58 protein-coding genes (1 of these 58 running past the window's edge) are annotated in these 55627 nt (G+C 67.3%); 47 read left to right on the top strand and 11 right to left on the bottom strand.

Translation table 11 applies throughout. The features are described from left to right. Positions 1 to 943: the 5' portion of a mandelate racemase/muconate lactonizing enzyme family protein gene (locus ABD260_RS08370; protein ID WP_344232799.1), read on the bottom strand. The gene continues 185 nt to the left of window position 1, outside the view; 943 of the gene's 1128 nt are visible here — the first part of the coding sequence; it begins with the start codon at positions 941 to 943; its stop codon lies beyond the left edge, outside the window. 169 nt (positions 944 to 1112) lie between these two features. Here ABD260_RS08370 and ABD260_RS08365 point away from each other — a divergent pair, with 169 nt between their 5' ends. The 6 genes from ABD260_RS08365 to ABD260_RS08340 all read left to right on the top strand — a co-directional run bounded on the left by ABD260_RS08365 (position 1113) and on the right by ABD260_RS08340 (position 7730). Beyond that, positions 1113 to 2129: a LacI family DNA-binding transcriptional regulator gene (locus ABD260_RS08365; protein WP_344232798.1), complete on the top strand. Its 1017-nt coding sequence runs from the start codon at positions 1113 to 1115 to the stop codon at positions 2127 to 2129. Positions 2130 to 2220: 91 nt separating this feature from the next. Then, positions 2221 to 3906 carry a beta-galactosidase gene (locus tag ABD260_RS08360; protein WP_344232797.1) on the top strand — a complete coding sequence of 562 codons (1686 nt, stop codon included), beginning with the start codon at positions 2221 to 2223 and terminating at the stop codon, positions 3904 to 3906. After that, on the top strand, positions 3903 to 5186 hold the full coding sequence (locus tag ABD260_RS08355) for an ABC transporter substrate-binding protein (RefSeq protein ID WP_344232796.1): 1284 nt from the start codon (positions 3903 to 3905) through the stop codon (positions 5184 to 5186). Before ABD260_RS08360 ends, ABD260_RS08355 begins: the two co-directional genes overlap by 4 nt. After that, positions 5183 to 6154 carry a carbohydrate ABC transporter permease gene (locus ABD260_RS08350; protein WP_344232795.1) on the top strand — a complete coding sequence of 324 codons (972 nt, stop codon included), beginning with the start codon at positions 5183 to 5185 and terminating at the stop codon, positions 6152 to 6154. Before ABD260_RS08355 ends, ABD260_RS08350 begins: the two co-directional genes overlap by 4 nt. Next, entirely contained in the window at positions 6151 to 7047 is an 897-nt protein-coding gene (locus ABD260_RS08345; protein ID WP_344232794.1) for a carbohydrate ABC transporter permease, read from the top strand. Before ABD260_RS08350 ends, ABD260_RS08345 begins: the two co-directional genes overlap by 4 nt. Beyond that, on the top strand, positions 7044 to 7730 hold the full coding sequence (locus ABD260_RS08340) for a PIG-L deacetylase family protein (RefSeq protein ID WP_344232793.1): 687 nt from the start codon (positions 7044 to 7046) through the stop codon (positions 7728 to 7730). Before ABD260_RS08345 ends, ABD260_RS08340 begins: the two co-directional genes overlap by 4 nt. Positions 7731 to 7845: 115 nt before the next feature. Here the strand turns inward: ABD260_RS08340 and ABD260_RS08335 are convergent, their stop codons facing one another. Together ABD260_RS08335 and ABD260_RS08330 are read right to left on the bottom strand one after the other, a co-directional pair. Continuing rightward, complete coding sequence (locus ABD260_RS08335; protein ID WP_344232792.1) at positions 7846 to 8364, bottom strand: GNAT family N-acetyltransferase; 519 nt, start codon at positions 8362 to 8364, stop codon at positions 7846 to 7848. Then, entirely contained in the window at positions 8361 to 9050 is a 690-nt protein-coding gene (locus ABD260_RS08330) for an NAD-dependent epimerase/dehydratase family protein (RefSeq protein ID WP_344232791.1), read from the bottom strand. The genes ABD260_RS08335 and ABD260_RS08330 overlap by 4 nt, the downstream gene beginning before the upstream one ends. A 162-nt stretch (positions 9051 to 9212) precedes the next feature. Here ABD260_RS08330 and ABD260_RS08325 point away from each other — a divergent pair, with 162 nt between their 5' ends. Then, positions 9213 to 10097: a glycoside hydrolase family 16 protein gene (locus ABD260_RS08325; RefSeq protein WP_344232790.1), complete on the top strand. Its 885-nt coding sequence runs from the start codon at positions 9213 to 9215 to the stop codon at positions 10095 to 10097. Between the two features lie 123 nt (positions 10098 to 10220). Here the strand turns inward: ABD260_RS08325 and ABD260_RS08320 are convergent, their stop codons facing one another. Continuing rightward, a complete protein-coding gene (locus ABD260_RS08320) occupies positions 10221 to 10673 on the bottom strand; it encodes a hypothetical protein (RefSeq protein ID WP_344232789.1) in 453 nt (150 codons plus the stop codon). Positions 10674 to 10815: 142 nt separating this feature from the next. Here ABD260_RS08320 and ABD260_RS08315 point away from each other — a divergent pair, with 142 nt between their 5' ends. After that, on the top strand, positions 10816 to 12246 hold the full coding sequence (locus ABD260_RS08315; protein WP_344232788.1) for a hypothetical protein: 1431 nt from the start codon (positions 10816 to 10818) through the stop codon (positions 12244 to 12246). A 39-nt stretch (positions 12247 to 12285) separates the two neighbouring features. Here ABD260_RS08315 and ABD260_RS08310 read toward each other — a convergent pair whose 3' ends face one another. After that, positions 12286 to 13275 carry a nitronate monooxygenase gene (locus ABD260_RS08310; protein ID WP_344232898.1) on the bottom strand — a complete coding sequence of 330 codons (990 nt, stop codon included), beginning with the start codon at positions 13273 to 13275 and terminating at the stop codon, positions 12286 to 12288. A gap of 162 nt (positions 13276 to 13437) precedes the next feature. Beyond that, positions 13438 to 14721, bottom strand: coding sequence for a sensor histidine kinase (locus ABD260_RS08305; RefSeq protein WP_344232787.1), 1284 nt, complete (start codon positions 14719 to 14721; stop codon positions 13438 to 13440). Between the two features lie 103 nt (positions 14722 to 14824). On the opposite strand from ABD260_RS08305, the gene ABD260_RS08300 reads away from it, so the two are divergent. The 17 genes from ABD260_RS08300 to ABD260_RS08220 all read left to right on the top strand — a co-directional run bounded on the left by ABD260_RS08300 (position 14825) and on the right by ABD260_RS08220 (position 30266). Next, entirely contained in the window at positions 14825 to 15487 is a 663-nt protein-coding gene (locus ABD260_RS08300; RefSeq protein ID WP_344232786.1) for a hypothetical protein, read from the top strand. Further along, positions 15487 to 16143: an ABC transporter ATP-binding protein gene (locus ABD260_RS08295; RefSeq protein WP_344232785.1), complete on the top strand. Its 657-nt coding sequence runs from the start codon at positions 15487 to 15489 to the stop codon at positions 16141 to 16143. Before ABD260_RS08300 ends, ABD260_RS08295 begins: the two co-directional genes overlap by 1 nt. After that, positions 16140 to 16799: an ABC transporter ATP-binding protein gene (locus tag ABD260_RS08290; RefSeq protein ID WP_344232784.1), complete on the top strand. Its 660-nt coding sequence runs from the start codon at positions 16140 to 16142 to the stop codon at positions 16797 to 16799. The genes ABD260_RS08295 and ABD260_RS08290 overlap by 4 nt, the downstream gene beginning before the upstream one ends. After that, positions 16799 to 19447 (top strand): ABC transporter permease, encoded by a 2649-nt coding sequence (locus ABD260_RS08285; RefSeq protein ID WP_344232783.1) that lies wholly within the window; start codon positions 16799 to 16801, stop codon positions 19445 to 19447. The genes ABD260_RS08290 and ABD260_RS08285 overlap by 1 nt, the downstream gene beginning before the upstream one ends. 40 nt (positions 19448 to 19487) lie before the next feature. After that, positions 19488 to 20228, top strand: coding sequence for a response regulator transcription factor (locus ABD260_RS08280; RefSeq protein ID WP_344232782.1), 741 nt, complete (start codon positions 19488 to 19490; stop codon positions 20226 to 20228). A 378-nt stretch (positions 20229 to 20606) separates the two neighbouring features. Next, the gene (locus ABD260_RS08275; protein ID WP_344232781.1) at positions 20607 to 20945 is read left to right on the top strand and encodes a DoxX family protein; all 339 of its coding nucleotides are present in this window, start codon (positions 20607 to 20609) and stop codon (positions 20943 to 20945) included. Between the two features lie 645 nt (positions 20946 to 21590). Then, positions 21591 to 22088 carry a Na+/H+ antiporter subunit E gene (locus tag ABD260_RS08270; protein WP_344232780.1) on the top strand — a complete coding sequence of 166 codons (498 nt, stop codon included), beginning with the start codon at positions 21591 to 21593 and terminating at the stop codon, positions 22086 to 22088. Continuing rightward, entirely contained in the window at positions 22078 to 22341 is a 264-nt protein-coding gene (locus ABD260_RS08265) for an MrpF/PhaF family protein (RefSeq protein WP_344232778.1), read from the top strand. Before ABD260_RS08270 ends, ABD260_RS08265 begins: the two co-directional genes overlap by 11 nt. A gap of 11 nt (positions 22342 to 22352) precedes the next feature. Beyond that, positions 22353 to 22664: a monovalent cation/H(+) antiporter subunit G gene (gene mnhG, locus ABD260_RS08260; protein WP_344232777.1), complete on the top strand. Its 312-nt coding sequence runs from the start codon at positions 22353 to 22355 to the stop codon at positions 22662 to 22664. After that, positions 22664 to 22957 carry a Na(+)/H(+) antiporter subunit B gene (locus tag ABD260_RS08255; RefSeq protein ID WP_344232897.1) on the top strand — a complete coding sequence of 98 codons (294 nt, stop codon included), beginning with the start codon at positions 22664 to 22666 and terminating at the stop codon, positions 22955 to 22957. The genes mnhG and ABD260_RS08255 overlap by 1 nt, the downstream gene beginning before the upstream one ends. Beyond that, the gene (locus ABD260_RS08250) at positions 22954 to 23925 is read left to right on the top strand and encodes an MnhB domain-containing protein (protein ID WP_344232776.1); all 972 of its coding nucleotides are present in this window, start codon (positions 22954 to 22956) and stop codon (positions 23923 to 23925) included. Before ABD260_RS08255 ends, ABD260_RS08250 begins: the two co-directional genes overlap by 4 nt. Beyond that, entirely contained in the window at positions 23922 to 24290 is a 369-nt protein-coding gene (locus ABD260_RS08245) for a sodium:proton antiporter (RefSeq protein WP_344232775.1), read from the top strand. The genes ABD260_RS08250 and ABD260_RS08245 overlap by 4 nt, the downstream gene beginning before the upstream one ends. A gap of 3 nt (positions 24291 to 24293) precedes the next feature. Continuing rightward, positions 24294 to 26039, top strand: a complete 1746-nt coding sequence (locus ABD260_RS08240; RefSeq protein WP_344232774.1) for a complex I subunit 5 family protein — start codon at positions 24294 to 24296, stop codon at positions 26037 to 26039. 134 nt (positions 26040 to 26173) lie between these two features. Then, positions 26174 to 26782, top strand: coding sequence for a TetR/AcrR family transcriptional regulator (locus tag ABD260_RS08235; RefSeq protein WP_344232773.1), 609 nt, complete (start codon positions 26174 to 26176; stop codon positions 26780 to 26782). 1140 nt (positions 26783 to 27922) lie between these two features. Then, on the top strand, positions 27923 to 28789 hold the full coding sequence (locus ABD260_RS08230) for an alpha/beta fold hydrolase (protein WP_344232772.1): 867 nt from the start codon (positions 27923 to 27925) through the stop codon (positions 28787 to 28789). Between the two features lie 50 nt (positions 28790 to 28839). Next, the gene (locus ABD260_RS08225) at positions 28840 to 29646 is read left to right on the top strand and encodes an alpha/beta fold hydrolase (RefSeq protein WP_344232771.1); all 807 of its coding nucleotides are present in this window, start codon (positions 28840 to 28842) and stop codon (positions 29644 to 29646) included. Then, positions 29643 to 30266 (top strand): hypothetical protein, encoded by a 624-nt coding sequence (locus ABD260_RS08220; protein ID WP_344232770.1) that lies wholly within the window; start codon positions 29643 to 29645, stop codon positions 30264 to 30266. Before ABD260_RS08225 ends, ABD260_RS08220 begins: the two co-directional genes overlap by 4 nt. Positions 30267 to 30678: 412 nt before the next feature. Here ABD260_RS08220 and ABD260_RS08215 read toward each other — a convergent pair whose 3' ends face one another. After that, positions 30679 to 30903 (bottom strand): hypothetical protein, encoded by a 225-nt coding sequence (locus ABD260_RS08215; RefSeq protein WP_344232769.1) that lies wholly within the window; start codon positions 30901 to 30903, stop codon positions 30679 to 30681. Between the two features lie 69 nt (positions 30904 to 30972). On the opposite strand from ABD260_RS08215, the gene ABD260_RS08210 reads away from it, so the two are divergent. From ABD260_RS08210 to ABD260_RS08170, 9 genes are all read left to right on the top strand, one after another. Then, positions 30973 to 31902, top strand: coding sequence for an IclR family transcriptional regulator (locus ABD260_RS08210; RefSeq protein WP_344232768.1), 930 nt, complete (start codon positions 30973 to 30975; stop codon positions 31900 to 31902). Positions 31903 to 33328: 1426 nt separating this feature from the next. Continuing rightward, complete coding sequence (locus tag ABD260_RS08205) at positions 33329 to 34303, top strand: cupin domain-containing protein (RefSeq protein WP_344232767.1); 975 nt, start codon at positions 33329 to 33331, stop codon at positions 34301 to 34303. Further along, entirely contained in the window at positions 34300 to 35133 is an 834-nt protein-coding gene (locus tag ABD260_RS08200) for a fumarylacetoacetate hydrolase family protein (protein WP_344232766.1), read from the top strand. The genes ABD260_RS08205 and ABD260_RS08200 overlap by 4 nt, the downstream gene beginning before the upstream one ends. A gap of 91 nt (positions 35134 to 35224) precedes the next feature. Then, positions 35225 to 36010 carry an alpha/beta fold hydrolase gene (locus ABD260_RS08195; protein WP_344232765.1) on the top strand — a complete coding sequence of 262 codons (786 nt, stop codon included), beginning with the start codon at positions 35225 to 35227 and terminating at the stop codon, positions 36008 to 36010. Next, entirely contained in the window at positions 36007 to 37125 is a 1119-nt protein-coding gene (locus tag ABD260_RS08190) for an LLM class flavin-dependent oxidoreductase (RefSeq protein ID WP_344232764.1), read from the top strand. Before ABD260_RS08195 ends, ABD260_RS08190 begins: the two co-directional genes overlap by 4 nt. Positions 37126 to 37165: 40 nt before the next feature. Beyond that, positions 37166 to 38728 (top strand): MFS transporter, encoded by a 1563-nt coding sequence (locus ABD260_RS08185; RefSeq protein ID WP_344232763.1) that lies wholly within the window; start codon positions 37166 to 37168, stop codon positions 38726 to 38728. After that, on the top strand, positions 38725 to 40281 hold the full coding sequence (locus ABD260_RS08180; protein WP_344232762.1) for an MFS transporter: 1557 nt from the start codon (positions 38725 to 38727) through the stop codon (positions 40279 to 40281). Before ABD260_RS08185 ends, ABD260_RS08180 begins: the two co-directional genes overlap by 4 nt. Beyond that, on the top strand, positions 40281 to 40799 hold the full coding sequence (locus tag ABD260_RS08175) for a flavin reductase family protein (RefSeq protein WP_344232761.1): 519 nt from the start codon (positions 40281 to 40283) through the stop codon (positions 40797 to 40799). The genes ABD260_RS08180 and ABD260_RS08175 overlap by 1 nt, the downstream gene beginning before the upstream one ends. Positions 40800 to 40830: 31 nt before the next feature. Further along, the gene (locus tag ABD260_RS08170; RefSeq protein WP_344232760.1) at positions 40831 to 41406 is read left to right on the top strand and encodes a MarR family winged helix-turn-helix transcriptional regulator; all 576 of its coding nucleotides are present in this window, start codon (positions 40831 to 40833) and stop codon (positions 41404 to 41406) included. A gap of 74 nt (positions 41407 to 41480) precedes the next feature. Here ABD260_RS08170 and ABD260_RS08165 read toward each other — a convergent pair whose 3' ends face one another. The 4 genes from ABD260_RS08165 to ABD260_RS08150 are packed head-to-tail and all read right to left on the bottom strand — an operon-like array spanning position 41481 to position 44877. Further along, positions 41481 to 42194, bottom strand: coding sequence for a dienelactone hydrolase family protein (locus ABD260_RS08165; RefSeq protein ID WP_344232759.1), 714 nt, complete (start codon positions 42192 to 42194; stop codon positions 41481 to 41483). A 31-nt stretch (positions 42195 to 42225) separates the two neighbouring features. Further along, on the bottom strand, positions 42226 to 43458 hold the full coding sequence (locus ABD260_RS08160) for a VOC family protein (RefSeq protein WP_344232758.1): 1233 nt from the start codon (positions 43456 to 43458) through the stop codon (positions 42226 to 42228). Positions 43459 to 43468: 10 nt separating this feature from the next. After that, complete coding sequence (locus ABD260_RS08155; RefSeq protein ID WP_344232757.1) at positions 43469 to 44176, bottom strand: class II aldolase/adducin family protein; 708 nt, start codon at positions 44174 to 44176, stop codon at positions 43469 to 43471. Beyond that, positions 44173 to 44877 (bottom strand): class II aldolase/adducin family protein, encoded by a 705-nt coding sequence (locus ABD260_RS08150; RefSeq protein ID WP_344232756.1) that lies wholly within the window; start codon positions 44875 to 44877, stop codon positions 44173 to 44175. The genes ABD260_RS08155 and ABD260_RS08150 overlap by 4 nt, the downstream gene beginning before the upstream one ends. Before the next feature lie 80 nt (positions 44878 to 44957). On the opposite strand from ABD260_RS08150, the gene ABD260_RS08145 reads away from it, so the two are divergent. From ABD260_RS08145 to ABD260_RS08085, 13 genes are read left to right on the top strand one after another with little or no spacing between them, the layout of a single operon-like run. Further along, positions 44958 to 45830: an isocitrate lyase/PEP mutase family protein gene (locus ABD260_RS08145; RefSeq protein WP_344232755.1), complete on the top strand. Its 873-nt coding sequence runs from the start codon at positions 44958 to 44960 to the stop codon at positions 45828 to 45830. Further along, the gene (locus tag ABD260_RS08140) at positions 45827 to 46423 is read left to right on the top strand and encodes a UbiX family flavin prenyltransferase (protein ID WP_344232754.1); all 597 of its coding nucleotides are present in this window, start codon (positions 45827 to 45829) and stop codon (positions 46421 to 46423) included. The genes ABD260_RS08145 and ABD260_RS08140 overlap by 4 nt, the downstream gene beginning before the upstream one ends. 1 nt (position 46424) lies before the next feature. Further along, positions 46425 to 46904 carry a PNPOx family protein gene (locus tag ABD260_RS08135; protein ID WP_344232753.1) on the top strand — a complete coding sequence of 160 codons (480 nt, stop codon included), beginning with the start codon at positions 46425 to 46427 and terminating at the stop codon, positions 46902 to 46904. A 27-nt stretch (positions 46905 to 46931) separates the two neighbouring features. Beyond that, the gene (locus ABD260_RS08130) at positions 46932 to 47423 is read left to right on the top strand and encodes a VOC family protein (protein ID WP_344232751.1); all 492 of its coding nucleotides are present in this window, start codon (positions 46932 to 46934) and stop codon (positions 47421 to 47423) included. 44 nt (positions 47424 to 47467) lie between these two features. Next, the gene (locus ABD260_RS08125) at positions 47468 to 47602 is read left to right on the top strand and encodes a hypothetical protein (RefSeq protein WP_344232750.1); all 135 of its coding nucleotides are present in this window, start codon (positions 47468 to 47470) and stop codon (positions 47600 to 47602) included. Further along, a complete protein-coding gene (locus tag ABD260_RS08120) occupies positions 47599 to 49074 on the top strand; it encodes a UbiD family decarboxylase (protein WP_344232749.1) in 1476 nt (491 codons plus the stop codon). Before ABD260_RS08125 ends, ABD260_RS08120 begins: the two co-directional genes overlap by 4 nt. Beyond that, positions 49071 to 50249: a thiolase C-terminal domain-containing protein gene (locus tag ABD260_RS08115; RefSeq protein WP_344232748.1), complete on the top strand. Its 1179-nt coding sequence runs from the start codon at positions 49071 to 49073 to the stop codon at positions 50247 to 50249. The genes ABD260_RS08120 and ABD260_RS08115 overlap by 4 nt, the downstream gene beginning before the upstream one ends. Continuing rightward, on the top strand, positions 50246 to 50662 hold the full coding sequence (locus ABD260_RS08110; protein ID WP_344232747.1) for a Zn-ribbon domain-containing OB-fold protein: 417 nt from the start codon (positions 50246 to 50248) through the stop codon (positions 50660 to 50662). Before ABD260_RS08115 ends, ABD260_RS08110 begins: the two co-directional genes overlap by 4 nt. Beyond that, on the top strand, positions 50662 to 51831 hold the full coding sequence (locus ABD260_RS08105; RefSeq protein WP_344232746.1) for a CaiB/BaiF CoA transferase family protein: 1170 nt from the start codon (positions 50662 to 50664) through the stop codon (positions 51829 to 51831). The genes ABD260_RS08110 and ABD260_RS08105 overlap by 1 nt, the downstream gene beginning before the upstream one ends. Then, the gene (locus ABD260_RS08100; RefSeq protein ID WP_344232744.1) at positions 51828 to 53492 is read left to right on the top strand and encodes an FAD-dependent monooxygenase; all 1665 of its coding nucleotides are present in this window, start codon (positions 51828 to 51830) and stop codon (positions 53490 to 53492) included. Before ABD260_RS08105 ends, ABD260_RS08100 begins: the two co-directional genes overlap by 4 nt. Beyond that, on the top strand, positions 53489 to 53878 hold the full coding sequence (locus tag ABD260_RS08095; RefSeq protein WP_344232743.1) for a nuclear transport factor 2 family protein: 390 nt from the start codon (positions 53489 to 53491) through the stop codon (positions 53876 to 53878). Before ABD260_RS08100 ends, ABD260_RS08095 begins: the two co-directional genes overlap by 4 nt. A gap of 25 nt (positions 53879 to 53903) precedes the next feature. Further along, the gene (locus tag ABD260_RS08090; protein ID WP_344232742.1) at positions 53904 to 54710 is read left to right on the top strand and encodes a dienelactone hydrolase family protein; all 807 of its coding nucleotides are present in this window, start codon (positions 53904 to 53906) and stop codon (positions 54708 to 54710) included. Continuing rightward, complete coding sequence (locus tag ABD260_RS08085) at positions 54707 to 55315, top strand: NADPH-dependent FMN reductase (RefSeq protein ID WP_344232741.1); 609 nt, start codon at positions 54707 to 54709, stop codon at positions 55313 to 55315. Before ABD260_RS08090 ends, ABD260_RS08085 begins: the two co-directional genes overlap by 4 nt. Positions 55316 to 55627 lie beyond the last annotated feature (312 nt).

The following is a 55627-nucleotide window of genomic DNA, read 5'->3' as shown; positions in this document are numbered from 1 at the left end:
CCTGCAGGCCGAAGTTCGGGCAGGTCAGGTTGAAGTGCATCGCGGCGGCGGTGGAGACCGGGCCGAGCGGGTTGTGCGTCGAGATCTTGACGTGATGCGCCTCGGCCATTGCGGCGATCTTGCGGCCCTCGGTGAGGCCGCCCGCGATGCCGAGATCGATCCGCGCGTGGTCGATCAGGTCACCCTCGATCAGCGCGCGGAACTGCCATTTCGAGGTGAGTTGTTCGCCGGCCGCGAGCGGTACGGCCGTCCGTGAGCGCAGCATCCGGTACGCGTCCAGGTCCTCGGAGCGCAACACGTCCTCGACGAAGTACGGGCGGGCGGACTCGAGTTCCCGGCAGAGCGTGACCGCTTCCGGTGGATCGAGCCGGGTGTGCGCGTCGATGATCAGCTCGACCTCGTTGCCGACGGCATCGCGGACGGCGTGGAACTGCTCGATCGCGACGCGCATCGCCTGCCGCGGCTCGATCACCTCGCCCGCGGTCGGGACCACCAGCCGGAGGTTCCGCCAGCCTTCCCCGACCAGTTGGCGGGCGCTCGCCACGACCGCTTCGGTGTCGTGACCTTCGGGGTGTACGTGGGTGTAGCAGGTGATGTAGTCACGGACGCGGCCGCCGATCAGTTCGTACACCGGCACGCCGTACGCCTTGCCGCGAAGGTCCCACAGTGCGATGTCGATCGCCGAGATGACGCAGCCGGCCGAGCGGTCGGCGGGGAAGAAGTCGCCGCGGCTCATCGTCTGCCACAGGTGCTCGATCCGCGTCGCGTCCGCGCCGATCAGTACCCCGCGCAGGTGCTCGAGCACCGCTCGCGACACCCCCGGCGAAGTACGCACCCCGATCTCGCCGAGACCGTGCACCCCTTCGTCGGTCCGGACGACGACGAGCAGCATGTCCTGCCCCCGGCCCGGAACCACCGTCAACCGCGCATCTGTGATCCGCAAACCCGTCTCCTCACCACCGCCGGCCGCGCATTGTCCGATCCGCGCCGTCCGGCCCCGCGAATCTGGAATCAGTATGGTCGTGTTGCAGCAACTTTGCCAATAGTTGCCGGAATGGTCTTGACTCGTCTCCACCGCCAGTGCAGGCTCTAGCACAGTGAAGGAGGTCGGAATGGCGGTGACCATCGCGGACGTCGCGGCTGAGGCCGGGGTGTCGAAGGCAACGGTGTCGCGGACGTTCGGTATGCCCGACCGGGTGAACGCCGCGACCCGCACGCACGTGCTGGCGGTTGCCGAGCGGCTGGGCTACGTCCCGGATCCGACGCCGCGGTCGACCCGCACCGGATCGGTCGGGCTGATCGTGCCGGACATCGTCAACCCCTTCTTCCCACCGATGATCAAGGCCGTGCAGCGCCGCGCACGGTCCCGCAACTACGGCATCTACCTGGCCGACAGCGACGCGCACGCCGGTGAAGAGGCGGAAGCGGTCGCCGAGATGTCCAAGCAGGTCGACGGCCTGATCTTCTGGTCGTCGCGGTTGCCCAGCGAGACGCTGGTCGACATCGCCGGCCGGGTTCCGACCGTGCTGGTGAACCGGAGCGCCGGCGGTCTGCCGACCGTCGTCGCCTCCAGCGAGGACGGGATGCGGCAGGCGGTCGAGCATCTGTACGCGCTCGGCCATACCCGATGCGCGTACGTGAACGCGCCGCGCTCCGTCTGGTCGAACCAGCATCGCCGGGCCGCCGTCCGCCGGACCTGCAAGGCCCTCGGGATGGAGCTCGTTGAGCTCGGCCCGTTCGCCCAGTCCGTCGAGGGCGGCGTCCAGGCGGCCGACATCGTCGCCGCCCACGGCGTCACCGCGGCGATCGCCAACAATGACCTGACCGCCATCGGCCTGATGCTCCAACTGGCCAATCGCGGGCTGTCCGTTCCCGGCGACATCAGCGTCGTGGGTGTCGACGACACCTTCGTCGCGTCGCTGATCCGCCCGCAGCTCACCACCGTCCGAATCCCGGTCGAGGAGATCGGTTCGCTCGCGGTCGACCTGCTGCTGAACCTCCTCCAGTCCGGCGACAAGGTGGACGCCGGGCCGATCGAGGTCGACACGCAGCTGATCGTCCGCGAGTCGACCGGTCCGGTGACCACCGAAATCCACTGGCCGTCCAGGCCGCTACCCAGCCAGGACTGACCCACTCACCCCCTGACCACCGCGTGCCGACGGCCCGCGGTCGAACGGGGCTGCCCTCAAGCGCAACGGGGTGCGCGGAAAGTGATTCATCATGCGCTCCAGAGTTCGATCCGTCCTGCTCGCAACCGCTCTCGCCCTCGGCGCGGTATCGGGTACGACTGCAGGAAACGCCGTTGGTATACCATCCGCTCCGGCGTCGACGGGTGTCGTTCTGCCGGAACCGCAACGGGACCAGCCGGTCTCGCCGGCCCGGGTCCGGGATCTCGCAGTGGCCTTCGTGTACCCGGCCGCGGACAATCTCGATGCCTCGCTGGACAAGATGGCCGAGGCGGGCGTACGACGTGCGCAGGTGGTCGCGTCCTGGACGGGCCTGTGCCCGCGACGTGATGCCTGCGACTGGTCGGTGCTCGATCGCTATTTCGAGAAGGCGAAGCAGCGCGGCATCAGCACTGCCGTACACGTCAACTCGACGCCCGACTGGGTGCATCCGGATCTGGTCGCGACCGTTCCGGACTACGGCCAGCGGATCTGGTACCCGCCGACGCGGAACGCGGCCGAGTTGCGGGAGTTCAGCTCTTTCGTGCAGACGCTGGCCGCGCGGTACCGGAACCAGGTCGACAGCTACGAGATCTGGAACGAGGAGAACTGGCGCGACTTCTACAAGCCGGTCGAGGACCCGGCCGACTACGCGAAGCTGTTGCGTACCGGGTACCTGGCGGTGAAGGCGAAGGACCGCAAGGCGGACGTGATCTTCGGCGGTACCACCCGCACCGATCCCGGTTTCGTCCGGAACGTGTACACCGCGCTGCGCAAGTATCCCGATGCCGCACGCAACGATGACTTCTTCGACGTGATGGGCGCGCACCCGTACACGGATGACCGGCATCCCGACAACCATGATCCGGCCAAGGTCCGCGAGAACGCGGCCGGTGGTGAGTTCGACGACAACTTCCTCGGGATCGACCGGCTGCGGTCCGAGATGGTCCGCCAGGGCGATGCGCACAAGAAGATCTACCTGGGGGAGTTCTCGTACTCGTCGGTGCGGACGTGGATGGGGCTGGTACCGGACGATCAGCGCGCGTACTACCTGCGCCGGGCGTACGAGCTCGCGGCGCAACGATCGTACGTCTCCGGGCTGGCGTGGTTCGTGTGGTCCGAGGTGACACCGAACGACGAATGGCACGGCTGGACGCTGCTCGAGTACCCGAACAAGCCGACGCGTACTTATCAGGCGCTCGCGCAACTGACCGGTGCCGTCAAAACACCGGATCGTCGTCCGGTACTCCGGCTGGCTGCGGGTACGGCAACGGCCGACCAGCTTCCGGCCGGTGTGCAACGGGCCGAGCTTTACCTCGACGGCGTGCAGGTTGCCAGCGGCAACCAACTTCCGTTCAGCTACCCGGCACCGCCGAACGGCAAGACCGCACTGGCCCAACTGGTTCTGTATACCAAAGATCGGACCATCGACACCGCGCCGATCTGGACCGCGAACGGGCAGCAGGTCACCCAGATCACACAGCTCTCGCATCCGCAGGTGAAGGCAACGCGCAGTGTGGATGTCAGCACCGGCGTGACAGCTCACGGACCCGTCCTGCTCCGGGTCACCACCGCGAGCGGTCAACTCGTCTCCACCACGACGCTCGGGATCGGCCGCGGGCGGCTGGAGCGTTTCGACACGCTCGTCGCGCTCGACCAGCCCGGTACCTACCACCTTTCCGCCACCGATGTCCGCGGCCGGCCGTTGGCCGGCGGAGCAACTCTGGAGGTCCTGCCATGAAGTACCGCTATCCCGCGCTGCTGGTCGCCGCGGCGCTTGCCCTGACCGGCTGCACAGCCGATCCCAAGCCCGTGGCCCAGTCCGAATCGAACGCTCTGGACGGCGTGGGACCGATCACGTTCGTCACCGGCAAGGACTCCAGCGGTGTACAGCAGGGCCTGCTCGACAAATGGAATACCAAACACCCGGACCAGAAGGTGACCTTGGTCGAGCTGCCTGCGCAGGCGGACGGGCAGCGGCAGCAGCTGATCCAGAACGCGCAGACCAAGTCGTCCTCGTACGGCGTGGTATCCCTCGATGTCGTCTGGACCGCCGAGTTCGCGGCCAACGGCTGGGTGGAGGAGTTACCGCAGAGCGAGTTCCCGCTGGGCCAGATCCTGCCGTCGTTGGTCTCGGGCGTGAAGTACTTCGACAAGCTGTACGCCGCTCCGTGGGGTGGTGGAACCGCGCTGCTGTACTACCGCAGCGACCTGCTGACCAAGGCCGGCGTCCAGCCGCCGAAGACCTGGGCCGAGCTGAAGACCGCCTGCGACAAGGTCCTGAAGTTGCCGGAGGCAAGGGGTGTCGACTGCTACGGCGGGCAGTTCAACAAGTACGAGGGGCTGACCGTCAACGCGTCCGAGGCGATCAACTCGGCCGGAGGCTCGGTCGTCGGGGCTGACGGCAAGCCGACCCTGAACACGCCGGAAGCCAAGCAGGGGCTGGACTTCCTGGTCGACGGCTTCAAGTCCGGCCGGATTCCGAAGGCCGCGATCACCTGGGACGAGGAGGCCGGCCGGCGCGCGTTCCAGGAGGGCAAGCTGCTCTTCCTGCGCAACTGGTCCTACGTCTACACGCTCGCGAACAAGACCGACGGTTCCAGCAAGGTCGCCGGTAAGTTCGGCGTCGCACCGATCCCGGGGCTGAACGGTCCGGGGAAGGGCACGATCGGTTCGAACAACCTGGCGATCAGCAAGTACGCGAAGAACAAGAAGACCGCGCTGGACTTCATCAAGTACATGACCAGCCAGGAGACCGCCAAGCAGTTGATGGTCCAGTCGGCGCAGTCGCCCGCGTACACGGCGATGTACGACGATCCCGATCTGGTCAAGCAGTACGCGTTCATGCCGATGCTCAAGGAAGGCCTGATGAACGCGGCGCCCCGGCCGGCGGTGATCAAGTACGGCGACGCCACCGCCGCGATCCAGGAGGAAGTGACCAGCGCGCTGACCGGCCAGAAGACGTCCGAGCAGGCCCTGTCCGACCTGCAGCAGCGACTGAGCGGCATCGTCGGCAAATGACGACAATAGTCCAGGAGCGGACCGGACGAAGCACGGTGAAGCCCCCGAACCGGAAAGGCTCAGGGTGGTCCACCGCCCTGATGCTCTCCCCGACCCTGCTGACCTTGGCGTTGGTGGTCGGGTACCCGGTGCTGGCGGCGATCCGGTTGGCGTTCGTCGAGGTGGCCGACCAGGTCAACCCACAGAGCGGCATGCTCGAACGGACCGAGTCGTTCGGCCTCGGCAACTTCGCCGGCATCTTCAGCGGAGAGTCCGGCGCAGCGTTCCGGAACGCGTTCTGGAACACGACGCTGTTCACCGTGATCGGGGTGACGGCCGAGATCGTGCTCGGGGTCGCGATGGCCCTGGTGATGAACCGGGCGATCCGCGCCCGGGGCCTGGTCCGGGTCAGCGTTCTGGTGCCCTGGGCGATCCCGACGGCGATCTCCGGGTTGCTGTGGCGGTGGGTGTTCGAGAGCGACGGCATCGCGAACGCCGTCCTGAACACCCAGATCGTCTGGACGGCCGACGACTCGACCATCTTCGGGTTCCTGTCCGCGCCGTTCACGACGGTGCTGATCGCGGACATCTGGAAGACCGCGCCGTTCATCGGGTTGCTGGTGCTGGCCGGTCTCCAGATCATCCCGAAGGAGGTGTACGAGGCCGCGAAGATCGACCGCGCCGGTACCTGGGCGACGTTCTGGCGAATCACCATCCCGTTGGTCAGGCCAACGCTGGTGGTAGCGGTCCTGTTCCGCATTCTGGATGCGCTGAAGATGTTCGACCTGCCGTTCGTCCTGGTAGGTGCACACAAACATTCGGTCGAGACGTTGTCGACGCTCGCCCAGTACGAGATGTCGAACGTCCGGTACGGTCCGGCCGCCGCGTACTCGACCGTGCTGTTCCTGTACATCGCGCTGATCGCGTTCATCTTTGTCAGAGTGCTCGGTGCCGACTTGATCGGGCGCGGGCTCAAGGAGAGTCGATGACCATCGCAGCTGAAGCAGTACGCCCCAAACCGGCCAGGCCGTTGCGGCCCGTCACTCAACCTCCCAAGCGCGGCCTCGGCAAGTTCCGGCTGGCCGATCTCGGGTCAGGGCTGATCGTGCTGTACTGCCTGGTCCCGTTCTACTGGATGATCGTCAGCGCCCTGCGCAAACCGTCCGATCAGTTCGCCACCACCCTCTTCCCGGCGCCGATCTCGTTCGAGAACCTGAAGGCCGCGTTCTCGGCGCGGAACGGGTTCGGCCGGGCGTTGCTGAACAGCTTGATCGTCGCGGGGACGACCACGGTGATCACGCTGGCGATCGGCATCACCACGGCGTACGTGATCGCGCGGGTCCAGTTCCGGTTCAAGAACGTCGTGCTGGCAGTCATCATCGCCACCTCGATGTTCCCCGGCGTGACGTTGCTGATCCCGCTGCTCAAGCTGTTCGTCGGGCTGGACTGGATCAACACGTACCAGGCGCTGATCGTGCCGAGCCTGAGCTTCGGGCTTCCGCTGACCGTGTTCAACCTGACCGCCTTCTTCAAACAGTTGCCCGCGGAGCTCGAGGACGCGGCGCAGGTGGACGGCTGCAGTCAGTGGCAGGCGTTCCGCTCGGTGATCCTGCCGCTGGCAATGCCCGGGATCTTCACCAGTGGCATCATCACGTTCATCGCGGCCTGGAACGAGTTCATCATCGCGTTGTCACTGACGAACGAGAAGTCGATGCGGACTGCTCCGGTGATCACCGCGTTGTTCACCGGGCAGTACAAGTTCGACCAACCGTTCGGTACCCAAATGGCGGCCGGTGTCGCCGTCACCGTCCCGCTGGTGATCGGCGCGCTGCTCTTCCAGCGCCGGATCGTCGACGGCCTGACCGCTGGAGCCCTGAAATGACCCGTGCACTCGCAGTCTTCGCCCATCCGGACGACGTCGACTTCAACGCCGCCGGAACGATCGCGCAGTGGGTCCGCGACGGGATCGAGGTGTCGTACCTGGTCGTCACCCGTGGTGAAGCGGGGCAGGGCGAGCCGCGGGAGACGATCCAGCAGCTGCGCGAGGCTGAACAACGCGCGGCCGCGGCGGCGATCGGGGTGACGGACGTCGAGTTCCTCGATGGGTACGCGGACGGGCGGTTGACGGTGACAATCGACCTTCGTCGCGACATCACCCGGGCGATCCGGTTGAAGCGGCCGGATCGGGTGATGACCAGTTCGCCGGAGCGTACGTGGCGGTTGCGCGAGGCGGATCATCCTGATCACGCGGCGGTCGGCGCGGCGGCTGCTTGCGCGGTGTATCCCGATGCGCTCAACCCGTACGTGCATCCGGAGTTGGCGGAGCTGGGTACGTGGCCGGTGCCGGAGGTTTGGTTCTGTGAGCCGCCGGAGCCGGAGCACTACGTGGACATCACCGAGACGTTCGACCTCAAGGTGGCCGCGCTGGCCGAGCATCAGAGTCAGCCGGGGATCGAGGTCGAGTCGGTGCGGCAGCGCTGTGCCGCGGTCGGGGCGGCGGGTCAGTTGCCGGCCGGGCGGTTGGCCGAGGCGTTCACGATCGTCCGCCGGGTGACGGCAGGCTGAAAGCAGCAGGTCGCCGCCGCGGCGCCACGGCGGCGACCTCTGCGGACCGGGAGTGGGGTGCGGCGGCGTTGCACTCGGGGGAGCCGCACCTTCGACCGGTCAGTCCAGGGATGCGTTACCAGGGCAGGCCGCGGATGTCGATCGGCCGTCCGGACGGAAAGTTGTCGCCCAGGACCATCGCCGGATGGGTGAAGGACTCGATGGTCTCGCCGGTGTAGACGTTCGTCATCGTCACGCCGGGCCCGACCTCGACCCAGCCGGCGGACTCGTAGAACCCTTGCACGGCGGGCGAACAGGTCAGCAGACCGTACGGCGCCGGAAGCACCGCCCGCAGATGTTTCATCAGGTCCAGACCAAGACCGCGCCCGCGGTACGCCGGATCGGTGCAAACGTGGCCGACCCCGGCGACGTACACGTCTTCATCGCCGACCCCGACCCGGCGGCGTTCGATGCCGAGGTGCGCGACCGGTACGCCGTCGTCGCTCAGAATCAGCCGCCACTGCGGACGCGCCAGCCACCACGACTGCTGACGGAAGTGCGCTGCCCGGCCCGGAAACGCCTTCGCCAGCAGCAGCCGGAGCTGAGCATCCTGTTCATCGGTGAGCTCGGTCTCGGCAATCAGTCGGCAGGTCATGCGGTCGCTCCTTCACACGTCGCCCATCCGGGCACATCGTCGACCTGCGTCCGGTACTGGGCAGAGTCCTTGGCCGGCCGGTAGCCGATGGTGTTGGCGGTCGACCATCGGCTACCGGAGTTCGCGGAGACCCCAGGCGCGATCGCGAACCGGGCGGGCGCCTCGAGCGCGCGGATGACCAGCTGCTGAAGGTCCTCCGGCGCAAGCCACAGTTCGAGTGCCTGGCGCGCGGGCGGCGTCGGCGTACACGCCCCGAGCCGCAGGCAGATCGCGGTGCCCCCGGTCTGGTACGCATGCGCCTGCGCGGCTGCCTCGGCGAACGCTTTGGTGGCACCGTAGTTGCAGCACGGTGCGGCCGGCCGCTGCGCGTCGACGCCGCCGAGCCGGTACTGACCGACCGCGTGCACCGAGCTGGCCAGCACCACTCTGGTGCCGCCGGCAACGGCCAGGATGTTGGTAACACCAACTATGTTCGACCGGTGCAGGTCTTCCCAGCTCGCGGCCGGGTCCGGATTGCCGGCCAGATGCACGATCGCGTCGACTCCGTGCACCAGCCGGCGGGCGACGCCGGGATCGCTCAGGTCGCCGTCAGGCAGGTCCACGGGCCGGACCTCGTAACGGCGCTTGAGGGCCGGAAGTACCTGCTGTGCAACGGATCCCGCCGCACCGGTGACGAGAATCCGCACCGCAACCTCACCTCCAGGGAAGGACGGTTCCGATGCTGGCACATCGCTGGAATCCGTGGCAAGCTGTTGCTGCACCGTTGCCAAAAGTTTCCGGAAACTGTAATCCATTGTGTCCGCCCCCATGCCGCCGGACGCCGGCGCAGGACAAGGAGAAGATTCCTCATGTTTCACCGCAAGCTTGTGGTGCCGGCGATTGCCGGCCTGATCGCCCTGACCGGATCGTTGCTCGCGGCCCATAGCGCGAGCGCCGACCCCGGTGGATCGAAGGTGCAGGCGGGCGACAACCCGCCCGCCGGAGTGCAGCCGGTCGGTGCCGGTACCGGCTGGAACATGAAGTGGTGGGACGAGTTCAACGGTTCCGCGGTCGACTGGGGGACGAAGTGGAACGGCAATTCGAGCGCGCTGCCCGACGCCGGCCGCGGCAACAAGGGCAATCAGCAACTCGAGTACAACCTGGACCGCAACTGCACCGAGGCGAACGGAGCGGTCACGATGACCGCGAAGCGCGAGCAGTACCAGGCGCCGTCCGGGACCTCGTACGGCTGGACGTCCTGCCTGCTCACGTCGACGGGCAGCAGCGGCGTGACCTTCAAGTACGGCTACATGGAGTCGCGGGCGAGGCTCACGTACGACCTTCGCAATGCCCAAGGCGGCACGGTCGCTGACACGCGCGGTTTCTGGCCTGGGTTCTGGACCTGGCAGGCCTCGGGGGTGAACTCGTGGCAGGAGACGGACGTCTACGAGCAGTACAGCGACCGGCCGCGCCACCTGTACCTGACGTCGCACGCCGGCGCGAAGGGCGGTTGCGAGGTGGATCTGGGCTTCGACCCGGGCGCCGACTACCACGTGTACGGCGCGGACATCTCGGCGTCGGGCACCAAGTTCTACATCGACGGCAACCTGGTCTGCAGCGTGGCCGGCGCCCCGACGGAGAACACGAACATCATCGAGGATCTGTACGTGTACTCGAAGACCGACTTCGACCCGAACCCGGCGACCGTGTCGGCGAAGAAGTCGATCGACTACGTTCGCTTCTGGCAGCGCTGAACCTAGGCAGCGCTGAACCTAGTACGTATCCCCTGAACGCCGGTGGCCCCCTCCCTGCCACCGGCACGAACGGCGGCCAGCAGCCCCCCGCTGCCGGCCGCCGTTCGGTCTTTGGGAGGTGGCTCAGGTCCGGCAGTAGACGCCGGTGAAGGCCCAGTTGGTGGTGACCGGATCCCACATCTTCGTACTGCCGCACATCTTCTCGGTCGGGCTGGCGTGCACGTACAGGGTGAAGTGGACATTGGCGTAATCGTTCGCAATCGCGAACCGCCGGTTCGGGCCGGGCGGGATGCCCTGCGCGATGCTGCTCTCCATCACGGTCGCCTGGCCGTTGACGGTCCACGCCCGCGTCCAGTTGCCCTGACAGCTGTTCGACCACCACATCTGTGAATAGCCGATGGTGCGCCCGTCACTGGCCTTGACCGGTACGGCCGGGCCGACCGTCCAGTTGCCGGTGCAGTTCACCGGATTCCCGCCGATGCCGTTGCCGCCGTCGGACGCGTGGGCGGCCGGAACGTTGATCGCGAGCGTGAGTACGCCCACGGCGGCCGCGACATATTTCGCCAAGCTCCTCATGCGTTGTCTCCTCGAGGTGTCGGTGCTTCCACGATCGGCGCCGGCCCCGGTCCGGCGGTCGCGTTGTGCGGAGCTGACCCGGTTGTGCACAGGCCTACCTTTCGAGGACAGTTCTGTGGTACACCGCGCGAGGGGAGGGGCGATGGTGAACAGGATTCAGCGGTGGTTGGGGTGGATGCTGCGGGTGAACCGTCTGGCCGGACCGGACCCCGGGCTTCGGACCCGGACCGCGTTTGCGCGGGTGCTGCCCGATCAGGTCGTCCGGCCGGTCCATCCGTCCACAATTCAGCGCTGGGAGGCTGGTTCGCTGCGGGCGCCGCGTGGGGCGATCACGCGGTACGAGCGGTTGCTGGCGTTGCCGACAGGCAGCTTGACGTCGATCTTCGATTTGCTCGAGCAGTTGGGGCGTACGCCGCTGAGCGTGCCGGAACGAAACATTGCCCTGCCGGCTGGACGGATCAATCAGTTGCTTGAGCTGGCCTGTTCGCCGGATGACGCGATTTCCGGCGCGGAGTGGGATGAGCTGACCGGGCTGCTCGATGCGCGACCGATGGCGTTCCTGCCGCAACCGATCTGGGAGGCGATCGCCGAACGGCTCCTGGTGGAGATGCTGATCGCGTGCGGTACGCCGTGGAACCTGCGGTACGCGGCCTTCAACCGTCTCGTCGCGCATCCCAGCGGCCAGGAGGCAGTCATCGACGTCTGCGCCGCCACCGCTGCGCTGCCCGATCATCAGGTCATGACGTCGACGGTCGCTGCGTTGGGCGCGAGCGATCACGCGTACGCCATCACTGCACTGCTTCATCAATTGGCTGAGCCAACGAATGACAAGGCGTTCACCGGTGCGGTGATCGCGCTCGCCGCGGCTGTGGAGCGTGGGCGATTGGCGGCGTACGACCAGGCGCGGGCGGAGGCGGCGCTTCAGCAGTTCCGAATGAGCGGTGGGGCTGAGGTACGGCGGGACGATCGGCGTACGGCGATGGTGAACGGGATCGCCGCTCGCGCAAGTGCGGTGGACGAATCCGGTACTGGTGAGCTGGAGGTGCTTGCTGAGTTGGTGGACGGGTTGTTGTTCGATGCCGATTCGGAGATCCGGGTTGCGGCGGCTGCGCTGCTTGCGGCGACGCCGTACAAGCGTTCGTTGGCCGCGGCGCTTCGGGCCGAGCTGATGAAGCCGTCGACGCTGACCGGCGATCCGGCGTGGAGCACTACGTTGCTGGCGGCGCTGCGGTACGTGGGTGGGGAGCCGGAGCTTCGTCTCACCCAGCTGATGGTCACCGCGGACGGCTTACCCAGCGAGACGGTCCGGGTGGCTGCTTTCGCGATCGCCCACCTGGACGGGCAGGCGCCTGACAGCTGGTGGAACCACGCCATCGAAAAGCACCTGCGCCAAGCGGCTCATCGGGACAGCGCCGAAATCCTCAGCGGCCTCGCCTACAGCGCCGGCATCGCCGCCCACCGCCCAGCCCTGGAACGCCTCCGCCAAGACCCCCGAGCCCCCCACGAAGCCCGCACCGCAGCTGGTTGGTGGCTCAACCTCCCACCCCAAATCACCACTAGCGCCCAAACCTAGCCAGCTGGTCGCGCCTCCCCGGGGCAGCATCCGGTTGGTTCAGCTCGGGGCGAGGCGCTTCAGCGCGGTAGCAGCTGGTTCGGCGCGGGCTGCTTGGTAGCCCGTGCCTGCCCACAGGTGGATGAGTGTGGTGTCGTTCGCCGCGGTTGCTGCCTTCCGGAGCGGACTCGTCAGGTGATGAATCGCCGGATAACCGAGCGGCGCAGACCCCTCGTACTGATTGATGAAGTAATTGCGCAACCCCCGCGCCGGACGACCGGTGAACGCTCTGGTCAGCGCGGTTTCGCTGAACTGTGGATCAATGAGTGCAGCCTTGTGCGGTTCGGATGCGCCGCTTTCCTGCGTACGGAGTAGCGCAGTCCCGACCATCACCGTACGGGCACCAGCTTTGAGCGCCGCCGCGGTATCACCCGACGACGCGATTCCACCTGCCGCGACGATCGGCAACGCGACCACCTGCCGTACCGAACTAACCAACTCAGGCAGCTCAACCGCTTCCAGCGGCTGCTCGGGAGTGAAGGTAGCGGAGTGACCGCCGGCCGCCGGCGCCTGCACGATCAGCAGATCCGCACCAAGGTCAGCCGCCGCAACCGCCTCACCGTGAGTCGTCACAGTCTGCGCAACCACACTCCCAACTTCCTGAAGCGCCCGCACCGCCTCCGCCTCAGGCAACCCAAAGGTGAACGAAACCACCGGCACCCGAGCCGCAAGCAGCAATTGAAGTTTCGCGTCCCAACCGTCATCGTCCGCGTTCCGAGGTTCGTCGCCGAGCGTGATCCCATACCGATCCGCCTCAGGCCGCAGTACGTCGGCGTACGCCACGAAATCCGCCCGCTCAATCCCAATCGGATTGGGCGCAAAGAGATTCACGCCGTACGCGACGCCACTCGCCCCGGCTTCAGCGATCTGCGCCGCGAGTACATCCGGCGTCTTGTACCCACCAGCGAGAAACCCCAGCCCACCAGCCCGAGCCGCCGCCACAACCAGAGCAACCGTGCTCGGCCCCCCAGCCATCGGCGCAGCCCACACCGGCAATTCAGTAACCACCTTCACACAAACGACGCTAGCCCGCCCACTCCAAAAAGTCTCACCGCGGCAACGTGACGGTCACCACCAACCGACCGTCATCGTCGCTGTGGTCCATCGTGAGCCTCTGCGGCGGGCTCAGGCACGGCTGAACGGTCGCCTCGACTACCTGAACTCTCCAGGAATCAACACCCGAAACGTAGTAGGTGCCCCCGCCGCCAACACCAAGCGTCCACCACAGACCTCAACCAGCTCCCGAGCCAACCGCAACCCGATCCGCGGACCGGCGTGGTGTGGTTTGGGGTCGAAGAGTTGGGCGCTGTCGGAGTCAATCGTTCCTTCGTCCGCGACATCTATGGTGGTGGCGTCGAAGGTGTCGTGGGCTTGTACCTGGATCGTGCCTTGGCCGTGGGTGCGGGCGTTGTCGATCAGGACATCGAGGATCTGCCGGCAGTTGGCCAGCGGAATGTTGCGGTCGGCAACTGCCGCGTCGGCCTCGAAGGTGATCCGCCGGCCGTGTTCGGCGAGCAAACCGTGCCAGCGGTGCTCTGCGTCGGCGAGGAGCGACTCGACAGTACCCAGTACGCCCCGCGGCCCGTCAGCCGATGATCGAGACAGATCGAGAACGTCCTGGACTGTTTGCTGTAACTCGCCGGTGCGTTGAAGTGCACCGGCGAGTGCAGCGTGCGCCTCGGCCGCGGGTTCGGACTGCGCGGACTCCAAGGTCAGCCGCAAACCGGCCAGCGGCGTACGCAGTTGATGTGCCGCATCGGCCGCGAAGTGCCGCGCCTGACCCAGCACCGCCGACAACCGCTCAACCATCGTGTTCTGCGCACGGGCAACCGCGTCGACCTCCCTGATCCCGCTGAGGTCGGCCCGCGCGAACAGATCCCCCGCAGTGACAGCATCGGCCGTACGCGCCAATGCCTCGAGCGGTGCGCTGAGCCGCCGCGCCTGCCACGTTGCCACCCCCACCCCGACCAGCAGCGCGACCACGACCGCGCCAAGAACCGCGAGCCACGCAAGCAGGATCCGGTTCCACACCCCACCAACCGCAGACGAGGCGCGTACGACGCCGATCACCTTTTCGCTGGATGCAACCGGCACAGCAACAACCAGCGAATCCCCGGACTGCCCCTGGACCACATGCCCCTCAAGACCCGCCCGGGTCGTACCGTCCGCGACCGCCGGGCCGCTTCCGGCGCGAAGGTGCAGCGATCGGTCGTACACGGCGACCTGTCCGTCGGTCATCGCGGGCGGGAGCTCGACCGGATCGTTGGCGGTGAAGTCCGGTCCGACCTGGACCGCGGCGGCGAGGGCGGCACGCTCCAGCTCGGAGCGTTCGCCGGCGAAGAACGAGACCCGGATACCGATCGCGAACGGGATCGCCAGCAGGATCAGGGACACCAGTACGGCCGCGATGGCGACCCGGCTGACACGACGCCGCATACGCCCATGATGACCCGCGAAAGTGCTCCAGGACAGCAGGTTTTGCCGTCCTCTAACCCTGGCCGGTCCGGCCCGTTACCGAGGAATTCCTAGCGTCGAAGTCATGAAGCTCTGGCCCATCCTCGCACTCTCCCTGACCACCGCGACGCTGCTCACCGCCTGCAGCAACGGCTCGTCCGGCGCCGCCAACCCCGCCACCACATCCTCCCCAAACTCACCCACGACCAACAACCCATCGACAACCCAGCCCTCAGCAACCCAACCGTCCAGCACCCAGCCCTCGAAGCCGGTAGCGACCGAGTCGAACCCGCCCGGCGACATCCCCGACAACCAGGCGTTCGTGACCTTCACCGCGTCGGGTTTCGCGGTCAAGGTCCCCGAGGGCTGGGCCCGCAGCAACACCCCCACCACGACGTCGTTCACCGACAAACTCAACCGCATCGAAGTCAGCTCAACCCCAGCGACCACCGCGCCAACACCCCAGTCCGTCACCAGCAAGCTCGTCCCCGACCTACGCCGTACGGTCCCGCGCTTCACGATGGGCAAGGTCAGCCAGGTCACCCGCCCGGCCGGCCAGGTCGTCCTGATCACATATCAAGGCGACTCGGCCCAGGACCCGGTCACCGGAAAGGTCGTCCGGGACGCGTTCGAGCGGTACGTCTTCTACCGCGCCGGCAAGCAACTGTCGCTGACCCTGGCCGGACCGGTGAACGCCGACAACGTCGACCCGTGGAAGATCGTCTCCGATTCGGTCCGGTGGCTCTGATGGCGGATGACGTGCTGAGCTGTCATGACCTGTACCGGTTCTTCCGCGCCGGCGACGAGGAAACGCTCGCGCTCCGCGGCGTCAGCCTGAGCGTCGCCCGCGGCGAGGTGGTCGCCGTCGTCGGACCATCAGGGTCAGGCAAATCGACCCTACTGTACTGTCTCGCCGGACTCGACGAGCCAGACGGCGGGGCAGTGACCCTGGGCAACGAACGCCTGAGCCACCGCCCGGAACTGGAACGCGCCCGAATCCGCAGTCGTCGCCTCGGCGTTGTCCTGCAATCTGGCAACCTCCTGGCCCACCTAACCATCGACGCCAACCTCCGCCTGGTGCAAACCGGCCGTGAGCGCCAGCTCCCAGACCAGCTCCTCGAACAAGTCGGCCTCGCCAACCGCGGATCCGCCCTGCCGCGCGAACTGTCCGGCGGCGAGCTCGCCCGCGCCGGCCTGGCAGTTGCCGTCAGCAACGACCCGGATGTACTCCTGGCCGACGAACCAACCGGCGAACTCGACGGCCAGACAGAGCAGCTGGTACTCGACCTCATCCGTGCCCGCGCCCGTGACGGCCGAGGCGTGCTGCTCGTGACACACAGCCCGGCCGTGACCAGGATCGCGGACCGCGTGATCACGTTGTCCGACGGAAGGATCGCGGCATGACCCTCGTACGTTGCATGGATGTGTCCCGGACCTTCGGGCACGGTGAACAGGCCGTCGTCGCGGTCCACGGCTGCACTTGCGAGGTCGAGCCCGGCGCCCGGATCGCGATCACCGGTTCGTCAGGCTCCGGAAAGTCCACGCTGCTGCACTTGCTGGCCGGCCTGGAGACACCGACCGGCGGCGTGGTCGACTGGCCGGAGCTGACGGACCGAGCCCGCGACATCGCGGTCGTCTTCCAGGGACCGAGCCTCCTGCCCGCGCTGACGGTCGCGGAGAACGCGGCGCTGGCGGCAATCCTGACCGGCACCAGCGAAGCCGAGGCGGACGAGCGAGCGGCGGCCGCCTTGACCACGGTCGGAATCGCATCGCTCGCGAACCAGTTGGCCGACACATTGTCGGGCGGTCAGGCGCAGCGTACGGCGATCGCCCGCGCCCTTGCCCTGCGACCGCGCTTGCTCCTCGCCGACGAACCCACCGGCCAGCTCGACACCGAAACCGGAAGCCACGTACTCGACGCGCTGCTGGCAGCCGCGGACGAAACCGGCGCCGCACTTGTGGTGACAACCCACGATCCAGCCGTCGCGAGCCGGTTCGAGGATCGCTGGCAGATGAATGACGGCCGACTCGTCGCACCGGCCAGAGAGGGGGTGTCGTGATGCTCGGACTATGGTTTGCGGGCCTGGTACGCCATCGGGCCGGCCGCCTCATCGCGACGGCAGCCGGAATCGGTCTTTCGGTCGCGTTGATTGCTGCTATCGGTGCGTTTCTGACCGCCTCGAAAGCGACGATGACCAGCCGGGCGGTCGCGACCGTCGCCGTCGATTGGCAGGTCGAAGTGCAGCCTGGCGGCGACCCAAGTACGGTGCTGACCGCCGTACGCCAAGCCCCTGGCATCGCGGCCGCGGCACCCGTCGAGTTCGGGCGCACGACCGGGTTCCAGGCCGTTGTCGCCGGATCGACGCAGACCACTGGTCCGGGGGTCGTGATGGGAATCCCGGGCAATTATCGTCAGCTGTTTCCGGCGCAGCTTCGGCAACTGACGGGCAAGTCCGACGGCGTCCTGCTCGCCCAACAGACCGCCGCGAATCTGCACGTTGCGCCGGGTGACACTGTTTCTATTGGTCGGCCGGGTCTGCCGCCGGTACGCATCAAGGTCGACGGGGTCATCGATCTGCCCCAGGCGGATTCCCTGTTCCAGAAGGTTGGAGCGCCGCCGCAATCGCAACCGTCCGCGCCGCCGGACAATGTGCTGTTGTTGCCGACAGCCCGTTTCGACGCGGTGATGGGACCTGTCTCGCGGCTCGATCCGCAGGCGATCACGACGCAGATTCATGCGCATCGCGACGCGGCGTTGCCACACGATCCGGCCTCGGCGTACACGGCCGTCACCGGAGCCGCGCACAACCTGGAGGCTGCCTCGGCGGGGTCGGCGGTCGTCGGTGACAATCTCGCGGCGGCGCTGGATGCGGCGCGGAGCGATGCGGCGTACGCGCAGATCCTGTTCCTCTTTCTCGGCGTTCCTGGTGCCGTGCTTGCCGCTCTCTTGACGGCGGCGGTTGCCGGTTCGGGGGCGGCGCGCCGGCGGCGGGAGCAGGCACTGTTGCGGGTACGCGGTTTCGGCCTGCGACGAGTCGTCGGACTGGCCGCGCTCGAAGCACTCGTGACCGGCGTTCTCGGCGGCCTGATAGGCATCGCCGCGGCCACGATCATCGGGCGTACGTCGTTCGGCAGCTCATCTTTCGGCGGCGGCGGCCTCTGGTTTGCGATCGCCTTCGTGGTCGGACTCTTCATCGCTGGCCTGACCGTGCTGGTGCCCGCGGTCCGAGATCTGCGGAGCAGTAGCGTCGTCTTCGCGCGCCGCCAGGTAGACCAGTCACGGAACCCACTCTGGATGCGCTTCGGCCTTGACTTCATCTGCCTGATAGTCGCCGTATTGGTTTTCCGTGCCTCTGGCAACAACAACTATTCGTTGGTGCTGGCACCGGAGGGCGTACCAACGATCTCGGTCTCGTACTGGGCGTTCTTCGGCCCCGCCCTGTTGTGGATCGGCGGCGCATTGTTGCTCTGGCGCCTCATCTCCCTCGCGCTGGCGCACGGCCGCGGCGCGCTGACCTTCCTGGTACGCCCACTCACCGGACGGCTGGCGCGTACGACAGCCGCAAGCATGTCCCGCCAACGCACGCCCCTCGTACGTTCCGTCGTCCTACTCGGCCTCGCGATCTCCTTCGCGGTGTCAACGGCAACCTTCAACGCAACGTACCGGCAACAAGCCGAGGTCGACGCCCTGCTCACCAACGGCGCAGACGTCACAGTCACCGAATCACCTGGCGTCATCGTCGGCCCCGGCGCCGCCACCAAGCTGGCCGCAACCCCGGGCGTACGCGCGGTCGAACCGCTACAACACCGACTGGCCTACGTCGGATCGGATCTCCAGGACCTGTACGGCGTCCGGCCTGGCACAATCGCCGACACAACCGCCCTGCAGGACGCGTACTTCGTCGGTGGGACCGCGCACGGCCTGATGGCCCAACTGGCCCGGCAACCAGACTCGATCCTGGTCAGCGACGAGACCGTCAAGGACTTCCAGCTCGCGCCGGGCGATCTGATCCGGCTGCGGCTCCAGGACAGCCGGACGAAGGCGTTCCGGACGGTTCCGTTCCACTATGCGGGCATCGTGAAGGAGTTCCCGACCGCGCCGCGGGACAGCTTCTTCGTCGCCAACGCCGCGTACGTCGCCAAGGCCACCGGCAGCGACGCGATCGGCGCATTCTTGCTCGACACGGGCGGCAAGAACCAGGCGGCGGTAGCGACGGACGTACACAAGCTGCTCGGCGACTCCGCCAAGATCACCGACCTGACTCAGACCCGGTCGAAGGTCGGTTCGAGCCTCACCTCGGTCGACCTGGCGGGTCTGACCCGGTTCGAGCTCGCGTTCGCGGTACTGATCGCGGCCGGTGCCGGCGGGTTGGTGCTTGCCCTTGGGCTGGCCGAGCGGCGGCGTACGTTCGCCATCGCGAGCGTCCTTGGCGCGAACCGTGCGCAACTGCGCGGTTTGGTGATGAGTGAGGCACTCGCGGTCATGCTCGGTGGTCTCATCGGTGGTGCCCTGATCGCCTGGGCCTTGTCGGCGATGCTGATCAAGGTGCTGACCGGCGTGTTCGATCCGCCGCCGTCGTCCGCGGCGGTGCCTTGGACGTACCTGGCGGCGACGCTGATCGTCGCGATCGGGGCCATCGCGGGCGGGGCGCTGGCCAGCGCGTACGGCTCGAGTCGGCCGGCGGTGGAGGAGTTGCGCGAGCTGTGACTCAGCCGGTTCTCAGTCCGCGCTGCTTAACGTCGGGGAGGTGAATGCCGGAAATGACCGATCGGTGGTCGTCATCGTCGAGGACGACGAGGCCATCGGCCGGTTGCTCGAACGCGCTCTCACTGGCAACGGATACCTCGCGTTCTGGTCGCGGAGTGGTCGATCAGGCCTCGCGGTGGCGCGTCGGGAGCAGGCCGAGGTCGTCCTCTTGGACCTCGGCCTGCCGGACGTGGACGGCGTCGACCTGGCCCGCCGGTTGCGGTCCGATCTGCCCGCACTGCTACTGGTGATGCTGACGGCGCGCGGCGATGAGATCGATATCGTTTCGGGTCTGGATGCCGGCGCGGACGACTACCTGGTCAAGCCGTTCAGTCTGACCGTGCTGCTGGCCCGGCTGCGCGCGCACCTCCGTCGACGTCCGGCCGAGCGCGTCGACGGCCCGGTTGCCATTGCCGGACTCACCGTCGACACGGCGGCCCGGCGGTGTACGGTCGCGGGCGAGGAGCTGGTGCTTCGCCCGAAGGAGTACGAGCTGCTCGAAACGCTCGTACTGAATGCGGGTGCTGCGATGTCGCGCGAGGACCTGATGGCGAAGGTCTGGGACGAGAACTGGTTCGGATCCACCAAGACGCTCGACGTGACGATCGCCTCGCTCCGGCGCCGACTCGAATCGGCCGCGAAACACGCCGGCCTGTCACTGAATCAGCTACCCGCGGTGTCAACCTTACGCGGCCACGGCTACCGCCTCGACCCACCCCTACCGGACGCCTCGCCCCTGTAGCCACAGCCACGGCTACCGCCTTGATCCACGGCCGCCGGACGGCTCGCGGTTGGAGCTGCGGTCCCGGCTGTCGCCTTGATCCGCGGCTGGCGGACAGCTCGCGGTTGTAGCCGCGGTCCCGGCTGTCGCCTTGACGCGCCGCTGGCGGACGGCTCGCCACTGTAGTCGCAGCCACTGCTGTCGCCTCGATCCGCCGCTGCCGGCCGGCTCGCCACTGTAGCCGCAGTCACGGCTATCGCCTCGATCCTCCGCGGCTGGCGGATGGTTCGCGGTTGGAGCTGCGGTCGCGGTTGTTGCCTTGATTCGCGGCTGGCGGACGGCTCGCGGCTGTAGGCTCGCGATCGTTGCTGGTCGTCGAGTGGCGAGTGGAGTGTTGCTGTGGTTGTCGTGCTGGCGATCGTGGTCGGGGTGCTGTTCATCGTGACAGGCGGGGTCAAGGTGCTCGGCGTTCGCCAGAGCCTGGCCGTGCGTGACCATCTCGGCATGGCGCCACAGCTCTGGCGCCTGATCGGCCTGCTGGAACTCGCAGGCGCCGCGGGCGTGCTGATCGGCCTCAAACTCACCGTACTCGGCGTGCTCGCCGCAATTGGCCTCACCTTGCTGATGCTCGGTGCAATCGCGTCACGAGTGAAGGTACGCGACTCGGCCCTGATGATCGCGGCGGACGTCGTCGTACTCGCACTTGTTGTAACGACAGCCATCACTCTCCTTCACTAGCCCGCCCGCCGACCTCACCGTCCGCCGCCCTCACCACCCGCGCGCTCGCTGGTCCACCCGCGGCACTCGCCCGCCCGCCGAGGTGGCCCGTCCGCCGACCTGGCCCGACTGCGGCGCTCGTCCGCCAACGCATGCGGCGCTCATCCGACCCACCGCGCTCGTCCGACGCGCCGCGCTCGTCCAACCCGCCGCGCTCGCTCGTCCACCCGCGAGCTCGCTGGTCCACCCGCGGCACTCGCCCGCCCGCCGAGGTCGCCCGTCCGCCGACCTGGCCCGACCGCGGCGCTCGTCCGCCAACGCATGCGGCGCTCATCCGACCCACCGCGCTCGTCCGACGCGCCGCGCTCGTCCAACCCGCCGCGCTCGCTCGTCCACCCGCGAGCTCGCTGGTCCACCCGCGGCACTCGCCCGCCCGCCGAGGTCGCCCGTCCGCCGACCTGGCCCGACCGCGGCGCTCGTTCACCAACGCATGCGGCGCTTGTCCGACCTGCCGCGCTCGTCCGACGCACCGCGCTCGTCCAACCCGCCCGCTCGCTGGTCCACCCGCGGCGCTCACTCGCCCGCCGGCGACTCGCCTGCACGCTGACATGCGGTGCATGCGGAGTCCCGATCGGGGTACTCGCTGGGTGGCGGAAGGAGGGCAGGATGCCGCGGCTCGTTGCGCCGGCGGCGTGGTGTTACGCCGTGTGGCTGCTGCTGACCTGGTCGGTGACGGTCGAGTCCCTGCTGGTCGGGCTCGTGGTCAGCGTGCTCGGCGCGCTCCTGCTGGTCCCGCTGGGTTTCCCGGCCGGGCCGTGGTGGTTCCTCGCCCCGAGGCGCCTGCTCGCCCTACTCCGCTTGGCCGCCGGGACCGCAACGGACGTCTTCCGGGCCAACCTGCGCTTGGTATACCAAATCTGGACGCCCCGCATGCCGATCCGCACCGGCATCGTCATCGTTCCCACCAGGTTCTCCGATGTGGACCGGGTCGCCGCGACCGGACTGCTCAGTTCGCTTGTCGTCGACAACCAAGTGATCGACGTGGATCTGAAGCGGCGCGAGCTGCTCTACCACTGCATCGTCGTACCGGCGGCCGGCCACCGGTACGAGACGATCAACGGCCCGCTCGAAGGCCGGATCGAGCGGGTGACCAATGCTGACTGACGCCTTCGGCTTCTTCGCGATCGCCGAGTTCGCGGTGGTCGGTCTGCTGGTGGTCCGGCTCGCGGCCGGGCCGTCGGTGACCGATCGCGTGGTCGCACTCAACGCGGTCACGACCCAGGCGACGCTGGCCTTGCTGTTCTTCGCGGCGTTCGCCGACCGCTCCATCTACGTGGATGTCTCGCTGTGGATGGCCGCGTTCGGTTATCTGGGGACGCTGGTCTGGGCGCGGTTCCTGGAGCGGGGGTTGTTGTGAGGACCATCATCGTGTTGCTGTTGGCATCGATCGGGCTGTTCTTCTCGATCTCCGGTGCGCTCGGCGTCGTGCGGATGCCAGACGTGTACGCGAGAATTCAATGCACTTCGATCGTGATCACGATGGGTGCGATGCCGGCGCTGCTTGCCGTTGCCGTCGGCAAGGGCTTCACGTCACAGTACGCCGTACGCGCCTTGCTGGTCGCGTTCTTGCTGCTCACGCTCAATCCGGCCGCGTCGCACGCGCTCGGCCGGGCCGCCTACAAGACCGGCATCCGGCAGTGGTCCGGCGCGGTGGCCGACGAGGGACGCGATCGCCGGTGATGTTTTGGGTGCTGGACTACTTGTGCCTCGCCGTCATCCTGGCGGGCGCGATCATCGTGGTGCGGCTGCACAATCTGGCCGGCGCGGCGATGGCGTTGTCGCTGGTCGGTACGGTACTCGGCCTGCTGTTCGTCGTACTGGGTGCGCCCGATGACGCGCATGCACAGGTGGTGGTCGGCGCAATCGCGGTACCCACGCTGTACCTGATCGCGATCGGGAAGGCGCGGACCGATGTGAAGGACGAGCGTGAGCTGGGTGAACCGTTCGACGAGCCGCCGACGGACCACCGGTGAACGCGCGCGCGGACCGTCGGACGATCGTCGGTTGGAGCCTGGCCGCGCTGACCGCGGTGGTACTCGGCGCCGCGGCGATCGATCTGCCGCGGGAACACGCCGCCCTGCCGGAGATCGCCCGGCAGGCGCTCGCGGTGGCGATCCCGGACTGGCGTACGACGGAACCGGTCAACGAGGTCGTGTACGGCACGAGGGCGTTCGACACCTTTGGCGAGACGTTCCTGTTGCTCGCCGCGGTGGTGAGTGTGCTGTTGCTGGCGCGGCGCCGGGAGCCGCGGCGCGAGTACTTCGGCGAGGAGACCGCGGGCGCGGAAGAACAGGAACACGACGACCCGCACGAGGCGGCCGACGCGGGGGAGCAGAAGGCGCGGGCGGCGGAGTCGCACGAGATCGGTCCAGGCGCCGGCGGTGGTGAGTCGGGCCGCGACTTGGATCTGCCTGATGGCGAACGGGTCGGAACGCCGGCGCCGGAGCAAGCCACGGCGATGACCGCGGTGATCCGCGTGGCGGTCCGGCTCGTGCTGCCCTTGCTCGGCATCGCCGGGTGTTACCTGGTCCTGCTCGGGTACTCGCCGGGCGGTGGATTTCCTGCTGGGGTGGTGTTCCTCGGGCTCGTGTTGATGACGTACGCGGCCCTCGGCTATCGGCGCGTCGCCCGGGTTGTTCGGCCGGGGTTGCTGGAAGTGCTGGAGCTGGCGGGTGCGGCGTTGGTGATCGCGGTACTGGCGATGGGCTTGGTGCTGGCGGGATCGTTCAGTGCGAACTGGTTGCCGTTGGCCCCTGAACAGACGATCCGCAGCGGCGGCATCCTGCAGGCGTTCTCGCTCGCCGAGCTGATCGAGGTCGGGACCGGGCTGACGATCGTGATCTTCACGTTCCTCGCGATGCGGCACGACTGGACGCCGGACGAGGCCGACGAACGTGACGACCAGCCCGGCGACGGGCGCGCAGCGGAGGAGCGGCGATGATCCTGGCCAATTATCTCGTCGCGGTGGTCGTTTTCGCGCTCGGGCTGTACGTACTGCTCACCCGGCGGAATCTGATCAAGATCGTGATGGGACTGTCCCTGATCGAGTCATCGACGTACCTGCTGCTGCTTTCGATGGCATACCGGCACGGTTCGACCGCGCCGGTCATGCTCAATCCACAGAGCGGTCAAACCGAGCAGAGCCTTGCCCACGGCAACATTGCGGATCCGGTACTGCAGAACATCTGTCTGACCGCGATCGTGATCGGTGTTGCTGTCACCGCGGTCCTGCTGGTCACCGTCGTACGCATCGCACAGCACCACCGGACGCTGGACGCCGACCAGGTCCGCAGCCTGCGCGGGTGACGTGTGAACCCCGCGCTGCTTCCGCTCGCGGTCGCGCTGCCGATCACCGGGGCGGTGGCGGCCCCGCTGCTGTCCCGGCTCTCCTCGCGGGCTTCGCTGATCGCCTCGCTCATCGCACTCGTCGGTCCGGCCGCACTGCTCGCCACGTTCGCACCAGCCGTGTACGGTGGCCGGCTCAGCGGTCACGCCCTTGGCAACGTCGGTCCGGTACGAGGAGCAGAACTCGGAATCACCTTTACCGCCGAACCGTTCGGTCTGACCTTCGCCTTGCTGACGGCAACAATCGGCAGCGTCCTGTTGCTGTACAGCCTGTCCGAGCTCGGCGGTCTCGCCAGTCACGAGGCCGGGTGGTACGCGTGCCTGACGCAACTGTTGCTGGCAGCAATGATCGGCACGGCGCTGACCGCTGACTTACTGAACTTGTTCGTCTGGTTTGAGGTCGCGGCGCTGGCGAGCTACGGCCTCGCCGGGTTCTTCCTGGAGCGTCCATGGGCGCTGGAAGCGACCTTCAAGATGATGATCCTGACGAACCTGGCCGGATTCTGCGTCTTCGTCGCGGTGGCGCTGCTCTACTCCGGGCACGGCGCCCTGAACCTCGGGCAGCTCGAGCGATCCCTGTCCGGCGGCGTACGGACCGCCGATGTGGTCGCGCTCGGCCTGTTGCTAACCGGCTTCGGTACGAAGGCCGGGTTGATGCCCTTTCACGGGTGGCTGGCCGACGCGCACACGGCCGCGCCCGGCCCGATCTCGGCGCTCTTCTCCGGCCTGATGGTCAACCTGGGCGTCGTCGCGATCGCCCGCCTCACACTCGACGTCTACACCGCCGGCCGCACGGTACTGCCGGCGATCCTGATGGTGCTCGGCGCGGCGTCGGCGATCCTCGGCGCCGCCCTCGCGCTCGCCCAGGACGACCTGAAACGACTGCTTGCCTACGACACCATTTCGCAGGTCGGCGTACTGCTCACCGCGGTCGGCGCCGGGACGATGCGAGCGGTCACCGGTTTGGTATACCACTTGGTCGATCACGCGCTGTTCAAGGCGTTGCTGTTCCTGTGCGCCGGCGCGATCGTGCATGCCACCGGGATGACGAGGCTGTCGCAGATGGGCGGTCTGGCGCGGCATCGTCCGATCGTCACTGGTGCGTTCCTGGTCGCGACCGCGTCCATCGCGGGCGTCCCGCCGCTGAACGGGTACGCGTCACTCGGGCTCATTCACGACTCGCTCCGGGCAGAGCATCCGGTTGCCTTCGGTGCGGTGCTGGTCGCGCAAGGACTGACCGTTGCGGCACTCGGCCGCGCCGCGTACCTGGCGTTCTTCCGGCGGCGCGATGACGACTACGACCCGTTGGAGCGGATGCGACCTGGGATGCTGATCGCGTTCGGCACGCTCGCGCTTGGCTGCATCGCGTTTGGCGTACTGCCGAACCTCGTGGTCAGTCACATCGCCGCGCCGGCCGCCGCCGTACTGCTCGACCCGAATGCGTACGCGACAATCGCCCTAGCCGGCAGCACCCGCCTGACTCTCACGGTGCAATCTTTTGACTACTTTGCCCCGGACGAGTTGCTGATCTCCGGCGCATGTCTCGTCGCCGGGCTGCTGCTGGCCTTCTGGTACGTCCGGCGCTCGAAGGAGCCGATTGTCGTCACCGGGCTGCGCAGATTGCACAACGGCTCGGTCAACGACTACGTCGCGTACTCCGCTCTTGGGCTGATCGGCTGCACATTCATCCTGCTGGCTTGGCGTCGGTGACGCTGCATCGCCTGTTAACGTGACTGGTGCTTGTCGCGGTGGACGAATGCTGGCTCACAGAGCGGTGGCCCGATGGGCAGTAGCTACGGGCAGCCGCGGACTGACGACGGTGGCAGGGGAGAGGGTGTGTGGTGGTGGACCCACGGGCGCAGCGGACGATCGAGGCGTTGCTCGACGCCGCGGAGAAGCTCTTCACCACGCGTGCCGTCGCGGACGTGACCGTCGAGGAGATCGCGGACACCGCCGGCGTCGCGATCGGTTCGGTATACAACCACTTCGGATCGAAAGCCGGCCTGTACGCCGCGCTGGTCGAGAAGGCATTGGTCGCCGACCGGAAGTTCATGGACCTCGCGTACGTCGAGGGCCGTGATCCGGTCGAGCAACTGCACGCGGCCGCGGAGGAGTACCTCGCCTTCTACCTGGCCAACCCCGAGTACTTCCGGATGCTCGCGTTCCCCGCCGACCCCGGCAGTTACGCGGCCGGCCAGGACCTGGCCGACCGCCTCGCGAACTCGGTCGACGAACAAAACCAGCGCATGGTCGACGCCATCAAACGCGGCATCAAAGCCGGCACCATCCGCAAGGTCAACCCGCACGAAACAGCCACCGTCCTCTGGTCCGCCTGGAACGGAATCATCAGCCTCGCCTGGCGCCAAGACCGCCTCCAACGCAACCCCAAACAACTAAAACGCCTACTCCACACCGCCACCACCGCCTTCACCCACGGCCTCCTAGCCGACTAACCCCTCCCACGCCCGGACACCCAGCCCCCATCCGACCGTCCACCCTCACTCCCCGCCCCGCCCGCCCCGCCGCCCCGCACCGCCTCCGCCCCGCGCCGCCCCACCCGCGCTGCCGCCGTGCCGCCTGCACCGACCTGCACCGACCTGCACCGACCTGCACCGCGCCGCCCTGCACCGCGCCGCCCCGTTCCGCCCACGCCGCCGCCCCGCGCCGCCCGCGTCACCCCCGCCCCACCCCACTCCACGCCACCCCGCGCGGCCGTCGCCCTGCTTTGCCTTCGCCCGGCGTACGTCGCCGCCGGCTTGTGTCCCGTCGCCGCGTCTCCCACCCTCTGCACACACCCGCCGCCACACCATCGCCGGGCCGGGCCCACCCCCGCCGGGCCCATCCCCACGCCGAGCCCGCGCACCCACCGCCGAGACCGCGCCGTGCGCAACCGCGACCGCCTGCACCATCGGGTACCGAAGAACGGGTAGACATGGTCAGCCCCGCCCGATGCTGAGCGCGCGGTACCCGCGTTCGGCGGTTAACGATCGAACCACTACCCGTTCTTCGGTACCTGTCAGCCGGTTAAGAACTGGGACAACTCAACACACAGACGCCCCCCGACCGAGTCCACCGCAACCTCCCTGCCCACCACCGCACCCACCACCCACACCACCGCACCCACCACCCACACCACCGCACCCACCACCCACACCACGCACCCACACCCGCCACGCGCACCCACACCCGCCACGCGCACCCACACCCGCCACGCGCACCTACCCACCACCCACCACCCATCCACCACTGCGCCCGCCACATGTACTCACCGCGCGCACCAACGCGTACCCATCGCGCCGATCACCCGCGCCCACCAACGCGTACCCATCGCGCCCCAAACCGGTTCGGGGTACCCAGCACACCTGACCCCATCGGCCGGTTGACGAGCCCCATCGGGGCAACCAACCGCCCGGGCCGCCGTCCCATCGCCCACTGCCCGGGCCGCCGTCCGCCAACCACCAGGCGTACTGCGGTCGGGCGCCGGGGCGCATCTGTTGCAATGATTGTAAGAAGTGTGATCGGCATGCTACGGTGCCACGGATCTCTTGCAATGGATGTAATAGATTCCGTCGGCCGGACGATCTGGAGCCGCGATGACGTACCCACTGGATGACTCGGTGCATCAGCTCGATCTCCCGCAAGGGGCGATCCGGTATCGCTACAGCGGCACAGGTGCTCCGATCGTCTTCCTGCACGGTGCGCTCTGCAACGGTGAGATCTGGCGTGGAGTCGTACCTGAGCTAGCCGGTGAATACCGGTGCATCGTCCCCGATCTGCCCAAGGGATCGCACCCGTTCCCGATGCGAGCCGACGCCGACCTGACCCCGCCGGGCATGGTCCGCCTCGTCATCGACTTTCTCGACGCGCTCGGCCTCGAGCGGGTGGTTGTGGTCGGCAACGATTCGGGTGGTGCGATCGCGCAAATGCTCGCGGCCGCGTACCCGGAACGAATCGACCAACTGATCCTGACGTCCTGCGACACGTTCGGCCAGTTCCCACCGCGCTATCTGAAGCCATTGCGCCCGCTGACCTTCATACCCGGCTTGGGATCGCAGGTGGCGAAACTTTGGTATACCAAACCAGTCCGGAGCTTGTTCTACTGGTCGATCGTCAAGCACGGCGTTGAGCCCGAGGTGCTGAACTCGTACGTAGCCCCGCTCCGCGATCCCGGCGTCAGGCGCGATGTGGTGAAGTTCTTCCGCGGTACGGCGCCACGGCATACCCGCCGCGCCGCACGACAACTCGCGACATTCACCCGACCTTCGTTGATCGCCTGGGCCGCCGATGACCTGTGGTTCCGCCGCAAGAACGGCCGGCGCCTAGCTCGTACCATCCCCGGAGCGACCTTCACGCTCATCCCCGACACCCGCACCTTCGTCCCCGAAGACCAGCCGATCGAGCTCGCCCGCACGATCCGCGATTTCCTCGCCGCGAACAGCACCCCGCACGCAATCCAATGAGAGACAGCCGCCTGGGTACGCCACACACCATCGAGCTTCCCTCGGGCCGGGTGAGCTACCACGAGCGCGGTACTGGGCCGCCGATCGTGTTCGTCCACGGGTACCTCGTGAATGCCAATATTTGGCGCAAGGTGGTGCCACTGCTGTCGGATCACTTCCGCTGTCTCACGCCGGACTGGCCGTTGGGTTCGCACCTGACCCCGGTGAATCGGGACGCGGACCTCTCGCCGCCGGGGATCGCCAGGATGATCGCCGACTTCATCGAGGCGCTCCAACTCCGCGACGTGATCCTGTTCGGGAACGATTCGGGAGGCGCGTACAGCCAGCTGGCCGCCGCGAATCATCCGGAGCGGATCGGGAGCCTGGTACTCGCGTCATGCGAGACGCCGGACTGTACCTGGCCGCCGACACCCGGAGGATTCCCGCTGCTCAAGCGGACGGCCGTTCATCCGTTGACGTACCGCGCGCTCTATCAGGTGCTGCGCGCACCGACGGCGTGGCGGTGGCGAAACACGTACGGGTGGCTGGCGAAGTATCCGATCGACCGTCTGACGATGCGTAGTTATGTCGATCCGGTCCTCAATAGCTCGGCGATCCGGTACGACGGGCGCAAAGCGATCAGCTCGGTCGACGAACGGTTCACGCGGTCCGCCGCGACCTCCCTGACCACCACCTTCGGCAAGCCGATTCACCTGATCTGGGCTTCCGCCGACCGAGTCTTCCCACTGGCCGGCGCCCGGCGCTACGCCGACAGTCTCGGCGCGAGCCTACGCACGGTCGGCGATTCCTACACGTACCTCACCGAGGACCAGCCCGAGCTGACGGCTGCCCTCCTGACCGAAGCGGTGAACCGATGACTGCACCTGAACTGATCGAGGACGCCGCGAGGTTTGTTGCTGAGGCAGAGCGGATGACCAACGAGCGCGATGTCGACGGCATCCGCGATGTCTTCGCGCCGGATGCGCAGTGGGACGCGACCCTGGACGGACTGATCATCCACGCCGACGGCCTCGACGAGATCACCCATTCCTGGGCAACCATGTGCCGCTTCATGACCAAACGCGACATGTACGTCAAGAAGACCCTGATCGTCGCCGCCGAGACGGCCCACGCCGCCGAGACTGCTCTCGCCAACGGCACTGCTCTCGTCAACGAGACTGCTCTCGTCAACGAGACTGCTCTCGTCAACGAGACTGCTATCGCTAACGTGGCCCCCGTCGCCAATGAGAACCCCGTCGCCAACGTGGCCCCCGTCGCCGGCGGGACCATCATCGTCAACGAGTGGCGCGGCACGATCGCCGGCCGCAGCGGCGCGCGCGGTATCGAGGTCTGGCAGCGCAACCACCACGGCCTCGTCACCAACCAGCGCCTGTACGGCTTCCTGGACGCCCGCCCCGAGTCAAGCCTCATCCAGAACCTGCGGATGCTGGCAGCACACCCACGCACAGCCCTAGCCTTCGCCACCTCCCGCCGCTGACCGCGACGCGGGTGCAGCGACGGCACGCACATTCGCCGCCTTCGCAGAGTCGACTGGCCAGCGCATCCGCGCCCGGCACTCGCCGTCATCGCCCACCGCCGCTGACCCGACGCTGCTGGTCGCGCGTCGGGTGGCAGCGCATCGGCGTACGGAACTCGCCGTCATCGCCCACCGCCGCCGACCCCGCGTCGGGTAGCAGCGCATCCGCGTACGGCACTCCCCGTCATCGCCCACCGCCGCGGACCCCACGCCGCTGGTCGCGTCGGGTGGCAGTACGTCCGCGTACGGCGCTCGCCGTCTTCGTCGACTGCCGCTGACCCCGCGCCGCTGTCCGCAGCGTCGGGTGCGGCGACGGGATGTGAAGCGTCCCTCGCCGGGCTTGCGGCTCAGGACGCTGTGCGGCGTACGGGGCTCAGAGTGGGTGGAGTTTGGTGAAGGGGGTCACGATCCGGATCATCTTGCCGCCGCCGAAATCGACGACGACGCCGCCGGGTTCGACCGAGTGCACGCGACCCAGCCCTTCCCGATCGTGAGTCACGCGCTCGTCGACTTCGAAAGTCTTCGGCGAGTCGGCGACCTTGGCGGCGAACGGACTGGTGGACAGATGACGACGCGTCGTCACGCGATTGGCCTGCATCAGAACTCCAGTATGCGGCACAATCGGCCTGCTGTGCACGGCCTGATCCGGTCGCCTACATTTTCTGGTATGAAGAATCGGCCGGCGTACGCGATCGACTCGGTGGACCACGCGTTGGTGCTCGCGCAGATGCTGCAGCACGAAGGGCAGCTGCGGGTGACCGAGGCGGCGGAGCGGCTCGGGGTGTCGCCGTCGACGGCGCATCGGTTGCTGGCGATGCTGGTGTACCGGGACTTCGCCGAGCGGTCGGACGATCGCCGGTACTTCCCCGGCCGGATGCTGCGGCCCGCGCCGGTCACCGAGGCTCCACTCGCGGTATTGCGCCGCGTCGCCGGGCCGCACCTGCGGGCGCTGACCGATCGGGTCGGCGAAACGTCGAACCTGGTGGTGGTCGTCGGTACGGAAGCGCGCTTCGTGATGACGACGGAATGTACGCGGCCGCTGCGGGTGGGGGACCGGATGGGCCAAGCACTACCCGCCCATCTCACCGCCGGCGGTCAAGCCCTGCTCGCCGCACTGCCCCCGGCGGAGCTTGCTTCTTTGTACGAGACCTCGGCCGATGTCGATCTCAGAAGACTGCGCCGCGAGCTGGCGCTGGTACGCAAACGTGGTTTCGCAATCAACGACCAACGCACCGAACCCGGCGTCACCGCCATCAGCCTCGCGATCCCCGCCACCCCCACCCACCCCGACCCCGCGATCCCCCCACCGAACGCGTCCCCCCACCCTGACGCCGCGATCCCCCTGGCGAACGCCTCCCCCCACCCTGACGCCGCGATCCACCCGGACGCCTCCACCCGCCCTGACGCCGCAATCTCCCCAGCGAAGGAGTCCGCCCGCCCCGATGTCGCGATCACCCTGCCGTACGCGTCCGCTCGCCCGGAAGCCGCGATCACCCTCGCGATGCCAACGGCCCGCTTCGACCGCACCAGGCTCCCCGAGTGGATCACCCACCTAGCCGCAACCGCCACCCAAATCACCGCCGCCCTCCCCGCCTAATCCTCACCTCACCTCAACGCCCCTCGAACCGCCGCGGCCCCACCTCCTATCGACCGCCACGCGAACCGCCGTGGCCCCACCTCTATCGACCGCCGACCCGAGCCGCCCCGGCCCCACCTCCTATCGACCGCCGACCCGAGCCGCCCCGGCCCCACCTCCCATCACCGCCGCCCGCACCCGCCCCGGCCCACCCCAGTTGACCCGACCTCGTATCAACCGCCGCCCGAACCGCCGCGGCCCCACCTCGTATCAGCCGCCACCCCGAACCACCGTGGCCCACCCCAGCTGAGCCCACCTCGCATCAACCGCTGCCCGAGCTGCTGCGGCACTCCCCGCTGACCCCGCTTTGGGAAGCCACCGCGTAGAAACCCGGTGCGAAAACACGTGGTGGCTTCTCAAAGGTGACTCTTCGCGGAAGTCGGCGGACCTCGGCGGCCTCGGTGGGCTTGGTGGGCTTGGTGGGCTTTGGCGGGTGGGGGTTCGCGGGCCGGGTGGGGCAGAGGTAGCTGTTCTGCAGGGCAGAAAATGGTGTGCGGAGGGTGGTCGAGTGGGCACGCTGGTGGCCTGCCCGGCGGGGACCCTGCACCTCGCCGGGCGGTTCCAACTGTGCGGGATCGAGGGAGTTTCACCGGCGATGACACGAACCAGACGACCAGCCGACGCAACCGGCAGCGTACGAAGAGCGGACCCGGATGCGCAGCGTGCTCCCAAGGCCCGCGACGAACAACCGGAGCCCACCCCGCACCACACCTCACAAGGCACCACGCACCACTCACCAGAGCAGATCCCGGAAGGCGCCGCGCACCACTCGCCGGAGCAAACTGCGGGAGATGCCGTGCAGTGCTCCCCGGAGCACATCCCGGGGCGAGTTGCGGAAGATGTCGGGCGCAGCTCGTCGGAGTATGTGCCGGAGCGGGCTGCGGGAGGTGCGGTGCAGCGGTTGTCGGAGCACATCCGGGAGAACGCTGCGGAAGATGTCGGGCGCGGCTCGTCGGAGTACGTGGCGGAGCGGGCTGCGGGAGGTGTTGTGCACAGGTCGCCGGAGTGCGCACGTGAGCGCGCCCCGGGCGTCTCGTCGGAGTACGCATCCGGGCATGCCCCGGTGCGTGCGGCCGAAGGTGCTGCGCAGTGCCCGGCGGAGTGCGGCCCGGTGTACGGATCGGAGCACGCTTCGGCGCAGGTAGCCGAAGGTGCCGTGGAGCATCCGGCGGAGTACGCCATGGAGCAGGCTGCGGATGGTGTCGGGCTCAGCTCGCCGGAGTGCGCTCCTGAGTACGCCCCGGAGCAGGCAGCCGGAGGTGCTGCGGAGTACCCGGCGGGGTGCGGCTCGGGGTGTGATTCAGAGGACTTGGGGGAGTTGGGGGAGTTGTATCGGGGGTTTGCGGAGGAGTTGTTGGTTCCGCTTTGGGGGGAGATTGGGGAGTTGATGCCGTTGGTTCCTCAGTCGAAGGCGGTGGCGCATCTTTGGCGGTGGGATCGGGTGTTGCCGATGGTTGAGCGGGCGGGGGAACTGGTGCCGGTTGGGCGGGGTGGTGAGCGGCGGGCGATTGCGTTGGCTAATCCGGGGCTTGGTGGGCGGCCGTTTGCGGCGCCGATGCTCTGGGCGGCGATCCAGTATCTGAATCCGGGTGAGGACGCGCCTGTGCACCGGCACACCCAGAACGCGTTCCGGTTCGTCATCGAGGGGGAAGGCGTGTGGACTGTCGTCAACGGAGATCCAGTCGCGATGCGCCGTGGCGACTTCCTCCCGCAACCCGGCTGGAACTGGCATGGGCACCACAACAGCTCCGACCGCCCGATGGCATGGCTCGACGGCTTGGACATCCCCTTCCAGTACTTCACCGACACAACGTTCTTCGAGTTCGGACCCGACGAGGTCGAGACCCGCGAAGCGCCGCAGCTTTCGAGGTCGGAACGGTTGTGGAGTCACCCCGGCCTGCGCCCACTCAGTAGGTTGCGGCCAACCCCGGCAACGCCGATGCTCGCCTATCGCTGGGAACACACCGACCGTGCGTTGTCCGAGCAGCTGGCGCTCGAAGCCGAGGGATACGACGTGACGCTCGAACCGGGCCATGCCGCCGTGCGTTTCACCAACCCGACGACCGGCGGTGACGTAATGCCGACGCTGCGGGCCGAGTTTCACCGGCTGGCACCGGACACCGCGACCGCGGCCGTCCGCGAGGTCGGCGCTTCGGTATACCAAATTTTCGAAGGCGCAGGTGAGATCACCGTCGCCGGCAAGAAATGGTATGCCAGCCGCGGGGACCTGTTCGTGGTGCCGTCCTGGCAGCCGCTCGCCATCGAAACCAGCTCTGGCCTGGACCTCTTCCGGTTCAGCGACACCCCGATCATCGAGCGCCTCGAACTGCACCGCGGGCGCGTCGAGGAGGTCAACCGATGAGACTCGCGACCATCCGTACCACCAACGGCACCCGAGCCGCCCGCCAGACCCCCAACGCATTCATCGAACTCGGGTACGCCGATGTCGGCGAGCTGCTAACACGTGACGATTGGCCCACGTACGCGGCCGAAACCGCCGGCGCGGCGCATCCGTTGAGCGTGGGCCTCGCGCCGGTCGTACCGCGGCCAGGCAAGATCCTGTGCGTCGGGCTGAACTACCGCACCCACATCCAGGAGATGGGTCGCGACCTGCCGGCTCACCCGACGCTCTTCGCCAAGTACGCCGAGGCGCTGATCGGACCGTACGACCCCATCGACCTGGCGCCGGAATCGTCCTGTGTCGACTGGGAAGCCGAGCTCGCCGTAGTGATCGGCCGCACCGTACGACGCGCGACCGAAGCACAGGCCGCCGAGGCGATCGCCGGCTTCACCGTGCTGAACGATGTCACGATGCGCGACTGGCAGTTCCGTACCAAGGAATGGCTACAGGGCAAGACGTTCGAAGCCACCACACCGCTAGGTCCAGTACTGGTGACGCCCGACGAGCTACCAGGTGGCGTACGCCCGGAGCTGCCGATCAGCTGCACGGTCAACGACGAGCTGATGCAGAAGGCGGACACCTCCGACCTGCTCTTCACACCGACAGACCTGATCCAGTACGCGTCGACGATCCTCACGTTGCGCCCCGGCGACGTGATCGCCACCGGTACGCCGAGCGGTGTCGGCCACGCCCGCACCCCAGCTCGCTATCTCGCCAAAGGCGACGTCCTGAGCACCGAGATCACCGGCATCGGCAGCCTCGAGAATCTGGTCAAAGACAATTTAATGTAGGCCTCCACTATGAAGCCTTGCACAGTGTAGATGTCCTCTGTACCGTACGTGGTGCACCGGATCACCTCGCGCACCGAAAGGGCTTCGAACCATGGCCAACCTCAAGCAGTCCGAGCTCGAACTGGACGGCAAACAAATCCAGTACCTGGAAGGCGGCGCGGGCGAGCCGCTCGTCTTCCTGCACGCCGTCGGTGGATCGGTGCCGGGAGCACCGTTCCTCGAGCAACTGGCCGACAACTTCCACGTGTACGCGCCGTCCGCCCCCGGTTTCGACGGCAGCACCGGCGCGGTGGATTCGATCGTCGAGGCCGCCGACGTGTTCGCCGCTTTCGTCAAGCAGGTAACGGATCAGCCGGTCCAGCTCGTCGGTGAATCGTTCGGCGCGGTCAGCGCATTGTGGCTGGCCGCGCGACACCAGGAGCTGGTCCGCAACCTGGTAGCCGTGGCCCCTTTCGCATTCCTCAAGCCCGGCCCGCCACCGCAGCCCCTGCCGCCGAAAGAGCTTGCCCTCCGCAACTTCGGCCCGACGCCTGCCGTACCGGAAGGCTTCTTCACCCCGGAAGCCGGACAGCAACGAGCCCGCAACGCCGCCCAAGGTGTGCCGCTGCTGAAGGGCAACGATCCCGAAGAATTCCGAGCTGCTCTCGGCAAGATCGAGGCACCGACCTTGGTGCTGTGGAGCACCGACGACCAGCAGGTACCGCCCGCTCTCGCAACGATCTACCAGGAAACGATTCCGACCTGCTCCGCCACGTTCCTCCCCGACAGCGCGCACTCGCTGACCCTGTCGGCGACCGAGCGCTTCGTACCGTTGGTGACCGACTTCCTGGCCACCGGCGAACTGTTCGTCGCCAGCGTGCCGGGGGAGTCGCGGTGAAGGCGTCGTTCTTCACGCTGATGCCGTACGCGCCACTGCGTGAACTCCCGACGCGCTGGCCGACGTCCAACGCACAGTTCGATCCGGCGCGTTCGGTGGAGTGCTACCAAGAAACCCTCGACGCGGCCGCGTACGCGGAGCAACTCGGCTTCGACTGGGTCGCCTGCGCCGAGCACCATTATTCTTCGCACGCCATGTGCCCGAACGCGAGCGTGATGGCGACGGCGCTGGCGCAGCGTACGAGCACGGCAAGAATCGCGATCCTCGGCGCGCGGATTCCCCTTGCCAATCCGGTGCAGCTCGCCGAAGAGTACGCGATGGTCGACAACCTCAGCGGTGGCCGCCTGATCGCGGGCCTGCTGCGCGGTACGCCCTATGAGTACCTGGTGTCCGGTGTCTCACCGACCTTGTCCCGCCCGCGATTCGTCGAGGCGTACGACCTGATGCTCAAGACCTGGACCCATCCCGGCCCGTTCGGCTGGGAAGGCGTGCACTTCCAGAACCGCGTGGTGTCCGCCTGGCCGCGGCCGGTCCAGCAACCGTTGCCGCCGATCTTCGTCTCCGGTTCGAGCAAGGAGTCGGCCATCTTCGCCGCGCAGCGTGGCGCCGGCATCGGGCTGGCGTTCACGACCATCGCGGCCGCGGCGGAGTCGGCGCGTACGTACCGCGAAACCGCCCGCGAACTCGGCACCGAAACGAGTCCGGACGATGTGCTGTACCAGGCCGACATCTACGTCTCGGACAATGACGAGAAAGCACTCGCCGAGATCGAGCCACACTTCCGGTACGCCGACAACGTCGCGCATCCGATGCTCCGGATGACCGGACTCGCCGGCAGCCGTGGCATGTTCGGCGGCAGCGGCGCCACCGGTGGCCGGTTCCGTGACATCGTCGCCGAACGGCTGAACCAGGGACTGCCGGCCCGGATCGAAATGGGTCAGATCTTCTGCGGTGGGCCGGACTCGGTCGCGGCCCAGATCCGCAAGATTCGCGCGGATGTCGGTGCCGGAGTGGTCAACCTGATCTTCCAGATCGGTGATCTGCCGCAGGACCGGGTGCTGCGTTCGATGAAGCTCTTCGCCGACGAGGTCCTGCCGCAGATCCGGCAGCTCTGACTCGGCCTCTCCCCATTCTCTGCCACGGAGGGGTGGCGTCATGAGTGTTGCGCCCGATCAAGGCAACAGCGAAGTAGTACGGCCGGAGGTACCGGCGGAGAATCGTCCGATCGGATGGCAATGGTGGCCGTTGGTCGCCGTTTGTCTGGTCGATCTGATGTTGCTCGGTGACGTCGGGTTGGTAACGGTCGCGCTGCCGAAGGTGCAGGCCGAGTTTCATGCCCAGCTCTCCGGCCTGCAGTGGGTCACCAACATCTATTCGATGGCACTGGCGGCGCTCCTGCTGACCGCCGGCGCGGCCGCCGACCGCTGGGGGCGAAAGCCCTTGCTCCTGTGCGGTCTCGGCATCTTCCTGATAGCCCAACTCGGCAACGGACTCGCGCCGAGCACCGGCCTTCTGATCAGCACGCGCCTGCTGGAAGGTATTGGCGCGGCGTTGATGTTCTCGGTTTCCCTGGTAGTACTGAGCGAGACGTATCGCGGCCGGACGAAAGGCATCGCATTCGGGGTCTGGGGCGCGCTGACCGGTTCGGCGATCGCGCTCGGACCGATCGTCGGCGGCCTCCTGGTCGAGTCGGCCGGCTGGCGCTGGGTCTTCCTGGTCCAGTTGCCGATCTGCCTGATCACGATGGCGATCGTCGCGCTGCGCGTACCTCGTACGCCTCCCGTTGGTGGCCGGGCGGACTGGGCCGGCACGATCCTGTTCAGTGTCACGCTCGGACTCTTCGTCTACACGCTCGTCCGCGGCAAGGATGCGGGCTGGACGAGCGCGTTGACGCTGGAGCTCGGCGTCGCCACCGCGATCCTGTTCGTGATCTTCGTGCTGGTGGAGCGCCGGGTGCGGGAGCCGATGCTTGACCTCTCCCGGTTCCGCGTTCCCGCGTTCAGCGGGGCGCAGGTCGCCGCGTTCACCCTCGGCGCGACACATCTCGCGCTGCTGATGTACCTCAGTCTGTATCTCCAGGGCGTCCTCCAGTACGACGCGCTGCAGGCCGGACTGCGCTTGCTGCCGATGAACGCCCTGACCGTACTCGCCGCCTTGCTGACCGGTCGCCTGGTCGGCAGGATTGCCCCGCGCTGGCCGGTGTCGATCGGACTTGCGCTCACCGGCGTCGGCATCCTCCTGCTCCGATCGGTCGAACCGGGCAGCGAATGGACCACGCTGCTGCCCGGCTTCGTGCTGATCGGATTCGGTGGCGGCATGATCAATCCGATGCTCGGCGCGTTGGCGATGAGCGTCGTCACACGGCGGCGCGCCGGGATGGGTTCGGGAATCAGCTACACGTTCCGGCAGCTGGGGATCGCCACCGGGGTTGCCGTGAACGGCGCGGTGTTCGGTGCGGTGATCGCTTCCCGCCTCCACGAGCAGCTGCCGGGCGGATCGGGTCACGTGGCGGATGCGGTGGCGTCGGGAGCCATTGAGCCGATGCTGGCCAAGGTGCCCGCCCAGGAGCAGCCGGCCGTCGCCGCTGCGGCACACTCGGCCTTTGTTGCCGGGATCAACGGAATCTTCCTGGTCGGCGGCATCGTCGCGCTGGCTGGTGCGGTAGTGGTTGCGGTGTTGGTGCGGCCAACAGATCAGCGGGATGGAGAAGTGCGATGACAGCCAAGCCGTCCGGCGGTTGGTGGCCGCTGGCCGCGATCTGCCTGATCGACCTGATGCTGCTGGGCGACGTCGGCCTGGTGACCGTCGCGCTGCCGCGGGTACAGGCCGACTTCGGCGTCGGCCTGACCAGCCTGCAATGGATCACGAACGTGTACTCCGTCACGCTCGCCGCGTTCCTGCTCACGGCCGGGTCGATCGCCGATCGCCTCGGCCGCCGCCACGTACTCCTGCCGGCGCTCGGTCTCTTCCTCGTCGCGCAGGTGGGTAACGCGCTGGCGCCCAACGCGAGCTGGCTGCTGAGTACGCGATTCCTGGAAGGCGCCGCGGCCGCGATGATGTACGCGATCTCACTGACATTGCTCAGCGAGACCTATCACGGCAGGTACCGCGGGATCGCGTTCGGTGTCTGGGGCGCGTTCACCGGTGGGTCGATTGCCCTAGGCCCCATTGTCGGCGGCCTGCTGGTCGGGATCGCCAGCTGGCGCTGGGTGTTCCTCGCCCAAGTGCCGATCTGTCTCGCAGCAATCGCGATCACCCTCTGGCGGATACCCCGCGCCGAAGTCACCGGCAATCGCCGGATCGACTGGCTGGGAGCAGCCCTGTTCACCCCGGCGTTGACCGCGCTGGTCTTTCTGATCACCTGGGGCAGGCACCTGGCCGGCGTCTGGATCATCACCTTGGCGGGTACGTCACTAGCGCTCTTTACGGCCTTCGCCGTCGTCGAGCTCAACGTGAAGTGCCCCATGTTCGACGTACGCAGACTGCGGAACCGCGCTTTCAGCGGCGCGCAGCTGGCCGCTTTCGCTGGGAGCGCAACGCACTTCGCCCTGTTGCTCTACCTCATGATCTTCCTGCAAAGCGTGCAAGGGCATACGCCGTTGCAGGCCGGGTTGATCGTCCTGGCGATGAGCGGGCCGACGTTCCTCGTCGCGCCGCTGGTCGGGCGTCTGGTCGGGCGGTTCCCGCCGCATCGGTTGGTTGCTCTGGGCCTGGCCGTCACCGGGGCCGGCCTATTTGCACTGCGCGGGTTCGGGCCGGGCGACAGCTGGAGCGCGTTCTTGCCCGGCTTCGTGGTGATCGGGATCGGCGCCGGGATCTTCAACCCAATGCTTGGTGCGCTGGCGATGAGCGTGGTGCCGCGCGAGGAGGCCGGCGCCGGGTCGGGGATCAGCTATTCGTTCCGGCAGCTCGGGCTAGCGACCGGTATCGCGGTCAATGGAGCGGTGCTGGGTGCCGGTATTCACTCGTCGGTGGCTCATCAGCTCGCTGGAATGTCGGCTCAGCAGATCGATGCGGTGGCCGGCGCGGTTTCGTCGGGTGACCTTGCGCGGAAGCTCGCCGAGCTACCAGTGCCTCAGCGCGACACGTACGCGCAGGTTGCCGTCAATGCGTACACGGCGGGTCTGCACGGCGTGTTTTTGGTCGCGGGCTGCGTGGCGCTCGGTGCGGCGGCGTTGGTGATCGCGCTGGGCGGCCGGCCGGTGAAGGTGTTGCCGGGAGCAACAACGGGTCCAGCGGTGCTGGCGGATGACGTTTCAGGAGGATCGTGATGAGCGAACTGGAAGCCCGAGCCTGCCGTTTCGAAGAACCGCTCGATGAGCATCGGTTCCGGCGGGTGCTGGGCAACTTCGCGACCGGGGTTTCGGTGGTGACTGCGGAGACCGACGGCGTACCGGTCGGGATGACCATTCAATCGTTCTGTTCGCTGTCACTGGTCCCGCCGTTGGTGCTGATCTGTCCCGGCCGCGCGTCCAGAAGCTGGCCGGCGATCGAGCGCAGTGGCGTACTGAGCATCAACGTCCTTGCCGAAGGACAGGACTGGCTGGCGCGGCAGTTCGCGCGCAGCGGGACCGACAAGTACGCCGGGGTGTCCTGGCGGCCGGCGCCGTACGGCGGTGCACCGATCCTCGCGGGCTCGCTCGCCTGGATCGACGCCGAAGTGGATTCGATCGTGCCCGGTGGCGACCATTTGCTGGTGACGTGCCGGGTACGGGCGGTCGGTGCGCGTACTGACCTGAACCCGCTGGTGTTCTTCCGGTCGGACTTCGTCCGCGCGCGTTCGGCCTGAAAGCGCGCCGGGTACCGGGTACTATCAAGGCATGGCACTTGAGGGCTCTACTGTAGACGACTACAAGAGTTCGTCGTCGATCGTTCGGGACGCGGAGGGGCAGCTCTTCGACGAGCAGTCCCGGCAGATGCTCGAACCGTTGGTCGGGGCCGCGGCGATGCGCCGGCTGGAGATGTTCGCCGCGCTGCGGTGGCTCAGCCGGCTCATGCACGAGTACGTCGACTCCTGGGCGAACGGTCACGGCCTGTCCGAGTCGCGCTTCCAGATCCTGATGCAGCTGAAGCACCAGGACAGCGTGCCGCTGGGCAAGCTCGCCGCGCGGCTGCGGGTCACGCCCCGCGCGGTGACGGCGCTGGTCGATCAGCTCGAGCGGGACGGCATGGTGATCCGGGTCGCCGACCCCAAGGACCGGCGGACAATCCGGGCGCAGATGACGCCCACCGGCCGGAAACTGTTCGACAAGATCTGGACCGAGTACCTCGACATCCCCCTGCACCTGGTCGACGGCGTGGAGCAGGACACGCTGGACGAAATCCGCAGCACCTGTCTGGAACTGGTCGGCCGCATCGAGCAAGCCGGCCGCGGAAAACCCAAGAAAACCACCTGACCGCCAGCAGTGGGGCGGGGGGCTGATAGCAAAGGGGCGGGGAGCCGGTTGGCTCCCCGCCCCACTGTTTGTGGTCAGGAGACGGTGGCGCGGATGAACTCCAGGGTTTGCGGCCAGGAGAGTTTCGTGGCCAGCCGGTTGGCTTCCTGGTCCTGCCGGCCGGCCTCCATGAAGCCGTGGCCGGCGCCTGGGTAGATGTGCACCACGCTGGGCGCCGACTCCCGCTTGTTCAGCGCCTTCTGGAGCAGCTTGAAGCTCTCCAGCGGCACGATGTGGTCCGCGCCTGGGTAGATCAGCGACGTCGGGCAGGTGATCTCGCCGGCCAGCGCGATCGCGTCCTCGTCCTGCGCAGGCGTCGGCTCGGGCATCACCGTCGGGTGGTACGCGACGCAGTTGGCCACCCGATGATCGTGCGCGGCGAGCACCAGCGCGTACCGGCCGCCGAGGCACCAGCCCATGACGCCGACCTTGGCCAGCCCCAGCTCGTCGAACAGGTGATCCAGCAGGACCTTCTGCTCTTCAAGCGAGGTCGGGTCCTTCAGCCCGCCGAGCAACCCGCGCAGCTGCTCATGATCGAGCTCGTCGCCGGTCGGACCGTGCCACGGGTCCCAGGCCAGCGCGGTGACTCCGGCGCGGGCGACCTCCTCGGCGTACGTACGGAGCTGCTTGCCCAACCCACTGAGCATCGGCAGCAGGAGCATTCCACCGGTGTGCGGAGCGGTCGGCCGGGCCAGGTACGCGTTGAGCTCACCGACCTTGATCCGACTGGCGGTGATGTCTTCAGACATGGAGGTTCTCCCTATAGATGGAATAGTCGGGTCAGCCCCACGGGCCGAGGAATGTCTCGCCCTGGTAGGTGTCGCTGTAGTTCGGTACGGTTTCGGGCCATTCGCCGGGCGTGATCACCGGGCGCTCCGCGGCGGGACGCGGCTTGCCGTCCCAGCCGATCTGCTCCATGTAGTAGTAGAGCTGCACAATGTGCCCGTCCGGGTCCACCACGTGCGCGGCGTAGTCGATCCCCGGGTGCAGTGCCGGATCGGGTTCGATGACGTCGCAACCATTGGCCTTGAAGAACTCGACTGCGTTGCGCAGTTGCCGGTAGCTCGCGACCTGGCAGCCGAACATGGCCGTCGTACTCGTCTGCGAGAGGCCCGTGACACCGCGGAGTTCGATCGGGTACAGCGCCAGCGAGTGATGCTCGGTGTTCGCGCGCAGGTAGATGCAGCGATGTCCTTCGTACGTGACCTCTTCGGTGATCGTGAATCCGAGCTCGTGGACGTAGAAGTCCAGCGCGATCTCCAGGTCCGCCACGAACAGCCCGACCGGCCCGTGCTTCACGACCTTGAACGGCCGGGGGAGCATGATGCCCTCGACATCGTGGTTCGCCGGCAGCGCGTCGAGATGGCGGTGCCCGGAGTGGATGTCGATGCCGCGGGCAAGTGCGTCCTGCACTTCGGTGTACTCGTTGGTCTGCGGAATCGCCGGTGTGTCGTGGAAGGCGCGGTAGTACATCTCGCGTGGTTTGCTCAGACCGTCCCAGCCGATCTGCTCGATGCCGTACACGATCTCGTTGCGATGCCGGTCGGGATCGAACATGTACAAGTGCCAGTTCGACCCCGGCATGTCCCGGCCGACCTTGTGCAGCTTGTGACCGTTGCCCTGGAACCAGCCGATCGCGTTGTTCACCTCGGCCATGCTGTTCGCCTGCCAGGTGATCTGGTTCGCGCTCACGCCGTCCGGCAGGTTGCCCATCAGCGTCTGGTAGTGCCAGGCGCTGAACAGTACGAGCGTGTGGTGGTCGGTGTTGTGCTGCAGGAAGTACCCCGTGCCGGAGCAGGGTTGTTCGAGGTCGGGGAAGCGGCGTTTGACGATCCCGGTCATGTCCAGGGTGTCGGTCACGCGGAAGCCGAGCAGGGTTCCGTAGAAGTGCAGTGCGGCGTCCATGTCCGCGGTGTTGAGGCCGAAATGGTTCAGCCGGCGGATCTTGAACGGGCGGTCCAGGAGCACCCCGCCGACGTCGAACTTCTTCCGGGCAGCCGGTTGCGCGGTCATCACGTTCTCCTCATGGTGTGTCGGTTGTCTCCGTGTAGTAGTGCCAGCGCACCGCCCAGCCGGAGCCGGTGGCGGCGCGCTGCTCGATCTCGTCGGGTGGAATCACTCGCGGCCGCGCGCCCATCGCCCGGACCCGCCAGGCGGCCTCGGCCAGCTGCTCGAGGTGGATCGCGTTGATCACTGCCTCGGGCAGGGATTCGGCGACGCTGACGATTCCGTGGCCGCGGAGATGACAGATGCGCTGCGTACCAAGGGTTTGGGCGAGGTCCGCGCCAAGTGCGGCGTCCGTGACGAGCCTCGCGCACTCCCAGACCGGAATCGGCTCGCTCACCAACTCCGACTGGACGTGCAGGATCGGCTGGATCGGTTCCCCGGCGATCCCCATCACTGTCGCCATCGGTTGATGGGTGTGTACGATCGCGCCGACGTCCGGCCGCGCCTGGTAGATCGCGGTGTGGATGAACCGTTCGCCGGGCGGCGGATCGGTGCCGGCGATGAGCCGGCCGTCGAGATCGATCACCGCCATCCGCTCCGGCGGGATCGCGTCCTGGGCGCCGATCCGGGTCGAGTGCCGCGGCTTGATCAGGATCAGGTCGGAGCCGGGAATCCGGAGGCTCGGATGGCCCATGTAGTCGACCAGGCCGAGCCGGAACAGCACCCGGCAGGCGACCGCAAGCAACTCGCGCGCCTCGTCCAGGTCGTTGGGTCGCCCAATCATGCGGGCAGTCCCTCGGTGTAGTAGCGCCACAGGCGCCGGACGTGTCGTTCCCGGTTGAAGGTGGCGGTGAGCCGTTCGAGTTCGCCCTCGGTGAGTGGGGCGAGAGATCCGAGGCTGGTCGCGGCCAGCTGGGTGTGCAGGTTCTCTTCGAAATGGATGCTGTCGACAACGGCCGCTTCGATGCTTTCGGCAACGATGACGCCGCCGTGCGTACGCAGCAAGGCGGCGTGGTGGTGTCCGAGCGTGGTCGCGAGTTCTTTGCCCTGCTCGCTGCTGCCGATGTGGGTCGGATCGGGATGGGTGGGCACGCCGTCGCGCCAGCGGTGCGCGTGGTTCTTCGCCGCGACGATCGGCGTCCGCGTCGCACTGAACACCGCCGCGAGGGGCGAGTGCGTGTGGACGACCGACCTCACGTCGGGACGGCTTCGGTAGATCTCGGTGTGGATGAAGATTTCGATCGGTACTTGCTGCTGGCCTTGTGCTTGGCCGTTCAGGTCGCACGTCAGCAAGTCCGCCGGCGTCACGGCGCCGCGGTGTTTGTCGCGGGAGTGAATGACGATCCCGTCGCTGTCCGGCAGCCGGGCGGAGATGTGTCCGCTGTAGGTCAGCAGGCCTTGCGCATGCAGCAGCCGGCAGGCCATCACGAGATCCGTTGCCAGCTTGGCGGGGATCGAAGCAGGCCGGAGTGATCCCTCTGTCATGCCGGCCAACGTACTCTGAACCAGGAAACTATGCAATCATGCAAAGTAGAGGCCTGTACTAAATTCTCGAGGAGATCAGGATGACTGATGAGTTCACGCCGGGCGGGCGGCGCCGGCGGTTGCGGGAGCTGCTCGCCGGACCGGACATCGTGCTCGCGCCGAGCTGTGGCGACGCGGTCACCGCGCGCCTGATCGAGTCCGTCGGGATGCCCGCCGTGCACTGTTCGGGGAGCGTTCTGCACCACCTGGCCGGGTACGCCGATGCCGGAATCCTGACCATGACCGAGACGGTCGACGCGATCCGGCGGGTGGTGGATGCGGTGCAGGTGCCGGTGATCGCGGATGCCGACACCGGCTTCGGCGGAGTCGCGAATGTGGCGCGGACAGTGCGCGAGTACGAGCGTGCCGGGGTTGCCGCATTACATCTGGAAGATCAGCGCTTCCCGAAGCGGCCCGCGTACCTGGAAGGGGTCGAACCGGCGTCGGTGGGCCGGCGTGAGCTGGTCGATCGGATTCGCGCCGCGGTCGATACGCGTACTGACCACGACCTTTTGATCATCGCGCGCTCCGAGGTCAAGGGCGATCTCGGTGAGGTGCTGGATCGGTTGGGGGAGTGCATCGAGGCCGGGGCGGACGCGGTGTGGCTGGCGGCTCGTACGCCCGAGGACATCGCGAAGACGCGTGCGGCGTTGGACAAGCCGCTGATCGGCGTACTGCCCAAGGGGATGTCGGTGCATCGGTTCGGCGAGCTGGGTGCCGACGCGGCGCTGTTGCCGGGGTGGTTGCTCACGGCGGCGTTGCACGCTCAGCGGGCGTTGCTGACCGAGCTTCGGGACAGCGGGTCGTTGCAGGGCTGGCTCGATCGCATGCCTGGGATTGCCGAAGCACGGCGGTTCGAGTCCGAACAGGGCGCGGCCGAGCTGGCTGGCCTCGAGAAGCGATTCGGCGGATGAGTGCCGTCTCGGTGCCGCCTCGGTTGGTGGTGGGGATTTCCGGGGCAAGCGCGCCGCATTACGGCGTACGCCTGGTGGAGGTGCTTCGCGAGCACCGGCCGGACGTCGAGATCCATCTCGTCGTGTCGCGTGGGGCTCGGCGGACGATCGAGTTGGAGCTTGGCCGTGATCCCGGAACCGTGCTGGCACTGGCGGATCACGTCCATGACGATCGGGACCTGTCCGCCGCGATCTCCAGTGGTTCGTTCCTGACGTTGGGGATGGCGGTGGTGCCGTGCTCGATCAAGTCGCTGTCGGCGATCGCGTCGAGCTACAACGACAGCCTGCTCACCCGGGCCGCGGACGTCTGCCTCAAAGAACGGCGGTGCCTCGTACTCGCGGTCCGGGAAACGCCCTTGCACCTGGGACATCTCAGATTGATGACCCAGGCAACCGAATCCGGTGCGACGATCTTGCCGCCGGTGCCCGCGTTCTACCACCGGCCGGAAACGGTCGAGGACCTCGTTGACCACACGGTTGTGAAGATCCTCGACCAGTTCGGCATCCACTTGAACTTGGTCGAGCGGTGGTCGGGTGCCGCTGCAGGGGGCTGACATGTCGTGGGCCTTGGGCAACGAGTTGCCGTCGTCGGTGCTGTCGTTACTGCGCGATTCCAGGCCTTCGCCGTTCGCCGGGCAGGCTTTCGTGCTGGTTTCGACCGACGCTGACGGTTGGCCGCGGCAAGCGATGCTCAGTCTTGGCGAAGTGGTTGCCCTCAGCACGCGCCGGCTGGGACTTGCGGTGTGGGCGAGCAGCGACACGGCATCGAACCTGAGTCGGCGGGGTCGCGGTGTCTTGACCTTCGTGCACGGCGGCGCGGCGTACTCGGTGCGGCTGACTGCGCTCCGCGGCCGGGATGTGCCGATCGAGGGGTTCGCGTTGGCGACCTTCGGGGCGGTGGTGGAGGAAGTGCGGTGCGATGTCGCGCCGTACGCGGAGCTGGTGTCGGGCGTGTCGTTCCGGCTGCGTGAACCGGAAGTTGCTTTGCGTCGCTGGATCCGTACCCGCGAGGTACTGTTACGTGATACAAAGTAGAGGCCTACAGTAAATGTGGAGGTGGCGATGAGGACTCCGGTGAAAGTGCGGAAGCTCGGGCATTTGATCTTGCGGGTGCGGGACGTCGAGGTGAGTACCCGGTTCTACACCGAAGTGATGGGGTTCACCGTGTCCGATCGGAACGAGCACGGGTATGTGTTTCTGCGGTGCGCGGCGGATCATCACGTGCTCGGGCTGGCGCCCGCCGGCGAGGACAATCCGTTGCCGGACAAGAGCCGCCGGCAGCGTGGGTTCGATCATTGCGCGTTCGAGGTGGGTTCGCTCGAGGAGCTGATCGAGATCCGGGACTTCCTGCGTACGCGGGGGGTGCCGATCGTTTTCGAAGGGCGGAAGGGTCCGGGATGCAATCCGGGGCTGGAGTTCCTGGATCCGGATGGGTACGACGTCGAGCTCTATACCGGGATGGATCAGATCGGCTGGGACGGGAAGGCGCGCCCGGCGGAGCAGTGGCGGCGGGTGCGCTCACTGGAAGAGGCCGCGGCGAATCCGGTCGGCTGAGTTGTGCACCCGTACACCGACGAGGCGTTGGTTGCCGTACACCGATGAGGCGGCGTTGGTCGCCGTACACCGACGAGGCGGCGTTGGTTGCCGTGCCGGACGAGGCGGCGTTGGTTGCCGTGCCCGATGAGGCGGTCTTGGTGCCGCGGTTGATGAGGAGGTTGCCGAAGTGGTGGTGAGCGACTTGCGTGAGTGGCTGGCGGTCGTGGACGAGCTGGGCGAAGTGCAACGGATCGGCGCCGAGGTGGACGTCGACGAGGAGATGTCCGCGATCACGTACCTGGCCGGTCGTCGCGAGGGCGGACCCGCGTTGCTCTTCGAGAACATCGCCGGCCGGCCCGGGTACCGCGCGCTCTGGAACCCGTTCGGTTCCAGCCGGCGGCGGATCGCGGTCGCGCTCGGCGAGGACCCGGAGCTCACGACCACCGAGTTGATCGAGGCAACGATGCGCAAGCTCGACCGCGTGATCGAACCGAAACTCGTCGACTCAGCCGGCGCGCTGGTATACCAAAACACGTTGACCGGCGATCAGGTCGATCTCGCGAAGTTGCCCGCCGCAACCTTTTGGCCGGGCGACGGCGGCCGGTACCTCGGCACCGCCGACTCGGTGATCACCCGCAACCCTGAAGGCGGCAACCTCAATCTCGGCACGTACCGGATGATGGTGCAAGGGCGCGACGAGATAGGGCTGTACCTGTCGCCCGGCAAGGACGCGCTGCTGCACATCGAAGGACGCTGGGCGCGCGGCGAGGACGTACCAGTCTGTGTGGTGCTCGGTGTCGATCCGTTGCAGTTCCTGGTCAGCTCGCAGAGTTTCCCGAAGAACGTCTCGGAGTACGACCATGTTGGCGGTCTGCGCGGTGCCCCGGTCGAAGTGGTGCGGGCCCGGCACAGTGATCTGCTGATCCCGGCCCGTGCTGATGTCGTACTGGAATGTGTCGCCGAGCCAGGCGCGCGCCGGATGGAAGGACCGTTCGGCGAGTTCACCGGGTACTACGGCCGGCCCGAGGGCGCCGCGCCGCTGCTGCGGGTGAAGGCGATCCACCATCGCGACGATCCGATCGTTACGCACGCGCTGATGGCTGATCATCCGGCGTGCGAGCAGTCGACGTTCTTCGGCGTGGTGCGCTCGGCCCGGATCTGGAACGACCTGCAGCGGATGGGCATCCCGGGGATCGCCGGGGTGTACTCGCATCCCGCGGCGGCCGGCGGATTCGGGGTCGTGGTGATCTCGCTGGCGCAACGTTACGCGGGGCATGCCGCGCAGGCGCTGGCGCTCGCGGCGCAGTGCCCCGGCGGCGCGTACTACACGAAGTGGATCGTTGCCGTCGACGACGATGTCGATCCCACCGACCTGAATGACGTGTTGTGGGCGATGTCGACGCGCTGCAGCCCGATCGACGACATCGACATCCTGCGCAAGACCTGGTCGACCCCGCTGGACCCCACGCTCAACCCGCCGGAGATCCGCCGGTACGGGTCCAAGGCCCTGATCAATGCTTGCCGTGATCACCGGTATCTAGATGTGTTCTCGCAGCGGACCGCGCTGCGGCGCGAGGTGTACGACCGGGTCGCGCGGCGCTGGACGGAGCTCGGCTTCTCCGGTGCTCCGTTGGCGCCGCGGAGCTTTCATCCGGAGGAGAGCTCGTGACCGGCTTTCGTGATGCGACCGCGATCGCGGGCATCGGCTGGACCGAATTCAGCCGCGACTCGGGGCGTACGACCACTGCGCTGGCGACCGAGGCGAGCCTGCGCGCGATCGACGACGCCGGCTTGGCCAGTACGGACATCGATGGCGTCGTGACCTATTGCTACGGATGGGCGCCGGACACGATCTGGCCGGAAGAACTGGTCGCCGCACTTGGGCTCGCGCGGTGCGATTACCAGCTGTTCGACAACCTTGGCGGTGCCGCGGCCTGCTCGGCGGTGCTCTCGGCGGCGATGGCCGTGTACGCCGGACTGTGCGAGAACGTTTTGGTATACCGGGCGATGAACGGCCGCAGTGAGCGACCGGTACTGCTTCCGCCGCCGGATCAGGCCCGCGGCAAACGGCAGTGGGGAGTACCGTTCGGCGCGCTGCATGCGGCCGCGAATCTCGGGCCGGCTGTCACCGCGTACATGCAGCGGTACGGGATCACGAACCGCGACTTCGCCGGGTTGGCGATGCTTCAGCGTGAGCATGCCGTTCTGAATACCAAAGCGATGATGCGTACGCCGTTGACTGTGGCGGAGCATCAGGAGTCGCCGTGGATCGTCGAGCCGTTCCGGCGGATGGATTGTTGTCTCACCAGTGATGGCGCGGCCGCGGTCGTCGTGACGTCGAGCGAGCGGGCGCGGGATCTGCGCCACGGTGGCGTATCGATCGTGGCAGGTCTTGGTGGCGCGGTTGCGGCAGCGGATCACCGTACGCATGCCGCGGTGGCTGCGCCTGCCTTGTATCGAGCGGCTGGGATCAGTGCCGCCGATCTTGATTTCGCCCAGCTGTACGACGCCTTCACCGGTACTTGTCTGCAGCATGTGGAGGACTTCGGGCTGTGCGAAGTCGGCGCGGCGCCGGCTTGGATCGAGGAGGGGCATGCGGGTCTTGATGGCGCAACACCGCTGAATACGCACGGCGGGCTGTTGTCGGAGGCGTACCTCCAAGGGCTCGGGCATGTCGTGGAGGCAGTGCAGCAGCTGCGTACGTCTGGGGTACGTGACGATCTATGCGCTGGTGCTCATGACTACGACCGCGCGTACTGCCGTCAGGTCCGTGATGCCGAGCTCGGACTGGTCTGCGGACAAGGTGGCGACAGTTCGCTCATATTGCGAAAGGCCTTTGTATGAAGGGTTCTGGTCCGCCGTTTCCTGTGCCGGATGCTGACAGCGCGCCCTTCTGGGCTTGCTGTGCTCGGGGTCGGCTGAGTGCTCAGCGGTGTACCGACTGTGGGCGGTGGCGGCATCCTCCGGGCGAGTTCTGTCCTGGTTGTCATTCGCAAGCATCTGACTGGGTTGAGCTGCCCGGGTCCGGAGTTGTGCGGTCGTGGGTGGTGGTTCACCGGGTCTTGCATCCGGCGCTGGGCAAGGTGCCGTATGTGCTCGCGGAGGTCGTACTCGACGGCGCCGACGGGCAGGTCGTACTGACGACCAAGCTGCTCGGCTGCCAACCCGGCGATGTACGGATCGGGCTGCCTGTAGCCGCCGAATTCACGCCGGTCTCCCCGGAGATCGCCCTGCCAACGATGCGTGGAGGTAATTGATGTCCATCCGCAAGGGACCACTCGACGGCGTACTCGTCCTCGACCTGACTCATGTCTTGAACGGGCCGTTCGCCACGATGCTGCTCGCGCATCTGGGTGCAAAGGTGATCAAGATCGAGCACGGCGCCGGGGATCGCTTCCGGCATGCGTGGATGCCCGTGGACGCCGACCATGACGGGTACGAGTTTCGCGTCGTGAACGTGAACAAGAAGGCCATCACGCTGAACCTGAAGGATCCACGCGGCGTACAGCTCTTCCGCGAGCTGGCCCGCAAGGCGGATGTGGTGGTGGAGAACTTTTCGGTCGGGGTGATGGACCGGCTGGGCATTGGGTATACCAAATTGAAGGAGCTCAATCCGGACCTGATCTACGCCAGTTCACGCGGTTACGGCGAGGACGGGCCGTACGCGCATATGCGGGCGAACGCGGCGACGATCATGGCGAGCAGCGGCTGGACCGCGAGTGCCTGGGAGAACGCGGGTCAGGAAGGGCTGAAGCCGCAGGGAATCGGCGACGAGGCGGCCGGGGTGTCGATGGCGCTGGGCATTCTCGCCGCGCTGTTCGCGCGTGAGCGTGGTGGTCCCGGGCAGCAGGTGTCGGTGTCGATGCAGGAGGCCCTGATGGGTTTCATGGTCGCGAATTTCCACACGCAGGTGGAGGGGCGGCCGGTCGGGATCGCGCCGAAGCGGTGCGCCGACGGGTACATCGCGTTTCATTTGCCGGATATCACCAACGATCTGTGGGAGCGGTTCGCGGCGGCGATGGGGCGGCCGGAGGCGATCGACGATCCGCGGTACGCGACTGCGGCTGATCGGCGGGCGAACGTCGAGGCGCTGGAGGCCGAGGTGTCGGGCTGGGTGCGGGAGACCAGCCGGGACGAGCTGTGGAAGGTGTTCCTGTCCATCGGGATCTCCGCCGGCCCGGTCCTCCGGTTGTCTGAGGTGTTGGAGGACGAGCATCTCGAAGCCCGGGGAGCGTTCGTCGAGGTGGAGGATCCGCGGGCGCCGACGTCACGGTTCCTGCGTCCGTGGGTGCGCTTCAGCGAGACCCCGTCGGCAATCACGTCGCCCGCGCCCGCGAAAGGCCAGCACAACCATGAGATCTACTCCGAGCTACTCGGCCTGTCCACCGAAGCCATCAACCGCCTGACCACGGACCGGGTCCTGTGAGCACCTCAACTGCGTCAGCTGCTGTGGGTCCATCGCGGGCGGCGGGTGTGACACCTGCGGAGGTGCTGGTTGCTGGTGGTGGGCCGGTGGGGCTTTCCTTGGCTATTGAGCTTGGCCGGCGGGGTGTACCGACTCTGCTGGTGGATCAGGGGACCGGCACGGTCGACTTCACCACGGCGAACCTGGTGAACACCCGGACGATGGAACATCTCCGCCGCTGGGGCATCGCCGACGCAGTCCGGTACTCCGGTTTCCCGGCGGACCATCCGCGCACCTACCGGTACGTGACCAGCTTCGTCGGCCACGAACTGGTCGGCTTCGAACATCCGGCCAACGGCGATCCCGCCGGCCGATCCCGGTTCAGCCCGGAATCGCGCATCTGGTGCCCGAAGACCTACTTCGACCCGGTGCTGCTGGACACCGTACGCGGCCTGCCTTCGGTGACGATCCGGCTCCGTACGCGGGTCGACGGATTCACGGAGAACACCGACGGCGTACTCGTGCAGCTGACCGCTCTCGACAGCGGTACGTCCGAGGAAGTGCAGGTGAGTTATCTCGTCGGATGCGACGGCGGGCGCAGCGGCGTACGCAAGCAGCTCGGGATCGGTTTGAGCGGCCGCTTCGCCGAGACCTCCAACGTAGCGATCACCGTCCGCGCGCCACTCAACTCGCACCGGACCGTCGGACCGGCCGCCTACTACAACCTCGTCGGCCCGCGCGCACGGGGCGTCGTCACGTCGGTCGACGGCCGGGACGAGTGGCGGGTCAATCTGTGGCACGACAAGAACTACGACCTGTCCGCGATGGACACCGAAGAAGTCTGCCGACGGGCGCTGCCTGGTATACCGTTTGAGATCCTCAACGCCCGGACCTGGTCGGGGCATTGCGTGGTCGCCGACTCGTACGGAACCGATCGGGTCTTCCTGGTCGGAGACGCGGCGCATCTGCCCTGGCCGGCCGGTGGTTTCGGCATGAACACCGGGCTCGGAGACGCTGTGGACCTCGGCTGGAAGCTCGCCGCGGTCGTGGACGGCTGGGGCGGCCCGGGACTACTGCGATCGTACGAGGCCGAGCGACGACCGGTCGGCCTGCGGAACATCGGGTACGCCGAGGCGCTGCACCGGGACGACACCCGGTTGGAGATCCCGTCCTCGCTGGAGGACGACACGCTCGAAGGCGCAAGCCACCGGGCGGAGCTCGCGGCCAGGATCAAGGCCAGCCGGGAGAAGGAGTTCGCGCTGGAGTCACCGGCGCTGGAGCTGGGCTACAGCTACGCCGGCTCGCCAATCGTGGTGCAGGGCGACTCAGAACCGGCCGAGCCAATCTCCTTCGACGATGCGGCCAGTTGGGTGCAGAGCAGCGCGCCGGGGAACCGGGCACCGCATTGCGTACTGCCCGATGGTCGCTCGACGCTGGACCTCTTTGGGGACGGGTTCACGCTGCTTGCCTTCGACGGCACCTGGTCCGGCGGCTTCCGCGTCGCGGCGGAGAAATTTGGTATACCACTGCGCGCGATCCGCTGGGATGACCCTGCGCTGGCGCGGCAGTACGAGCGGCGCCTGGTGCTCGTACGCCCCGATGGTCATGTCGCCTGGCGAGGCGACAGCGAACCACCCGATCCGGCCGCGGTCCTCGACGTAGCTCGTGGGGGCGCCCAATGAACAACGTGCTCAGCGCGGCGGACATCTTGGAGATCCACGAGCTGTACGCCCGGTACGCGCACTGTTTCGACCTGGGCGAACCGGGGGCCGCCGCCGATCTGTTCACCGCGGATGGTTCGTTCACCCGCGTAGACGGACGCATCACGCGCGGCCAGGACCAGTTGCGCGGCCTGGGCGAGGGTACGGCCGGGGTTCGGCATCTGTATACCAACATCCAGATCGTTGCTGACAGCAAAGACCGCGCCAAGGGCAGCTGCTACAACCTGCGGCTGCGCGTCGGCACCGGATCGCCTCCGGTCATTCATGCCTTCGGGCTGATGGCCGATGTCTTCCTTCGTACCGGAGACGGCTGGCGGTTCCAGTCGCGGACCAGCAGCAGCTGGTGACGCCTACCTTTTGGAGTACCAAATCATGACGACAGCTGAAGACCTCGAGTTTCGCGGCCTGTCCGGTCACCTGGCGCGGGCCGCGGCCGGCAACGGCGCGGCGGTTCTGCTGGTGCCGTTCGCCTTTGGACTCAACCAGCGGGTACGCGACCTCGCGGCCGAGCTCGCCGAGGCCGGACTGACCACCTTGATCTGGGACCCGTACCCGGGCCAGGCGCCGGCGGCTGACCACAGTGAGGTGCGCGCCCGCTCGGCCGCGCTGAAGGACTCGACGGTGATCGACGAGCTGACCACCTGCGTCGACCATCTGATTGAGGACGAGGGCGCCCTCAAGGTCGGCACGATCGGCTTCTGCATGGGCGGGCGGTTCAACCTGATGCACGCTGCCGTCGACAAGCGGCTCGCTGCGGTAGTGCCGTACTTCCCGACTCTGATCCGGCCGATGCCGCCGCACCTGGAGGTGGATGCGGTGGCGGTCGCGGGCAGCATCACCGCGCCCGTACACCTGATCTATGCCGGTCAGGACCACCTGACCAAGCTGGACACCTTCCTCGATCTGCAGGCCACCTTGCAGGAGCGCGACGCGCCGACGACGATCCAGGTGTACCCGGAGGCCGAGCACGGCTTCATGGACGTCGACGGCCATCCGGAACCGCACAACGCCGACGCCCGGGCGGCCTCCTGGCCGCAGGCAGTCGCCTTCCTCACCGCGCAACTTGCCCCCGCGCAATCTGTCACTGGGCGTCCTGTCGCGGCGCAGCCTGTCACCGGGCAGCCTCTCGCCGGGCAGGTTGGCACCGGGCAGGTTGGCACCGGGCAAACTTCATCGTGACCGAGCTGAGGGTGCTCGTCGTCAGTGGCAGCGTACGAAAGCCCTCGTACACGACCGCGCTCGCCCTGGCGGTCGGGGCCCGGTTGAGCGCCGAGCAAGCGAAAGTGGCCTGGTGGGATCTCGCGGAGCAACCGGTACCGATCGCCGATCCGGCGTTCCATCGGGCCCCGGAGAACCACCCGGACCTCACCGTGCGCCGACTGGTCAAGCAGATCGACGCTGCGGATGCGGTCGTGCTGGCGTCGCCGCTGTATCACAACTCGTTCTCCGGCGTGCTCAAGAATGCGCTGGACTGCTTGTCGATGCGCCAGTTCCAGCACAAGCCGGTCGGGTTGATCAGCCACGGCCGCCAGCGCAGTACGCAAGCGGTGGACCAGCTGCGTACGGTCGTCCGTGGTCTGCGCGGCGTCAGCACTACTACGCCGCTGTGCACGATGGATTCCGACTACCTACCGCCCGTCGACGGTGGCGCACCGAGTTTAGTTGCCTCTGACATCGTTGAACGACTCGATCGCTTCGTCACCGAGCTACTGGATCTCGCAACCGCGTTGCGCCCACTCCGGACGGGCGATGTCGCCCGTACCCGCGCCGAACGGGTGCAATAACCAGAGGCTTCCCGCCCGCGGTCCGAGGTAACCTTCGCCGGATGACGGCTAACAAGACCACCGGCGGAGCGCACCCCACGTCGACACGGTCGGGCTCACACGCAACGTCATCCACATCAACCAGCCACCGCCCAGGCCCCCACGCAGACAAACCTGCAGACACGCAGCCAGGCGTATCTGCAGGCACCCCTGCAGATACGCAGGCAGGCACACCTGCAGGCGCGCACGCAGGCACATCTGCAGACACACGTTCGGGTGTGCAGGCAGGCACATCTGCAGACACACGTGCGCGTGTGCAGGCAGGCACATCTG

Origin of the sequence: Kribbella hippodromi (genome assembly GCF_039531045.1) — a bacterium.
GTDB lineage: Bacteria > Actinomycetota > Actinomycetes > Propionibacteriales > Kribbellaceae > Kribbella > Kribbella hippodromi.
The sequence above is the reverse complement of the archived record's forward strand: the minus strand, read 5'-3'. Positions and strand labels throughout refer to the sequence as shown.

Excerpts from the sequence above, each read along its gene's own strand:
- ABD260_RS08365 (WP_344232798.1), top strand. The coding sequence starts at position 1,113 with ATGGCGGTGACCATCGCGGACGTCGCGGCTGAGGCCGGGGTGTCGAAG.
- ABD260_RS08360 (WP_344232797.1), top strand. The coding sequence starts at position 2,221 with ATGCGCTCCAGAGTTCGATCCGTCCTGCTCGCAACCGCTCTCGCCCTC.
- ABD260_RS08355 (WP_344232796.1), top strand. The coding sequence starts at position 3,903 with ATGAAGTACCGCTATCCCGCGCTGCTGGTCGCCGCGGCGCTTGCCCTG.
- ABD260_RS08350 (WP_344232795.1), top strand. The coding sequence starts at position 5,183 with ATGACGACAATAGTCCAGGAGCGGACCGGACGAAGCACGGTGAAGCCC.
- ABD260_RS08345 (WP_344232794.1), top strand. The coding sequence starts at position 6,151 with ATGACCATCGCAGCTGAAGCAGTACGCCCCAAACCGGCCAGGCCGTTG.
- ABD260_RS08340 (WP_344232793.1), top strand. The coding sequence starts at position 7,044 with ATGACCCGTGCACTCGCAGTCTTCGCCCATCCGGACGACGTCGACTTC.
- ABD260_RS08335 (WP_344232792.1), bottom strand. The coding sequence starts at position 8,364 with ATGACCTGCCGACTGATTGCCGAGACCGAGCTCACCGATGAACAGGAT.
- ABD260_RS08325 (WP_344232790.1), top strand. The coding sequence starts at position 9,213 with ATGTTTCACCGCAAGCTTGTGGTGCCGGCGATTGCCGGCCTGATCGCC.
- ABD260_RS08320 (WP_344232789.1), bottom strand. The coding sequence starts at position 10,673 with ATGAGGAGCTTGGCGAAATATGTCGCGGCCGCCGTGGGCGTACTCACG.
- ABD260_RS08315 (WP_344232788.1), top strand. The coding sequence starts at position 10,816 with ATGGTGAACAGGATTCAGCGGTGGTTGGGGTGGATGCTGCGGGTGAAC.
- ABD260_RS08305 (WP_344232787.1), bottom strand. The coding sequence starts at position 14,721 with ATGCGGCGTCGTGTCAGCCGGGTCGCCATCGCGGCCGTACTGGTGTCC.
- ABD260_RS08300 (WP_344232786.1), top strand. The coding sequence starts at position 14,825 with ATGAAGCTCTGGCCCATCCTCGCACTCTCCCTGACCACCGCGACGCTG.
- ABD260_RS08295 (WP_344232785.1), top strand. The coding sequence starts at position 15,487 with ATGGCGGATGACGTGCTGAGCTGTCATGACCTGTACCGGTTCTTCCGC.
- ABD260_RS08290 (WP_344232784.1), top strand. The coding sequence starts at position 16,140 with ATGACCCTCGTACGTTGCATGGATGTGTCCCGGACCTTCGGGCACGGT.
- ABD260_RS08285 (WP_344232783.1), top strand. The coding sequence starts at position 16,799 with ATGCTCGGACTATGGTTTGCGGGCCTGGTACGCCATCGGGCCGGCCGC.
- ABD260_RS08270 (WP_344232780.1), top strand. The coding sequence starts at position 21,591 with ATGCCGCGGCTCGTTGCGCCGGCGGCGTGGTGTTACGCCGTGTGGCTG.
- ABD260_RS08265 (WP_344232778.1), top strand. The coding sequence starts at position 22,078 with ATGCTGACTGACGCCTTCGGCTTCTTCGCGATCGCCGAGTTCGCGGTG.
- ABD260_RS08255 (WP_344232897.1), top strand. The coding sequence starts at position 22,664 with ATGTTTTGGGTGCTGGACTACTTGTGCCTCGCCGTCATCCTGGCGGGC.
- ABD260_RS08245 (WP_344232775.1), top strand. The coding sequence starts at position 23,922 with ATGATCCTGGCCAATTATCTCGTCGCGGTGGTCGTTTTCGCGCTCGGG.
- ABD260_RS08230 (WP_344232772.1), top strand. The coding sequence starts at position 27,923 with ATGACGTACCCACTGGATGACTCGGTGCATCAGCTCGATCTCCCGCAA.
- ABD260_RS08220 (WP_344232770.1), top strand. The coding sequence starts at position 29,643 with ATGACTGCACCTGAACTGATCGAGGACGCCGCGAGGTTTGTTGCTGAG.
- ABD260_RS08215 (WP_344232769.1), bottom strand. The coding sequence starts at position 30,903 with ATGCAGGCCAATCGCGTGACGACGCGTCGTCATCTGTCCACCAGTCCG.
- ABD260_RS08210 (WP_344232768.1), top strand. The coding sequence starts at position 30,973 with ATGAAGAATCGGCCGGCGTACGCGATCGACTCGGTGGACCACGCGTTG.
- ABD260_RS08205 (WP_344232767.1), top strand. The coding sequence starts at position 33,329 with ATGCCGTTGGTTCCTCAGTCGAAGGCGGTGGCGCATCTTTGGCGGTGG.
- ABD260_RS08200 (WP_344232766.1), top strand. The coding sequence starts at position 34,300 with ATGAGACTCGCGACCATCCGTACCACCAACGGCACCCGAGCCGCCCGC.
- ABD260_RS08195 (WP_344232765.1), top strand. The coding sequence starts at position 35,225 with ATGGCCAACCTCAAGCAGTCCGAGCTCGAACTGGACGGCAAACAAATC.
- ABD260_RS08185 (WP_344232763.1), top strand. The coding sequence starts at position 37,166 with ATGAGTGTTGCGCCCGATCAAGGCAACAGCGAAGTAGTACGGCCGGAG.
- ABD260_RS08180 (WP_344232762.1), top strand. The coding sequence starts at position 38,725 with ATGACAGCCAAGCCGTCCGGCGGTTGGTGGCCGCTGGCCGCGATCTGC.
- ABD260_RS08175 (WP_344232761.1), top strand. The coding sequence starts at position 40,281 with ATGAGCGAACTGGAAGCCCGAGCCTGCCGTTTCGAAGAACCGCTCGAT.
- ABD260_RS08170 (WP_344232760.1), top strand. The coding sequence starts at position 40,831 with ATGGCACTTGAGGGCTCTACTGTAGACGACTACAAGAGTTCGTCGTCG.
- ABD260_RS08165 (WP_344232759.1), bottom strand. The coding sequence starts at position 42,194 with ATGTCTGAAGACATCACCGCCAGTCGGATCAAGGTCGGTGAGCTCAAC.
- ABD260_RS08160 (WP_344232758.1), bottom strand. The coding sequence starts at position 43,458 with ATGACCGCGCAACCGGCTGCCCGGAAGAAGTTCGACGTCGGCGGGGTG.
- ABD260_RS08155 (WP_344232757.1), bottom strand. The coding sequence starts at position 44,176 with ATGATTGGGCGACCCAACGACCTGGACGAGGCGCGCGAGTTGCTTGCG.
- ABD260_RS08150 (WP_344232756.1), bottom strand. The coding sequence starts at position 44,877 with ATGACAGAGGGATCACTCCGGCCTGCTTCGATCCCCGCCAAGCTGGCA.
- ABD260_RS08145 (WP_344232755.1), top strand. The coding sequence starts at position 44,958 with ATGACTGATGAGTTCACGCCGGGCGGGCGGCGCCGGCGGTTGCGGGAG.
- ABD260_RS08140 (WP_344232754.1), top strand. The coding sequence starts at position 45,827 with ATGAGTGCCGTCTCGGTGCCGCCTCGGTTGGTGGTGGGGATTTCCGGG.
- ABD260_RS08135 (WP_344232753.1), top strand. The coding sequence starts at position 46,425 with ATGTCGTGGGCCTTGGGCAACGAGTTGCCGTCGTCGGTGCTGTCGTTA.
- ABD260_RS08130 (WP_344232751.1), top strand. The coding sequence starts at position 46,932 with ATGAGGACTCCGGTGAAAGTGCGGAAGCTCGGGCATTTGATCTTGCGG.
- ABD260_RS08125 (WP_344232750.1), top strand. The coding sequence starts at position 47,468 with ATGAGGCGGCGTTGGTCGCCGTACACCGACGAGGCGGCGTTGGTTGCC.
- ABD260_RS08110 (WP_344232747.1), top strand. The coding sequence starts at position 50,246 with ATGAAGGGTTCTGGTCCGCCGTTTCCTGTGCCGGATGCTGACAGCGCG.
- ABD260_RS08105 (WP_344232746.1), top strand. The coding sequence starts at position 50,662 with ATGTCCATCCGCAAGGGACCACTCGACGGCGTACTCGTCCTCGACCTG.
- ABD260_RS08095 (WP_344232743.1), top strand. The coding sequence starts at position 53,489 with ATGAACAACGTGCTCAGCGCGGCGGACATCTTGGAGATCCACGAGCTG.
- ABD260_RS08090 (WP_344232742.1), top strand. The coding sequence starts at position 53,904 with ATGACGACAGCTGAAGACCTCGAGTTTCGCGGCCTGTCCGGTCACCTG.